General features: G+C 67.4%; 39 protein-coding genes, 1 tRNA gene and 2 pseudogenes. 18 read left to right on the top strand and 24 right to left on the bottom strand.

Annotated features, from left to right (window positions below; genetic code table 11):
* Positions 1-64: 64 nt before the first annotated feature.
* The 10 genes and pseudogenes from ACFFNX_RS02990 to ACFFNX_RS02945 all read right to left on the bottom strand — a co-directional run.
* Positions 65-298: pseudogene (locus ACFFNX_RS02990) on the bottom strand (transposase); the annotation flags it as partial.
* A 185-nt stretch (positions 299-483) separates the two neighbouring features.
* Complete coding sequence (locus ACFFNX_RS02985) at positions 484-717, bottom strand: transposase (RefSeq protein ID WP_378194645.1); 234 nt, start codon at positions 715-717, stop codon at positions 484-486.
* A 239-nt stretch (positions 718-956) separates the two neighbouring features.
* A complete protein-coding gene (locus ACFFNX_RS02980; protein WP_378194636.1) occupies positions 957-3,116 on the bottom strand; it encodes a hypothetical protein in 2,160 nt (719 codons plus the stop codon).
* Entirely contained in the window at positions 3,109-5,151 is a 2,043-nt protein-coding gene (locus ACFFNX_RS02975; protein WP_378194642.1) for a DEAD/DEAH box helicase family protein, read from the bottom strand. The genes ACFFNX_RS02980 and ACFFNX_RS02975 overlap by 8 nt, the downstream gene beginning before the upstream one ends.
* A gap of 5 nt (positions 5,152-5,156) precedes the next feature.
* Positions 5,157-5,531 (bottom strand): hypothetical protein, encoded by a 375-nt coding sequence (locus tag ACFFNX_RS02970; RefSeq protein WP_378194632.1) that lies wholly within the window; start codon positions 5,529-5,531, stop codon positions 5,157-5,159.
* 1,013 nt (positions 5,532-6,544) lie between these two features.
* The gene (locus tag ACFFNX_RS02965) at positions 6,545-6,793 is read right to left on the bottom strand and encodes a hypothetical protein (protein ID WP_378194629.1); all 249 of its coding nucleotides are present in this window, start codon (positions 6,791-6,793) and stop codon (positions 6,545-6,547) included.
* A 286-nt stretch (positions 6,794-7,079) separates the two neighbouring features.
* On the bottom strand, positions 7,080-8,246 hold the full coding sequence (locus ACFFNX_RS02960; protein ID WP_378194626.1) for a hypothetical protein: 1,167 nt from the start codon (positions 8,244-8,246) through the stop codon (positions 7,080-7,082).
* Positions 8,243-13,447, bottom strand: a complete 5,205-nt coding sequence (locus ACFFNX_RS02955; protein ID WP_378194623.1) for an NACHT domain-containing protein — start codon at positions 13,445-13,447, stop codon at positions 8,243-8,245. Before ACFFNX_RS02955 ends, ACFFNX_RS02960 begins: the two co-directional genes overlap by 4 nt.
* A gap of 307 nt (positions 13,448-13,754) precedes the next feature.
* Entirely contained in the window at positions 13,755-15,551 is a 1,797-nt protein-coding gene (locus ACFFNX_RS02950; RefSeq protein ID WP_378194620.1) for an alpha/beta hydrolase family protein, read from the bottom strand.
* Positions 15,552-15,596: 45 nt separating this feature from the next.
* Positions 15,597-16,229: a helix-turn-helix transcriptional regulator gene (locus ACFFNX_RS02945; RefSeq protein WP_378194617.1), complete on the bottom strand. Its 633-nt coding sequence runs from the start codon at positions 16,227-16,229 to the stop codon at positions 15,597-15,599.
* 60 nt (positions 16,230-16,289) lie between these two features.
* Between ACFFNX_RS02945 and ACFFNX_RS02940 the strand changes: the two genes are divergently transcribed.
* From ACFFNX_RS02940 to ACFFNX_RS02915, 6 genes are all read left to right on the top strand, one after another.
* Positions 16,290-16,655, top strand: a complete 366-nt coding sequence (locus tag ACFFNX_RS02940; protein ID WP_378194614.1) for a hypothetical protein — start codon at positions 16,290-16,292, stop codon at positions 16,653-16,655.
* Positions 16,656-17,569: 914 nt separating this feature from the next.
* Complete coding sequence (locus tag ACFFNX_RS02935) at positions 17,570-19,141, top strand: AfsR/SARP family transcriptional regulator (RefSeq protein WP_378194611.1); 1,572 nt, start codon at positions 17,570-17,572, stop codon at positions 19,139-19,141.
* Positions 19,142-19,568: 427 nt separating this feature from the next.
* On the top strand, positions 19,569-20,063 hold the full coding sequence (locus ACFFNX_RS02930; protein ID WP_378194607.1) for a hypothetical protein: 495 nt from the start codon (positions 19,569-19,571) through the stop codon (positions 20,061-20,063).
* A 66-nt stretch (positions 20,064-20,129) separates the two neighbouring features.
* Positions 20,130-20,534, top strand: a complete 405-nt coding sequence (locus ACFFNX_RS02925) for a hypothetical protein (protein WP_378194604.1) — start codon at positions 20,130-20,132, stop codon at positions 20,532-20,534.
* A 26-nt stretch (positions 20,535-20,560) separates the two neighbouring features.
* Entirely contained in the window at positions 20,561-21,118 is a 558-nt protein-coding gene (locus ACFFNX_RS02920) for an antirestriction protein ArdA (protein ID WP_378194601.1), read from the top strand.
* Between the two features lie 12 nt (positions 21,119-21,130).
* A complete protein-coding gene (locus ACFFNX_RS02915; RefSeq protein WP_378194598.1) occupies positions 21,131-21,457 on the top strand; it encodes a hypothetical protein in 327 nt (108 codons plus the stop codon).
* A gap of 248 nt (positions 21,458-21,705) precedes the next feature.
* Here ACFFNX_RS02915 and ACFFNX_RS02910 read toward each other — a convergent pair whose 3' ends face one another.
* Genes ACFFNX_RS02910 through ACFFNX_RS02900 form a run of 3 tightly spaced genes read right to left on the bottom strand, consistent with a single transcriptional unit; the run spans position 21,706 to position 25,592 of the window.
* Positions 21,706-22,710: a C40 family peptidase gene (locus ACFFNX_RS02910; protein ID WP_378194595.1), complete on the bottom strand. Its 1,005-nt coding sequence runs from the start codon at positions 22,708-22,710 to the stop codon at positions 21,706-21,708.
* A 38-nt stretch (positions 22,711-22,748) separates the two neighbouring features.
* A complete protein-coding gene (locus ACFFNX_RS02905; protein WP_378194592.1) occupies positions 22,749-23,654 on the bottom strand; it encodes a replication-relaxation family protein in 906 nt (301 codons plus the stop codon).
* A 24-nt stretch (positions 23,655-23,678) separates the two neighbouring features.
* Positions 23,679-25,592, bottom strand: coding sequence for a type IV secretory system conjugative DNA transfer family protein (locus tag ACFFNX_RS02900; RefSeq protein ID WP_378194589.1), 1,914 nt, complete (start codon positions 25,590-25,592; stop codon positions 23,679-23,681).
* Positions 25,593-25,849: 257 nt separating this feature from the next.
* Between ACFFNX_RS02900 and ACFFNX_RS02895 the strand changes: the two genes are divergently transcribed.
* On the top strand, positions 25,850-25,993 hold the full coding sequence (locus tag ACFFNX_RS02895) for a hypothetical protein (RefSeq protein WP_378194586.1): 144 nt from the start codon (positions 25,850-25,852) through the stop codon (positions 25,991-25,993).
* Between the two features lie 73 nt (positions 25,994-26,066).
* On the opposite strand, the gene ACFFNX_RS02890 is transcribed toward ACFFNX_RS02895, so the two are convergent.
* From ACFFNX_RS02890 to ACFFNX_RS02870, 5 genes are all read right to left on the bottom strand, one after another.
* Positions 26,067-27,824 carry a VirB4 family type IV secretion system protein gene (locus ACFFNX_RS02890; protein WP_378194583.1) on the bottom strand — a complete coding sequence of 586 codons (1,758 nt, stop codon included), beginning with the start codon at positions 27,822-27,824 and terminating at the stop codon, positions 26,067-26,069.
* Positions 27,821-28,732 carry a PrgI family protein gene (locus ACFFNX_RS02885; protein WP_378194580.1) on the bottom strand — a complete coding sequence of 304 codons (912 nt, stop codon included), beginning with the start codon at positions 28,730-28,732 and terminating at the stop codon, positions 27,821-27,823. Before ACFFNX_RS02885 ends, ACFFNX_RS02890 begins: the two co-directional genes overlap by 4 nt.
* Positions 28,729-30,117, bottom strand: coding sequence for a hypothetical protein (locus tag ACFFNX_RS02880; RefSeq protein ID WP_378194577.1), 1,389 nt, complete (start codon positions 30,115-30,117; stop codon positions 28,729-28,731). The genes ACFFNX_RS02885 and ACFFNX_RS02880 overlap by 4 nt, the downstream gene beginning before the upstream one ends.
* Before the next feature lie 287 nt (positions 30,118-30,404).
* A complete protein-coding gene (locus ACFFNX_RS02875) occupies positions 30,405-30,749 on the bottom strand; it encodes a pilin (RefSeq protein ID WP_378194571.1) in 345 nt (114 codons plus the stop codon).
* Between the two features lie 216 nt (positions 30,750-30,965).
* On the bottom strand, positions 30,966-31,787 hold the full coding sequence (locus ACFFNX_RS02870; protein ID WP_378194568.1) for a hypothetical protein: 822 nt from the start codon (positions 31,785-31,787) through the stop codon (positions 30,966-30,968).
* Between the two features lie 252 nt (positions 31,788-32,039).
* Here ACFFNX_RS02870 and ACFFNX_RS02865 point away from each other — a divergent pair, with 252 nt between their 5' ends.
* Entirely contained in the window at positions 32,040-33,125 is a 1,086-nt protein-coding gene (locus tag ACFFNX_RS02865; RefSeq protein WP_378194565.1) for a DNA cytosine methyltransferase, read from the top strand.
* A gap of 271 nt (positions 33,126-33,396) precedes the next feature.
* Positions 33,397-33,612, top strand: a complete 216-nt coding sequence (locus ACFFNX_RS02860; RefSeq protein WP_378194562.1) for a hypothetical protein — start codon at positions 33,397-33,399, stop codon at positions 33,610-33,612.
* 146 nt (positions 33,613-33,758) lie between these two features.
* Here ACFFNX_RS02860 and ACFFNX_RS02855 read toward each other — a convergent pair whose 3' ends face one another.
* Positions 33,759-34,232: a hypothetical protein gene (locus tag ACFFNX_RS02855; RefSeq protein ID WP_378194560.1), complete on the bottom strand. Its 474-nt coding sequence runs from the start codon at positions 34,230-34,232 to the stop codon at positions 33,759-33,761.
* On the opposite strand from ACFFNX_RS02855, the pseudogene ACFFNX_RS02850 reads away from it, so the two are divergent.
* Positions 34,188-34,601, top strand: a pseudogene (locus tag ACFFNX_RS02850) (recombinase family protein); the annotation flags it as partial. The gene ACFFNX_RS02855 and the pseudogene ACFFNX_RS02850 overlap by 45 nt on opposite strands.
* Before the next feature lie 6 nt (positions 34,602-34,607).
* On the opposite strand, the gene ACFFNX_RS02845 reads toward ACFFNX_RS02850, so the two are convergent.
* The gene (locus tag ACFFNX_RS02845) at positions 34,608-35,153 is read right to left on the bottom strand and encodes a hypothetical protein (RefSeq protein ID WP_378194557.1); all 546 of its coding nucleotides are present in this window, start codon (positions 35,151-35,153) and stop codon (positions 34,608-34,610) included.
* Between the two features lie 336 nt (positions 35,154-35,489).
* Positions 35,490-35,561 (bottom strand) — tRNA-Arg (locus tag ACFFNX_RS02840).
* Between the two features lie 198 nt (positions 35,562-35,759).
* Here ACFFNX_RS02840 and ACFFNX_RS02835 point away from each other — a divergent pair.
* The 5 genes from ACFFNX_RS02835 to ACFFNX_RS02815 all read left to right on the top strand — a co-directional run bounded on the left by ACFFNX_RS02835 (position 35,760) and on the right by ACFFNX_RS02815 (position 41,018).
* The gene (locus ACFFNX_RS02835) at positions 35,760-36,140 is read left to right on the top strand and encodes a response regulator transcription factor (RefSeq protein ID WP_378194639.1); all 381 of its coding nucleotides are present in this window, start codon (positions 35,760-35,762) and stop codon (positions 36,138-36,140) included.
* A gap of 49 nt (positions 36,141-36,189) precedes the next feature.
* The gene (locus tag ACFFNX_RS02830) at positions 36,190-36,966 is read left to right on the top strand and encodes a DALR anticodon-binding domain-containing protein (RefSeq protein ID WP_378194554.1); all 777 of its coding nucleotides are present in this window, start codon (positions 36,190-36,192) and stop codon (positions 36,964-36,966) included.
* Positions 36,967-36,999: 33 nt separating this feature from the next.
* Positions 37,000-38,379, top strand: coding sequence for a diaminopimelate decarboxylase (gene lysA, locus ACFFNX_RS02825; RefSeq protein WP_378194551.1), 1,380 nt, complete (start codon positions 37,000-37,002; stop codon positions 38,377-38,379).
* An 88-nt stretch (positions 38,380-38,467) separates the two neighbouring features.
* The gene (locus tag ACFFNX_RS02820; RefSeq protein ID WP_378194548.1) at positions 38,468-39,769 is read left to right on the top strand and encodes a homoserine dehydrogenase; all 1,302 of its coding nucleotides are present in this window, start codon (positions 38,468-38,470) and stop codon (positions 39,767-39,769) included.
* Positions 39,770-39,812: 43 nt separating this feature from the next.
* A complete protein-coding gene (locus ACFFNX_RS02815) occupies positions 39,813-41,018 on the top strand; it encodes a hypothetical protein (protein WP_378194545.1) in 1,206 nt (401 codons plus the stop codon).
* Here ACFFNX_RS02815 and ACFFNX_RS02810 read toward each other — a convergent pair.
* From ACFFNX_RS02810 to ACFFNX_RS02800, 3 genes are read right to left on the bottom strand one after another with little or no spacing between them, the layout of a single operon-like run.
* Positions 40,939-41,463 (bottom strand): hypothetical protein, encoded by a 525-nt coding sequence (locus tag ACFFNX_RS02810; protein ID WP_378194542.1) that lies wholly within the window; start codon positions 41,461-41,463, stop codon positions 40,939-40,941. The genes ACFFNX_RS02815 and ACFFNX_RS02810 overlap by 80 nt on opposite strands.
* The gene (locus ACFFNX_RS02805) at positions 41,460-42,098 is read right to left on the bottom strand and encodes a hypothetical protein (RefSeq protein WP_378194539.1); all 639 of its coding nucleotides are present in this window, start codon (positions 42,096-42,098) and stop codon (positions 41,460-41,462) included. The genes ACFFNX_RS02810 and ACFFNX_RS02805 overlap by 4 nt, the downstream gene beginning before the upstream one ends.
* Positions 42,095-42,742: a hypothetical protein gene (locus ACFFNX_RS02800; protein WP_378194536.1), complete on the bottom strand. Its 648-nt coding sequence runs from the start codon at positions 42,740-42,742 to the stop codon at positions 42,095-42,097. Before ACFFNX_RS02800 ends, ACFFNX_RS02805 begins: the two co-directional genes overlap by 4 nt.
* Before the next feature lie 114 nt (positions 42,743-42,856).
* On the opposite strand from ACFFNX_RS02800, the gene thrC reads away from it, so the two are divergent.
* The 3 genes from thrC to ACFFNX_RS02785 form a co-directional block, all read left to right on the top strand.
* Positions 42,857-43,897 (top strand): threonine synthase, encoded by a 1,041-nt coding sequence (gene thrC, locus ACFFNX_RS02795; protein WP_378194533.1) that lies wholly within the window; start codon positions 42,857-42,859, stop codon positions 43,895-43,897.
* Positions 43,894-44,817 (top strand): homoserine kinase, encoded by a 924-nt coding sequence (gene thrB / locus ACFFNX_RS02790; protein ID WP_378194530.1) that lies wholly within the window; start codon positions 43,894-43,896, stop codon positions 44,815-44,817. Before thrC ends, thrB begins: the two co-directional genes overlap by 4 nt.
* A 363-nt stretch (positions 44,818-45,180) precedes the next feature.
* On the top strand, positions 45,181-45,602 hold a 422-nt coding region (locus tag ACFFNX_RS02785), incomplete at its 3' end, for a Rho termination factor N-terminal domain-containing protein (RefSeq protein ID WP_378194527.1).

Raw genomic sequence — 45,602 nt, 5'->3', positions numbered from 1 at the left:
CACCCGCCCATCCAACGATCACCCAGACCACCGGATCTACCACTCCAGAAGACCGTGCTCAAAAAGCAACAGCCACGGTCCCCGCGCGGGTGTCCCAGTCTCGTTCCCGATACCCGTTACGGCTGTTGACACGGCCCTCGGAGCGTTCGCCGTAGCCAGCACCGCACATCGCATCGGCTTCGGCCGACATGAGCGCTTCGGCCATCGTCTTGACCATCGACCGCAGCAGATCCGGCTCACACGCACCGATCTGCTCGGCGAACCAGCTTGCAGGGTCCACACTGTTACCCACGGCCATCGCGTTGTTCCCCTTCGTTGATCATCCATCTCGAAGGATCACGCGATGGCCGTCTCAATTCACGACGCCACGCCTTCTGCCAGCGGAAACCCATACACCACGTCCGTGGACGCAACCCGTGCGGGCCCCGGCGGCATGCTGATGCGCCCGGACGATCGTGGAGTCCACGCTCACATCCCAGATGATCAACCCAGCCATATCTGCGCGGCCTGCAGGCCACCAACGATCCGCTCCCACACGCCGGAACGCTGCCATCCGCGGAACAACCCATACACCGCCTGCCAGGAGCCATAGCATTTCGGCACACCCCGCCACGGCGCGCCAACCCGCACCCGCCATCGGATCCCATCGACCAACTGCCGCTTCGTCCACCTCGACGACCGGCCTGGCCTCTTAGCCGCGGGTAGCAACGGCTCCAGCCGCGCTCACTGCGCATCACTCAGGTCGAACCGCCTCGTCACCGCTAGGGTGGCCACGAGGCCACCGGTTACAGGTTCTGCTTGGTCGCTGAACCACCTACCGGAGGCCTCACTGCTAAACGATCAGGAAGCGCCGCACCCCAGACAAACCCGACTTCAAAACACGGCCTACATCCGGTTCTGGTGAGCCGAGTCGTGAGCAGGACGGGAATGCCCCATGGTGCTGATTAACGTTGTCATCAATCGTGTGTCTTAGTGAGTATCTGTTCAATAGTGTGCTGATAAATAGGCCAACCCTTGTCAAGACCTCCCGCCCATTCCCATTCGAACCGGTTGGCGCCGAATTCGGCGGCCTCGGGGATTCTGCCCAGCGCTTCGGCGATTTGCAGGAAGTAGACGCTGGCGGCCGCCAGCCGAGATTGTTGGCGGAAACGGTTAGCGGCGGGGAAGTCGGTGATGCGGAGGAGCTCGTCATAGCGCTGACCGCCGAGCCGGGCGTATACGGCGTCGACGAAATCGTGCGCATCGATGGGGAGAAGGTCGACGCGGCGCGTAACAGCGGGCGCCTTCTCCCCGACCGCCGTGTATAGCGCGGTGAGGTCTCCGTTGAACCAGTGGTTCGCGGCAGGTGTCGCGAACCGGGCGAACTGCCGGAACGTAGGTGCCTTGCCTTTGGCCGCGAGGAAGCGGTGCAGTTCCCGGGCGGCGGTGGTGAGCTCGTGATTCCAGCGGTAATACAGGTACTCGGCTAGGTAGCGTCGGGTCCATCCGCGGCGGTGACGGGTGATGATGTCTCGAAGGATCTCAAATCCGGCGCGGCGCTGTCCGCCTCCGGTGACCCGGATGCCGATGTGTCCATCCGGCAACGGCAGTTCGTGGGTGTAGGACTCGAGGTCCTCGGGCGGCCCGAGGTAGCGCTCGGCCTGTGCGAGCTCGTCGAACAGGCTTGGGTGAATGGGGGTTTTCGCGTCGGCGAGGGCGGTGAGGTCGCGCTCATGGTAACTGCCTAGGCCGGTCAGCGGTGTTCGTGAGGAGGGGCCTTCGCAGACATACCATGCGGTGAGGGCGACACCGTGCCAGAAGGTGAGCGCGGGACCGAGCGTTTCGGCCATGAGTTTGTGCGGGTATGGCTCGCTGACGATCGTCTCTGGCCAGCGCGGCAGGGTGATGCCGTCCCAGAGTTCGTTCACCTCGCTGACGAGTTCTGGGGTAAGAAGCTTTCGGTACAGCCGTGGGACCGGCCCCGGCCCGTATCCGATGCTGTAAAGACCATCCTCGACTAGCCCCCACAGCGAGGGCATCCCGGTGGCTTGCCGAGCATGGATGGTGTCGAACTGATTCCACCATCTCGTCAACACCTCGACGCGTCGCTCTACGGGTGAAACGGGGCCGCCTTGGCCGGTGAAGGCGGCCAGCATCGCTTGCACGTCCTCGACCTCCAGCCCGTGCTCTGCGGCGGCAGTAGCCGCTTTGGCCGATCCACCGACATAGAGCTTTGGTTTAGGCAGAGCGGTGACGATCTCTTCGTTGGCGTTGGGGGGAAGCTGGAGGTAGTCCAGGAAAGCCAGCCAGTCCCCGCCGAAGTAGGCGGCCAATGTCGGTTGCAGGGATCGTGTTAGCACTTGCCGGGCGAGCGGAGTCCCGGATCGGGACTTTTTAACGGTTTTGGCGGCCAGTGTTCTTATTCGATCAGCGCGAAACCGCGCGGCGATTTGTCGTGGGTCGTGATTCGTGAGGCGATCCAGGAGTGCTACTCGCGCCTGAATCTGGCCGTTGCGGTCAAGACTGGTCCATCCGCCACGGTAGGCGAACAGCGAGATGGCAGGGTCGATCTGGATTCCCAGGCGCCGATAGGCGTCCAAGATCGCATTCCAGGTCTGCTGCTGCGTTTCGGCTGACTGCACAGAGCCAGCTGCACGTTCGGTGATCGGCGCCATCAGCGTGTCGAACAGTGCGATGAACAGCGCCCACGTCGCCAGTGCATCCGGCGTCGAAGCCAGGTGCAGGCGGGCAACATCGTGGCCCGCGGCGGTGATCGCGTGCATCGGATGGTGCTGTAGGTAGGCGGGCATATTCATGGTGACGGGCTTCAGTGATGCCTGTTCGGGCAGAAACCAGGCACCGCGGGCTTGCTGAGCAGACAGTGAGAAGCTCTTGTCGATGAACGCGCGTTGGGGTTCGGCGACCATCGCGAAGGTGAGCAGATCGCGGTTCTTCTGCCCGCGCGGCCCGGGCGTAATGCTGATGATCTTGTTTCCGGATAGTGCCGCTGCGATCAGGGCGCCAGCTAGATCGTCGACGTCGCTGAAGAGGCCGCTGTAGCCGGCTTCGTCTTCGATGTGGAGAAGCTGCTCGGGGGCCGCGGCTGTGATCGCGGTGGCGAAGCTGAGGTCAGCCATGGGTGGCCCGGATGACGGCGACAAAGTCCTCGAACGGTCGTGGGTTCGGTGTGGAGGCTACATAGACGGCGTAACGCTGGGCGAAAGCATGCATCTCTCGTTCCTCACGGCGCGCCTCCACTCGATTGATGTCGTGGAGGAATTGCTGATGGATATCGCCCTGCTCGGTGAGAACGACCGTGTTGGGTCGGCCGACCGCGGCTCCAGAACCAGTGCGGGCGACCGAGGCGTCGGGGGTGGGAGCATCGCCGAAGTCATCGGCATCCGTGGGGTGTGGATCCATGTCGTTTTCGACGCGCAGTGTCTCGAGGTGTTGGTCTAGGCCGAGTTCGCCGTGGTGGACGACGTGGAGTTGTTGCTTCTCACCGCGTGAAGCCAGTGCCGGGTGATGAATGACCCGGATTCCCCGGCCGAGGAATTGGTAGAACTCGCCGAAGCTGCCATAGGGCCGAACCGGCACGACCACACTGATCGGGGGCAGGTCATAGCCTTGTCCGAGCATTCTCAACTGCACGATGGCCTGGAGGTTGCCGGACTCGGCTTCGAATCGCGCCCGCGTGGCGGCGATCGCCGAGTCGCTCATCGAGTGGTGCAAGGTCGCGCAGGCGATACCGTGAGCGTTGGCGATCCGGGAAATCTGTTCGGCATGACGTTGCCCGATCGCCGCGAACAGCGCCCTGGGACGGACCGGCGATAGCGCGGTGGCCTGATGGTCCAGGCTTCGTCGAACGATCTGCATGACCCGGTGAATCGGCTCTTCAGAGGTTGCGGTGACACGCGCGAGTTTGCGTTCGTCCTGCATGACCTCCAGCAGCGCGTCTTTGCCGACGATCTGCTCACGCGTGCCGTCGGGCCAGACCAGTTCATATTCGGTCTGTTCGACTCGCGGACTGAAGCGGCGGATGCGCACGTGCTTGGCATGACCATCGGCGATTGAATCGATCAGGCGGTAACGGTAGACCACGTCGGCTTCGATGCGCTTGCCGTCGGCGCGGCTGAAGCACGCGGACATAAGCAAGCGTCTGGCCAGCGAGAAATGCGCGAAGAGCCGCTGGTACGAGTCGGCCGCAGCAATATGAGCCTCGTCAACCACGATGAGATCGATGTCGTCCGGCCCGAGTTTGCCGAGCAGACCACCCTCGATTCCCGTACCAAGCGAGTGGAAGTTCGTGACGATCACGTCAGCGGCGAGGAGTGTGTCTCGGCTCACCGCCCGGATTGGCTCATCGTCGCTATCGAGTACGACAGTTCTTGGCGGTCGGCAGCCAGGAATCAGCGGGCCTTCCGGTAGCGTGTAGAGGGTGTTGCCCGCCGAGTCAGGGTCCAGCGCGGTCGCAAACGTGCCTCTGATGACACGTCCTGGAGTGACGATCAAGACCCGCCGCCGGGTGAATGCCAGGGCTGCGGCCACGCCCAGAGCCGTCTTTCCCGCACCGACCGACAGTACGCATGCCGCGTTGAGCCCGCCCCGGCGGTAGTAATTCGCCAGGGCGATCATCGCCTCACGCTGACACTCCCGCAGCGGGCGCATGTCGAGGCGCTGGCGGACAAGATCGAAATAGTCCGCTGGCGCCGCGGACGGGCGCCGAGGTGCCGTAATCAGGCCCAGCGGGTTCGGCATCATGTCGTCTGGGACGGCAACGATCGGATCAGCGATGAGGTAGGACGCCAGAGCCGGGTCGCTTCGCAGGACCGTCTGCAGTTGCGCCACGCAGCGGGATGTGTCATCACGGATCGCTTCATAGGAGAATCGCAGAACGACGTAGCCGAGACCGGCGAGATCGTTTTGCCGTATCCGGTCATAGATGAACGAAGCTCTGCTGCTGTGGTAGGCGAACCCATCAAGTTCGACCGCGACACGCAGCCGCGAACCCGCAAGCAGGAAGTCCAGCCGATACCGGCGATCTCCAACCGTCACCGGGTGCTGCCCTGTCACGTGCGAGGCGATCCCTGCGCTGGCGGCAGCGGTGAGGACCCACCGGATGAACGAATCTTCAAGAAACGACTCACCGCGTATCACATCGACTAGCCGCACCCCGCTCAAGTTCGCTCCTCCTCAAGCGCGGCGACCTTGGCGTTCAGGTCCTCGCGCCGGTATCGCTCACCGAAGCGTTCTGCTCGCCGGCAAATCGCTAAGGCATCACGCAGGGCACCTTCGCGTTCAAGTAGGGTCAGCAGCCGATCCAGGGTCGTGATGTGCACAAACCCCTTTGTGAGGTCGCGCTCGTCGAGCGCCACGGCCTGTGGGGCGGCTTCGATTAACGTCAGATCTAGGTAGGCGAAGGTCTCAACGAACCGCAAGGCCTCAAGATCGTCGCGACGACGTGACCACAACTGCTCCACTGCCTGCTGTATCAGGAAGTGGTAGTCGGATGGTTCTCCTGGAACTTCGACGCCTTCCCAGACCCAGCGCACAAGGCCGTCCCGATCCTTGGATGTGACGTCCGCGAACGCCCTTTGGTGTGCCGGTGACGCTGACGTCGTTCCTTGCGGGGTCGGCCAGGAAAGGTAACCGTCCTTCGTGCGAGGCCGTACCCGAGCGTCGGGCAGCCGAGCTCGCTTGACTCCGGGGCTGCCCGCGAATCGGATGCCGGGGATATCGGCCATCCGTGGATACCACGGATCCACTAGCAACACTCCTGTATCGGCAATGCGACCTCTCCCGCCACCAAGTTGGCGGAGTACATTCTCGTTGCATTGAGCGGCGTACGCATCCTGCGTTATCAGAATGAAAGAAGGCGGGGAGCGGGCGCCCCGACCCAAAACGGTCACTGCAGACACGCACAGCCACGATCAGGAGCAGCCGCGGGATGTTCTCAGCCCCGGACGGCGGGCGTCAGGTCAGCGTAATCGCATAGGTGCTGCAGTTGCTCAGCCGCATGCCGCCGAGCCTTCCGTGACGGAGTATCGCGCAAAGTCGCGCTCCCGCCCGTCGATGACTGCACAGACGCCGCGGAACTGACCTTCCAGGGCTGGCAAGGCGAGAGCATAGCCTTGCTGGCCAAGCACCCGTGGGAAATCGCCGAGCAGTCTGGGACCAGCCTGATCTTCCCGGAGGTAGGCCTGAGCTGCGGCAAGCTCGCGACATCGCAGCAGTGCCCCACGAACAAGTTTGTCGACTGGAGGAACTCGTCCCAACAATCCGGGCGGCGAACCTGATCACCGACGTCATGTACTGAAGTGCGTGCTCGCACCGCGAGCGAGCCTGTACGTCGCTCCCGATGCCCATTACACGTGGAGGTACGCCAGCGTGCGGGTCTGCCAGGGGGTGTGATCAGCCGGCGGGGACGTTCTTAACAATGACGCGGGTGTGGTGTTTGTCCGCGATGAGGCTGTCTTCGGCATCGGGGGCGGTCTCGGCGCGCTCCAGCGCGACATCACGGGCCGCCACCGTCTCGTCTCGCTCACCGACGGACCGTACGGCGGGCCTACTCGGCTTCAGCCCGTTGGGCGAGCGTGGCGTCCCGCTCGATTACCGCCTGATCGCGGGTCCTCCCGACGGCTTGGGCCTGGCGCAGCCCGTCGTCTTTCAGCACACCGACGGCCTGAACCGCGACGGGCAGTTGTTCGAGTAGCTGCCCGAGTGGCTCTCCGAAGCGGCGGGTGGTCTCGTCGACGAGCTGAGTCGTCCTTGACCTGCATGTGTTCCAGCAACCGGACTCAGGTGCCGTCTTCATCCCAGCGTTTGTACCGCTCATAACAGGTCTGTCAGAGCCCGCACCGCTCGGGAATGTCCCGCCACGGCGAGCAGGCCCGTAACCGCCATAAGATCCGTTGATCACCTGCCGGTGATTCCGCCACCACCGACCCGCCCATCACCATCAGGCAGCAACGGCTCGACCTGAGCCCAGGCTGCCTCGTTCTACTCACCACGACACCACAAACGATCACCAAACCCAACCACGCCAGACGATGCCCGCTGTTTGTCAGACAGGACGGGACCGTCGAGACGCTGGCGGATTTTCAATCCTCGCCTTTCGGTGCGCTGAGTGATGGCGCATGCTCGAAATGGTGGACGGTCATACCGAGGGTAAGTCGGTCCTTGCCAGCGGTGTTTACGAGGGTGCCGTAAAGGTCAGGGCGGAGGAGGAGGTCGGCTCCGTGGATGGCTGGTTCGAGTGGACTGTAGTTGCCGTCGTGGATGAGGAAGCCGCGCCATTGCCGACCGACGATTGCTGCGCCGTTGTCGTCGACGAGGACGTGACGTAGTGCTGGCGCTTCGGGGCGAAGCCCGAGGAGAGCAATGACTTCGATCCGGGGGATGAGCGTGAAGGGTTCGAGTCCAACTCCGCGCTCACGCGCTGGGGAGCCCGGTTGGCCCTCGTAGTCGATGAGTGAGGCGAGGGGCCCTCGGGCGGAGCTGATAGCGATGCGGGCATTTTCGGCGTCGAGACGTGGTGCGATGTGTTCGTAGCGGACGGCCCACGGATCCGGGGCGGCGGAGGAGAGCGGCATGCTATTCACAGGTGGCGGTCCGTCGCACGCCTCGAGTCCGGTTGCGATGAGTATTTGCCGGGCTGGGACGTCGGGGTAGCGGGTGGCGAGTGTCGCTTGCCGCTCGAGCATGCCGAGCTGGACCCATCCTTGGTAGGGCTCCTCGCTGACGCGTGCCGGCTCGCCGTCTGCACCGGTGAGTTGCCGTACATTCGCGAGGGCGACTCCGCCAGCGGGGGGCCACTCAGCGTCGTCTTCGACCCACGGGACGGGTGTCAACGACCAGTCGAGCACACTGGCTCGGGTTGGGGGCCGCGGAACCCTTGATGCTTCGCTGCGCAGCGCCCATCGCATATTCGGTGCCAAGCGTTGTGCGAGGATGTGTTCGAAGCGTCGGGGGTCTGATAGGACTCCTTCGAGCGCTCTTGCGGTCCGGATGCCGGCAGCACAGGCCTGCAGCTCGTTCTCGACGACTTCTTCGTCCGCAAGGTAAGCGTTCGGGATTCGTTGAGCCGACGGTGACCGCAGATAGTTGACCTGTTCCTGGGAGCGTTTCCCGATGTCGTCGACCTGCCCGACAAGCCGGTCGACGATTGCTTCACGCAGTCCCGGGGGCTCGTTCGCTTTCTCGATGCGGTCATCGAGAAACAGGGTCACGAGGCCGTTAGCCCGCTCTTCGGGTGTCGCCGATGTCATTCGCGCTTCTTCATCAGAGCGTGGAATGCGGCACGCACCTTCGGGGCCGGTTCGGTCGCCGGCGGGTGCGGAGCCGGACGCTCATGTGCATCCAGGATCTGGTCCGCGAGCACACGGACCGACAACCAATCCGTCCCTGCCAGTCGCGTCAACTCTGCCGCCATTTCATCAGTCATCTCACCAATCGGCAGGCAGGCGCGTATGACGTCCAACAGCCATGTGGTCCGGCCTGCATCCAGCCTTGTCCTCAGTACGTGAACGAGTGCCGCCTGCCCAATTCTCGGGCGGCACATCACCAGCAGTGTGGTGGCGACGAGCGTCTGCCGCAGGTCCGCGCGCAGCGGCTGAGCGATCGTCGCCAACGCAAGTGTCGCCAACGCAATATCCAGTGCGTCCTGCGAGTCGGGGGTCTCGGTCGGCCGGTACGTGTGGCCGCCCCGTTCCGCGATCCCTGGTAGCCGGTGTTGGATGATCGGGAACGCAGCCTCCCAGCACTGAACCGCCGTACCACCCGGCGCGCAGGTCGGCGTCGAAGCGAACGCTGCGACCACGGCCTGCGTCACTCCGTACGTGTGCTGCGCATCAGAATCGACCGTCTCGGCGATCGCCGCCGCCAGCGTCGTCTCCGCGGTAACCGAGTCCAGCGCGTGTGCGGTGGTCCACAGGTGTACGCGTTCTCGTCCGGCGAATGTGCGCCAGCCTCCTCCGCCACGGATCCGGATGTAGGCGAGCGTCAGGCAGTAGCTCGCGACCGTCTTCAACGAGTCGTGGGTGCTCTCGCAGCGGGCGGCGAGGCCCTCGCCAAGATCAGCGAACAGCTTATTGTCGGAATACCGGGCCACCTCAAGGGCGACGTCGTCAACTAGCCTGATACCCGTCTCTGCCCCATAGGTTAGGGTCGCTTCGATAATGCGCCACCCGATGGCGTTCGTGACCGCGTCAAGGTCCCATGTCGGGGCCGCGTCGTCCCGATACCGCTGGATCTCGAACTCGCGTGCCGCGAGTATCGCACCGGTCCGGCCTTCGGGGACGACGGGGCGCTGGTCGTTTATGAGCCGCTTCTGTATCTCCAGCGGGTCGGGCTTCGGGGTGGAGGCCCATGCGCTGTTCCGCTCCTGCTCCGGGCGCGGCGTCCGGGCCGGGAAAGCCGCGCCACCCAGCCGGACGACTGCATCGATAAGTTCCGGTGTCACCAGGGACTTGGGTTGGTCGCTGGAGTACAGCATCGGCTGATCGTCGTAGGTTGCCGCGACGTTGTTCGCAACGATGGCGAGCATCATGTTTGTCTGCGGGCTCTTGTCGAGCTCATCCTCAAGCCGGGTGAGGAGTTGGAGATCGGTGGTCGGACGACGCCAGTCCGTCCCGACGGTGAGGCGTAGGGCCGCCAGGACGATGGGGTCCGCTGTCATGACCTGGGTTTCGAGCAGGCGAGTGTGTGCGGTGTACGCGCGCCTGTCTTCGAACCCGACCTCGGTGAGGAGAGTGTCTGCGCCGCCGATGCCAGCAGCGGTCGGATCAATGGTTGCGGCCTTCTCCCACCACCGGTCTACGTAGTGTGAGGTGTCTCGGCCGTCGGTGTGTTGCCGTACCAAGTAGACGAGATCGACGAGCCTGTCCAGGCATGTGCGTGCGGTGTCGATGTCGACGTCCGCGATGTCGTAGATGCTCTCGATGATTTCGGAGAGGGTGGGGTCTTTGTGGCCGCCGTAGCTTGCGAGGAGCAGGCAGGCGCGGCGCCAACATTCGTCGGCTTCATCTTTCGCGCTGGCGGCGACGCAGATGCGGGCCGTTGCGAGTTCGAAGTTGGCGGTGACGCTGTATTGGGTGTTGGTGTCGCGGCGTCGGCTCCGGATGACCCTCATCAGAGCGTGGATGGCGTCGACTCCGATGTGGTCGGAGACGCGAGACAGGATTTCGAGGAGCTCGTTGGTTACAAGGGGCCCGTTCTCAGGCAGTCCGAAGTTGGTCGTGGTGGTGGTGTCGTCGCTGATGGTGACGAGGCGGGCGAGGACCGCGTCGAGGTCGCTGGGTTGGACGACTACGAGTGAGTTCTCGATGACCTTGTGGATGAGTGAGTGAATGAAATATAGGTCGCACGCTCGCGGGTCTCCGGTGAACGGATGTGCTTCTGCTGCGAGGTCTGCGAGCGCGACCAGGACGGCCGTGGAGGCAGCTTCGGGCGTGGTGACGCCGGAGGCGACGTCGTCTGCGCTGCCGATGGTCGCCGCAGCGTACCGCAGCCAGGCGCGATAGAAGCCTACGCCGGCGAGCTGGCCGGCGTACTTAAGCGAGATGGTCCGGTCGAGAGCGTGGGCGAGTGTGAGGAGCGAAAGCCACCGTTGGACGTCGGCAGGACGACCGCCGAGCACGGCGTCGGTGGCGGCCTGTACGTCCGCTTCGAGGTCGGTGGTTCCCAGCCCTGCGAGGACATCAGCGGCCGGGATGCTGTGGTTCAGGTACCCGACGATGTCGAGTGTCGGCGCAAGCGTCCACGCCTGCCGGGCGAGGTCAGCTGGGTCGGGTAGGCCGGGTGTCCCGGCTGCGGCGAGGTCGGCGAGTTTCAGGTAGATTCGGGCGGCCTTGTCGGGATCAGTCATCGCGGCGGCGACATCGGGCATGGCCCCTGCCGGGAGACCGGTGGTGAAGACTTCGACGAGGTCTTCGAGGGACGCTTTGTGGTTGAGTTCGAGGTTCTCGGCAACCTGTTCGGCCAGGTTCGGCGGGATGTCACCACGCTGGTTGCGGAGGCGGAGCGCACCCAGCTGGATGGCGAGGTGGAGGGTGCCGTCGTCGTCGGAGCTGTAGGTGGAGCGTTCGCGTTTCGATTCGGACTCTCGGGCGTCGATGTACGCCTTCCACGGGGCCGCAGCCCCGGCTCGGTCCACGGACTCACAGAGGCGGAGCCCCCACCGTGATGGGAACGTGGGCCGTCCCTCATATATAAGTCGCTCGGCTACGACGTCGGCGCCGACGACGTCCACCACGACGTCCGCGTACTCGACAATCGAGTCGGTCAGCGACTCAGTCTCGTAGGTGTCGATCGACTTGCGGGTCTCGACGCAGGTGATCAGCGTTGGCCAATCGAGCCGTGCTTCGCTTTCGCGGGCGACGATCCCGACGACCCGCTGAAGCGCCTCCGGTGGTTGGAACGCGCGGATGGCTTCGGCGACGAACCCCGGCTGGATAAGCTCCTTCAGCTTGTCGTACTGGTCCAGGTGCGCGAGGAGTTCGGGAAGGTGTCGGAACGCCCGCGCGTCGGTGAAGAACCCGCGAGCCGCGAGCCATGCGGCCGCGCTTTCACGGATGGACGCGACCCACTCGTCGTCCTGGTCGCGCAGGATGTGCCGGCTAAAGCTTTCGTGATGGATGCGCAGGCCACCGAGGCCGGGTTGCGAGTTCAGCACGGGTGCGAGCGTCTTGAGAGCGGGTCCCAGAATCGGCTTCAGCATCTGGGGAAGCAATTCGCCGAGCTCGTTGGCGGACAGCGCGAAGTCGCACACCGCGAGGGTGCCGATGGCGAACAACTGGTCCGGGGTCATCGCGCCGAGCAAGTACTCGTAGTACGCGTCGACGTCGGTGGCCGTGTCGGGGACAAGCGTCAGCCGGTGAATGATGTCGTTGACTGTGCCCGGGGCTTCGTCGTCGTCGAGCGGCGAGGTGCGGGTCGCGTACCGGCAGAGGTAGGTGGCGTATAGCGCGTTGCCGCCGGAGCGGTCGTGGATTAGGTCGACGATCACATGTTCGTCATCGTCATCGTCATCGAGCGGCTCGTTCCCTCCGGGTTGCGTGAGTAGCTCATGCGTGGTCGCGAGGGTGCGGATCTCCTCCCACGACATGCGGGGCATCTGGACGGGACCGGAGGTCGCGGGTGCTGCGTTGGCGAGGTGGGCACCGGGTTGGCTGGCGATGAGCATGCATACGCCAGGCGGGAGGTCGATGGCGGCAAGCTGTTCGACCAGTAGGCGGGAGGGGTCCATCTGCTGGCTGGTACGCCGGCCTAGGACTCGGTCGACGTGGTCGAGACCGTCGACGATGAGAAGTACGCTCCGCTCGGGGTGCGTGTCGCGGCATGCCTGGACCGCGGCTGTGAGCGCTTCCGGGGTAGCGGCGAACCTGGGCCGGAGGTTTGTGGTGGCATCGGGTACGACTTGTTCGAGCTGCCGCAGAAGGCTTCCGATGACAACGTCGGTGAGGACGCGTTCCTCTCGGTTGATGTCGGTGGCACCGAGCCAGCAGTGGTGCCGGGCAACAATCCAGTCTTCGTCGCGGTAGGCGTCTGCGAGTTGTTCGCACAGCCAGGACTTGCCAACGCCGGGCTCGCCGGTGACAACGACGCGGCCACCGGCGGAGACGACGGTGTCGACATGCATGCGCACTTCGGCGGCAGCGCTGGCCCGGGGCACGACGACGGTCGTTTCGATAGGGTGTCCTTCGGCGACGGCACCGAAGTCAGTAGTGAGCCCGACTTGGGGTAGAACGCGTTCCTGTGCGACGTTCCCGTCGCGTGCTCGGGCGCCGGTGGCTGCGTGCGTCAAGGCGAGCGCCGCGTATTTGGGTGGGATGTTGGTGTTGGGGGTGCGGCCAGCGCCGAGCTCTTCGACAACGCGACGCAGGAGCGCGCGCTCAGCGGGACCGGGCGCGGAGAAGTCGAGCGTCGAGGCCGGGGCGCTGGTGTCGATCGTGAGGTACTCGCATGCCGTGCGGATCTGCACTTCAGTGAGTCCGGTAAGACGCGTCTTCCAGGGTTCCCTTTCCTGGAGGGCCGTCGGGTCGAACTTGAACCTGCGGGTGGCGACGCCCGGTAGCGGGTCGCCGGGGTCGTATGCCGCGTTGATGGCTTTTAGCACGGCGGCGAGGTCCTCATCCGGGTCGCCGTCGCGGACGATGACCCGGTACGTAGTGCCAGGGTGCTGCTCCAGGTCGCACAGAAGATCGCCGTACAGCAAGTCGAGCCGGAGACTCCGTCTGTTTCCGGAGAAGCTGTCCTTCGAGAGCTTGCGGTCGAGACTCGTGTGCTTGATCTGAATGCGGACCCGCCGACCGGTTTTGTAGCTGATAGTCAGGTCATCGAACCGGTCACCGGGAAACCCCTTGGTGTCGACCGTAATTTTTCCGGCGGTGCCTAGCATCAGGTCGACGAGGGCAATGCCGGTGATGAGGTCTTGGTATGCGTAGCCGTAGTGTGTCGCCCTCAGGTCCATGCGTGTCCTCGAACTGGTCCCAGTCCGGCAAGTTGGGTACCGAAAGGGGGTCCCCGTCGTGCTCGGCTGGCTCGATGATGGCACGCGGGACCGACAGAGTTGTGTCCCACCGAGCAGGTCAGGCGGTAAGGATTTAAGACGGCATCAGCATCCGCTCATGCCGCAGACCGGCACTGTGCTCTGCGAGTCCGAGATGTGGATGACCAGCCGAAGTGCGAAGCCACCTTCGGTTTGGCGTGGGTGTCCCAGCAGAGTGCCGGTGATCAGCTCGTCTCAGCCACTCTTGGCGCTGGGCTCATGTCGCGCTTCAGGTCTCTGGTGTGAGGCGGTTGATGAGGAAGTCACCGACCTGCTTGTAGGCCGCGATCTCGTTGTTGCGGTTGGTGAAGCCGTGGCCTTCGTCCTGGTAGACGATGTAGTGGACATCGACGTTGCGGCCGCGGAGCTTGTCGACGAGTTGGTCGGCCTCGTCTTGGGGGACGCGGGGATCGCGGGCGCCCTGGATGGCCAGCAGGGGAGCGGTGAGCCGGTCGACGTACGTGATGGGTGAGTGCTCGGTCAGGAACTGCGCATCGGCTACAGGGTCGCCGAGGACGATATTGACGAAGGCTCGCCAGGTGGGTGGGCAGGCGGCGGCGAGGGTGACCAGGTTGGATGGGCCGTACAGCGATATTCCGGCGGTCCAAAGGTCGGGTAGCCGGGTCAGGCAGGAAAGCGTGCCGAATCCGCCGTACGACGCGCCGGCCACGGCGAGGCGGCCGGAGTCGATCCAGTTCAGCGACGAGATGTAGGCCGTGGCGTCCTCGAAGTCGCGAAGGTCGATGCCGCCCCAGTCTCGATAGATCAGGGTGCGGAAGGTGACTCCGTACCCGGTCGAGCCGGCGGCGTTGGGTGCGTAGATCGCGATTCCGTGATTCAGCAGGTACTGGTAGAGGCCCGATCGTTCGTAGGTGAAGCGCTCTTGGGCCTCGGGGCCGCCGTGGATCCATATGACGACGGGGAAGGGGCCCTCCCCGTGCGGGCGGTACAGCAGTCCGTGTACGTCTCGGCCGTCTCGTGCGGTGAAGGTGACCGTCTGCGGTTCGATGGGCTCGATGGTGGCCAGCGCGGGTGGGCGGCTGTCGGTGAGGTAGGTGAGGTCGCCGCCGGCCAGGTCGAGGACGGCGATCTCGGCCGGGCGTGTCGCAGTTTCGAGGTGAAGGGCGGTGATCTTTCCGTCGCTGGAGAGGTCAATCGCGTTGATGACGCCGGGCGGGAGCGGCGGCTGGGTCGACGCGTTGTCTCCTCGTCGGACGTTGAGCACCGATCGGCCGTTCTCGTTGACGATCCACAGCAGCGTTTCGCCGGCCTCCCGTACGGTCTCGATGTCCCAGTCGGCGGTGACGGCGGGTCGCAGGCTCTGGTCATCCAGCGAGTAGCGAGCGCCGACGATGAACTCGCCCCAGACGGTGGTGAGCAGGTAGAAGGCGCGCGAGTCTGGGGTCCAGCCGACGGGGTCGAAGTGGGCGCTCCCGTCCGTCACCTTCACCGGCTCGGCGTCCGGTTTTGCGAGGTCGATGAGGTAACAGTCAGAGTCGATGTTGGAGTTGAAGCCCTCCACCACCAGCCAGCGGCCGTCCGGGGAGATGCGGCCGGCTTGGTAGGAGGCTTTTCCGACGGGGATGTGGCGGTGTTCCCGGCCGTCGTGGAGGTCGCGGATGATGAGGTCTTGGACGGTCTCGTCGCGGTCGTTTGCGGCGTAGATCAGGTAGCGGCCGTTCGGGTCGTACGGGTCGGCGGCGAGTCGGTACTGGCGGTTGTCGGCTGCGGAGAGTTTCTCGGGTGTGCCGCCGGCGGCCGGGATTCGGTAGATCTGGTACTGCTCGTCGCCGTCGCGGTCGGCCATGAAGACGAGGGACCGGCCGTCGGGCGCCCATGCGATCTGGCGTACGGCCTGGTCGGGGAACTCCACGAGACACCGTGGTTCCCCTCCGTGTACGGGGGCGATCCACAGCCCGTAGTGGCTGGAGACGTTGCTGGAGTAGGCGACCTTGGTGGCGTCAGGCGAGAGAGCGACGCCTGGCTGGAATCGGGCTTTGGGGACGAAGGCTGTCAGGTCGAGCATCACTGTCCCGGGGGATTGGCGCGCCGGCCCGGCCGGTGCGCGGGGTCATTGGATCCAGCCGCGGCGCATGGCCGCCACGACGATGGCGATGCGTGTGTCGACGGCGAGACGTTTCTTCAGGTTGGCGAGCCGCCGTTGCACCGTCGGCAGGCTCACCTTCAGCCGGTTCGCGATGGCCTCATCGGTCAGTCCCTGGGCGAGCAGCGGAAGGATGCGCTCTTCGACCGGGGGCAGTCCCGTGTTCGACTCCGGCCGTGTGTCCACGGGCATCGCGCGCTCCCACAGCAGCTCGAAGTACTCGCGGAGCGCACCCGCGACGACCGCCGAGCGAATGACCATCGCGCCTTCCATTCCGGTAGGCGTGAGCGGGAGCATGGCCACCGACTCGTCGGCGAGCTTCAACTTCATGCTGATCCGGGGGAGAAGGCGTGCCTCCTCGCCGTGTCGTATCGCCTCCTCGACGGTGCGCCTTCCGATGGTGTTGTCCAGCAGGGAGGCCTCATAGATCGCCCGGCATCGCAGGCTTCGCTCGAACGCCGGTGGTGGGCTGTAACCGGTCGCGTCGTCCAGCGGTGTCTCAAGCCGAGGGTTCTCTAGGCTCATCCAGTCGTCTTGTGCGATGTTGACCAGCGCGTGCGACAGGCGGGTGATCTCCGCGCGGTCCGTGACGATCTCCACCAGCCTGTGGCGGAACTCGCCAGACTGCGGTCGCGTGCGATCGATGCGCGAGAAGCGACCGTGGCCTTCCATGAGCAGCTCGCAGTCGGCGAGCAGTCGCTGTTGCCTTTTTCGCAGAACCCCCTGAAGCGCCATCTCGGGCGGCGCCGGTACGAAGTGAGGCGGATTCGGGCTCGCCGAGCCGACGTGAGCCATCCCGCAATCGAGCAGTTCCTGGAGCATCTCGGGACCGCCGACGAACTGCTCGGCCTCCGACGCGGGGCACCCATCGGCGGTGACAAGCTTCTCGAACACGGCCAGAACATCGTCTCTGACCAGGCCTTCGAAGAGCCGCTGGACCCCGCCTGGCTCCCAGGAGCTCATTCGCCGACTCCTTCGATCCTTGCGAATTGGACCAAGGTGTCGAAGTGCGTCGATTTGCCATGACAGGCCGAGTGCCGAGTGCTGATGCGATCACCTCACTAACAACTTTTAGTCATCGTACATGCGCGCATCGTAGTCATCTGTGACCTGTGTGCGACGGCATGAACGGATGGCCTTGAGCCGTGGGCCTTGAGAAGCGATGACCGTCGGCGTGCTGCGTACCGCTCGGTGAGTCGACGGAAGGCGGTTCTGGCCGCGACGGTGATGAGAACCCATCACTGCGGCGTGCTCCCTCTTCTCTGCAGGTCAGACACCCAGTTGCCTTGACTGGCGAAAGCCCGGCACATGGCCGCGTACATCGGGGGGTAAGGCGCATGGCCACCAGAGATCGTGAGGTGAAGGTCGCGAGGCGGCTTCCGTCATTGGCTGTCCTCGTCTGCTCGGCGTTGTTGGCGGGGGCGCCACAGCCGCAGCAACGTGTCGAGGAGATCGCGCACACGACGTCAGTCAGCCGACCGTCCGGCGTCGGCTGCGTGCCTGACGGGATCCCTCCGGAGGGTCAGGCGTACGCGCAGATGGTCTGCCGGGAGATCAGCCCATGGCTTCCCCATTACGCCGGATCAAATGAAGCGCACATCGTGCGGTCCGGTGGTCCCCGCGCGACACTGCGTCAGCGCGTACGACATGCCCCAAAATCCACTTTCAGAGCGCACCGAGAGGCGACGGCCGGCAGGAGGCATCCCGGCGCGACCGGAGTGCGTACGCCTCGTACGAGGCCGCTGACTCCGCAGCATGTCTCGACCCACGCCCCGATCTCCCCGTCCAGAAGCGTAGATCCGCGACCTTCTCACCGCCCTCGCCCGGAGCCGTCACCGGACCCCAGTATTGCCAGGCAAGTATCACCGCCGCGCTTCGACGCTTCCCGGCCTGCGGTCGTGTCATCGTCGTTGTCCCTGAGGCGCCGTACGGAAAAGCCGATGCGGCTTCCGCTGGCAGTCGCGGTTCTGTTGATGCTCGCGATCTCGATGCTCGTGCTCAGCGCCGGTCGCTTTTCGGCTCTCGCGCGGCACGTGGGCCGGCTTTCACGACTGAGGCCCATCCGCCGTGCACCGGACGTAGAAGAGGTCGTTGCCGATGCCACAGATGAGATAGTCCGACGCCCCGAGGTGCGACCGGACCCCGGCGAACCCATCCAGGGCTGGTCCTGTGCGGGGTCGATCGCTGTGAATGTGGCGTCTGCTGGAGGCGTGATCGGGGTGTGCGGCACCGGTGTCGTACGTGCAGCGCTGAGGGCCCTGACCGCGTCGAGCCGTCACACCGTCATCATCACCGCCGACTGCGCGCGAGAGCTGTACGGGGAGGGCGCCCCTCCCGAGCACGCGACGCAGGCGGCCACGCTCGACGAGGCGATCGGTCTCGTGCACGCCGCGTCGCTCGAACGGATCAGAAACGAAGAAGACGGCGGACCGGAGAACGACGGACGCCAGATCTGGCTATGCGCGAAAGCCGACGCCCAGCAAGTCCGGCTTCGCTCCTTGTTCCGAAGCGCCGACCGATACGGAGTCCACGGCGTATTGCTCGGATATTGGCCCTACGGCTTGTCTCTCACTGTTGACGACGACGGAAGGATCCTCTCCGCTCCGCCGAATGCTGAGGAGCTGACCGGCTCATACCTTGCGACGATCCCACCGGAAGTGACCGAGGCGTCATTCCCTCGCGCGTTGCCTGAGACGGTCGGGGCGAACACCGATACGCCGCCCAGCGGTGCAGAGGCGACGCGGACCGCGACGGAGGCGACGACAGGGTTGCGTCTGCTGATCCTCGGCCCGGAAGCCATCCAGGCTGATGGCGACGAACTGCCGGGCCTCATGGAACGCCGATTCTCATGGGAAGTCGCAACGTACCTCGCCTGTCACCCGGACGGCGCCACAGCAGAGGCCATCATCGAGGATCTGTGGCCGAGTGAACCCCTGATGAGCGCCCGTAAGCGGTTCACCGACGCTGTCTATCACCTACGATGCGCACTAAGAGCCGCGAGCGATAAGCCTCAGGAGAAGTTCGTGCTTCTCCGCATGAACCGCTACAGGCTCGATGAGAACGTGTTGAGCGTCGATCTGTGGGACTTCAACGCTGCTGTGATCGCCGGCCGGTCCGCATCGGATAACGCCGAACGTCTGGCTCACTATCGGCGAGCGGTCGAGCTCTACCGCGGTGAGTTCGTTCACGTAGGTGACGGTCTATGGGCCGAGACGTTCCGGCATGATGTCCGCCGTAAGGCCCTTGCTGCGTTCGAAGGGGCCGCCTCGCTGCAGGAGCAGCAGAATCCGGCGATGGCGATCACGATGCTGGAAGGCGCTCGCGAGATAATGCCGTGGAGCGAAGAGGCCGATCGCCGCATCATGCGGATCTACCAGCGACTCCATCGCATGGATGACGTTAGAATCACCTACGAGGCGCTCACTGAGCGACTTGCTCGCCTTGGCGAAAAGCCAAGCGCTGAGACCAGCGAGCTATTGCGTGCGATGGCAGCCGGTGACTCGATGAACTGACGGTCGAGCATCCTCGTGGCGTCATCGGCCGCCCTATCGGACGACCCACCGGCTCGATCACCTGCTTAGAGTCGGTGACGTCGACCTGTGCATTCGCCCTAGTCATAGACGCCCCGAGCCTGCCGGATGGCCGTCGCGACACACGGGGTGATGAAGAGTCCTTGCCAGATGTTCCGGCCGATGCCGCCGACGGCTGCTGTCTTTCGACACCCTAATACCCAACTAATTCACTTCTCCTCAAATTCGATTCAACATGCTGTCAACCTATTTCGTTCTCTCGTTGCCGCTCACGTGTGTCTGTCTGCATGAAATGCAATGGCTCTGACCTGGGAAAACGCTGGAATCTTTGCTGTCCGGGGGGCTCCCAAGCGTGAGCTTATGTGGTCGAATAGAAGTAGCGAAAGGGAAGTGATCGCGGGGGTGGGGAATGTCGAACGAGGTTACTCGGGAACTGCTCGTCATCGTCGATGCGCCTGACCTGTTGCCAGAAGCCCACACACAAAGCTGCGACCGGATGGCTGAGTTCGTGCCATGCGTGTCCGCGAAGCGTGGTGCCCAGTGCTCCGGATTCGTGTCCGATCTCGATGAGGTGCGAGAGCGCTTCCCCTCCGTCGTATGGTGCGAATGCATGGACGATGTCCTTTCCCGTGGCGTCGAGAGCGACACGTCCTTCACGGACGGCTTGGAGCACATCCAGACGATCCAAAGTGCTGGCCAGTCGGTGGATGTGTACTACCAGTGGGAGTACGAGGGTTACGTCTTCGCTATAGACGGTCGCGTCGGTGCGCGTCTGTCGTTCGATGCGATCAGAGACGAAGAGGCGCGACCTTCAATCTTTGCCGAACGTGCTGCATGCGCGGTCAATGCAATCCGCTGGGCGGAGCAGGACTGGAAAAACCGTAAAGCTCACCCAGCGTCCTGATCGGATCTGGCGGGCCAGAATCCTAAACATCATCTCTTGGGGGAGAGATAAATGTCATCAACTCACGTGCTCGACCTGTCCGTCGATACTTCGGCGCGACTGGCTCTGCTATGGCGTATAGACGCCGATCACATTCTTGGTATCGGAAGTGACGGTCGTACCAGTGATGGTCGCATTCGCTATGCGTATCACCTGTCCCGCAACGGAAGCACGATCTTCGAAGGCCGTGACTTCTGCTCGGGGAGCACAGCAAAGCCCACCGTCGAAGCGCTCTCCCACGCCGCAGGATGCCTTCTCGGCTTCCTGACCGTGCGGCCCGGAGACGTCGAAGACGACTACTTCGCCGAATACACGCCCCAGCAACTCTCGTGGCGCGACGAATTCGCCGAGGAGCTGTCGATCTACGCCCAAGACCGCTCCTGCGGCTATTGCGGAGGCGATCACGATTCACCGACCCGTCTCGACTGCTGAACGCACTCGCCGGGAGGAGGTATCCCATGACCCGCAGCGTGTCACCGCAACTCACGACCACGACGCCACAGATCTACGTCGCCTTCCTGTCCGCCTACGTCGCCGGACGTCTGCACGGTGAGTGGATCGACGCGAGCCAGGACGCCGAGGAGATCCGTGCGGAGATCGCGAAGATGCTCGCGCGATCGCCGGAGCCGGACGCCGAGGAATGGGCGATCCACGACACCAGCGGCTTCGACGGTGTGCCGATGGGCGAACACGAGTCGCTAGAGCGAGTTGCCGCGCTCGCAGAGCTCCTCCTCGACTACCCAGGGACCGTCGTAGCGGCCTTCCTGGACGGGTGGGGAGAGCGTGGCGCCGATGAGCTGATCTCGGCCTTCAAGGACGCCCACGGCGGGTGCTGGACGAGCGTGGAGGAGTTCGCCGACGAAGTGCTCGTCTCCGACGACGTGAAGGAAGCGCTCGGAGAAGAGCTCTACGGCTACTTCGACCTCGCACGCTACGCGCACGACAGCGAGGCCGACGGTGGCTTCTCCACCGTCGACACTCCCAGCGGCGTGCACGTGATCTGGAAGAACTACTGAGGAGGACGCGCGATGAACAGCAACGATCATCTTGACGGCGTCTTCGGGTACGTGCGTGCCGACAAGCTCCGCCGGTGGGACGTGCTGTTCGCTCCGGTTCGCCAGGTCGTCGACGACCCGTCGACAGCGGACCCCAAGACCGTCGAAGTCGAGACGGCGATAGGCCCACAGAAATACGGCTCCGACACCCTCCTGTGGACCTATCGGCCCACCAGCACGAGAACGGGCTGCGGCGAGTGCGGTGCCGAGCCCGGTTTGCCGTGCAACCCCATGACCTGCTGCGCTCTTGAGATGCTCGCTGACCTTTCCGAGACAGTACGAGAGCACCACGCGCGCTAAACCGGGGGCTCTATGCCGTGTGGGCCGGACGGGTTGACCGTCCGGCCCACGGTCATTCACAGGTCAGCAGCCCGTCCACCACATCGGCGTGGGGCGGCCCGTGAGCCTGTGCCACGCCGTCGAGACGGCCACCATGTGCGGGGTCGGTGCGGACATGTGCTCAGTCGTGGTCGGGATGGTGGGAACCGCAGCGGCACCGGCTGCGGTCGCGGTCGTGACGCGACGAATCCAGCTGATTCCCTGTCCTGTCATGCGTTGCACACCTCTCTCCTCGGCGGCGGTGTGGGCCCGCCCTGGGCGGCGGGCCCCTCGTCCGGCCGGAGCGCCGGCCTGACGAGGTGGCGGGCATAGGGCCGGGTGAAGCCGACGACTCCGCCGGGATAGTTGCGGTAGGACTGCACGCGTACGTTCGTGCCGGTGTGGGGGGCCACGAGCATGAGGCCGCGCGGGACGTCGTAGATGATCCCGACGTGCCCCGGCCCGGAGTGACCAGGGCGGTAGTCGAAGAAGACCAAATCGCCAGGTGCTTCCTGGCCTGTCGGCACGCGCGGGCCGAACCAGTACTGGGCGTCCGACAGTCGGGGGATGGCGATGCCGGCGGAGCGGTACGCCATCATCGTGAGACCCGAGCAGTCGTAGCCGGTGGGGCCGGTGCCGCCGTAGATGTACGGCTTGCCCACCTGCGCTCTGGCGTAGGCGATGACTCTGGCCGCGATCACCGTCGGAGCGGACACCGGACCGGCGAGATCACATCCCTCGTCGCCGGTGGTCTCGGCGATCTTGCCTGCGGCGTACCCGCGCGCTTGGGCGATGACGTCGTCCACGTATGACCTGGAGTGGTTGTAGGCGAAGATCGCCTCACGTAGACGTACGGGCGCGCCGTTGGCTCTGAGGTAGCGCGCTGCGGCCGGAATGGCATCGGCGGGATTCGTGATGTCCCTGCGTCCGTCTGTGTCGCCGTCGACGCCGTACGCGGCCCACGTGGCGGGCATGAACTGCATCGGGCCGCGGGCGCCTGCGCTGGAGGTGCTCTGGTCACGTCCGTGGTGCGATTCGATGTGGCCGATGGCGGCGAGGATCGTCCACGGGACGCCGTACGCGTTCCCGGCGGCCTGGTACAGCCGGAGGTATGCCGCCGGGATGTCTTGTGCGCCGCCACCCGCGCCAGGTTGGGCACTGGCCGGACAGCCGCCGTCCACCCTGTTCCCGGCAGAGGTCAGCGCGCCGGTCGCGCCGCCGATCAAGGTCGCCATCAATACGGTTCCTGCGCCTGTCGCGGCGCCGATGACGGTCAGCGCCGGCATGGGACACCCGCCAGTTCTGTCGGGCGTGTCGTCCATGCGCTCGGCTCGAGACCCGACGATGCGGACTCGGCGCGAGCCCGCTGCTGCTCGACTGGTAGCGCGAGATCCACCAGCGAGCGCCGGTCGTCGCGGCGCAGGTCGGCCCAGACGGGACCGGCTGGATGACGACGCGTCTCGTCGTGGGAGGCGGTCAGCACGGGCACGGCTGCGGCGGAGCAGGAGCGGCGGAAGTTGGCCTCCCTGCGCGCAGAGGTGAAGTAGAAAAACAGCGGAGTGCTGATCCCCGTCGCCCGGATGAGACGTCCATAACCCTCGGTTTTGGCGACGACGCGGGACAGCGTCTCGGTGCCGTTGTCGTACTCCAAGAAGAAGTCGAGTCGGCGGTCGGCGGTGCTCCACCGGCCGTACCCGTCGGGCTGGACGAACTTCTTCCACGTGGCCGCGCACCGTGCCTCGGGCCACCACTCGGCGAGCCGACCCTGCCTGGTCGGAACCGCCAGGCGAGCGAAGAAGCCGTTGACGCCGAGCAGGTGTCCGAGCTTGGCGGACAGCATCACCGCGCCGGTCCGATCGCGTCGCCAGCCCAGCTCTTTGAGGGTGAGGCCGCGCTCAGCGGCGACCACCTCGGCGCCGGCGGTGTTCAACAGCCAGTGGCAGGGTGCGGACCCGCCGCCCGGCCGCAGCGGGCGGACCTTGGTCAGTACGTCGAGCCGGTGCAGGACGAGCAGCCGGTGATCGGCGGTATCCCGGTTACCGGCGAACGCGAGGTCGGCGACATGCTCGGTGGTGAACACCTTGTGTTCGAGGAGCATCCGCAGCAACCAGCGATCGCGAGCGGTCAACCGGGTCGACAGCAGGCTGAGCAGGTCGTGTTGCCGGGGCTTGGTAGTCACGATCGATCCCCTCGTGTGGACGTCCTAGCGCGGATCTCCTGGAAGCGGCCCCGGCATCGGGTCGGTCGCGTGCTTGCGCCCGTAGCGTTTTCGTGAGGCCTTCCGGACGGCCTTCTCCCGGCCGGGTACGGGCGGCGGTAGCGGCAGGGTCCGAAGGGTGAAGGCGTTCGTCAGCGTGCCGTGGTCGATCAGCCGCGCGGAGGCCTGGAAGGCTCCGAGATTGGCGAGGTCGTGGGCGCCCAGCTGCGGTGCCATGTGGCGTTCGAGGTGGCGGGCGTCGCTCGGAGACACCGTGAAGATCACCTTGTTGCGAGCGTTGGCGGCGATCGCGTCCCGCAGCTCCTGCGGCAGCTGGGTGAGGTTCTGATGGGCGAGGATCAGAGCGGCCCGGTAGGAACGCGCCTCGGCGAGCATGTCGTCGAGGCCGTGCGGAAGCGTGAGGAAGTTCTGGCACTCATCCACGTAGACCGCGCAGTCGGGCCGGTCGGCCTCGGGGCGCCGCGCGCGGGCCTGGACGGCCTGCCAGGTCTTGGCCAGGATGAGTGATCCCAGGAGCCGGGAGGTGTCGTCCCCGAGCATCCCTTTGGGAAGGCGCGCGATGAGCAGGCCGCCGGTGTCGAGAAGCCGGCCGATGTCGACGGTGCTCCGGCCCGCGGCGAGGACGTCGCGGGCGAATCCGCGCAGCAGGACCGCGCGGAGCTTGTTCATCACCGGCCCGGTCACCTGAGCGCGCTGGGCGTCGGACAGTCTCTCGTACCAGTTCCAGAAGTCGGCCACGAAGGGGTTCCTGACCTGGGTCACGGCGCGCGCCCGGTACGTGTCGTCGTCGAGCAGCCGGGGGACGTCCGCCAGCGTTGCGTCGGGACTGGCCGTGGCGGTCAGGAGGGCCGAGCGAAGGATGTCATCGGTGCGAGGTCCCCAGGAATCGGCGTAGATGCGTCGGAAGATCCCGACTACGACGTCCGCCGTCAGTTCCGGGTTGGCGCCGTCGAGGATGTTCACGCATGGGGGCGGTGCGCCGTCGTCGGGATCGATCAGCGCCACGTTGCCGACCATGTCTTCGGGGAGGCGCGAGAGAAGGAGCGTCGAGTCGCCCTTGGGTTCGATGGAGACGAAGCCGCGTCCTGACCGCGCGTCGTCGAGTTGCATGGACAGCAGGCCGGTCGTCTTTCCTGTGCCGGTCTCGCCGATCACGTGGAGGTGGTGGCGGGCGTCGGCGACGCGTACGCCGACGGTCCTGCGCGGGCCCGCCTCGGCTTTGCCCAGCATCCTGACGCCTGGGCCGGCGGACGGTACGGCCGGTGGCGGCGGGGTCGGTCTGGCGCCGGCACGGTCCAGTCCGGGCACCGTCTCATCGATCGGGACGTGGCAGAGTGCGGCCAGCTCCGGCACGGACAGCAGGTCTCCATGTCCCATCCGCCGTGTCCGCAGTGCCTCGCAGGCGTGGAGCCGCTGGCGGCGTAGGTAGTTGAACCCGGTGTAGGCGGCGTACGAGGAGGCGATGGCGTGTGCCCGGCCGTGTGACCACGCCTGGCCGCGGGGGCTGGTGTCGCCGGTGGCGACCACGTACCGTACGACGGTCTCCAGCCGGGGACGCGATGCCTTGGCCAGGATGGCGCGCACCTCGGCAGTCGTCTCGGCAGGTCGCGCTCGTGGGCCGTCGACCGTGCCCACGGGCAGCAGCTTGAAGAGGCCGGCCTTGACGCTTGTGACGGCACCGGGCGAGCGGAGCGCGGTCGCGTACCGCCCCGCTCGGCGGAGCCTGCGGCCGGTGACCGGCCGGGCGAGCACCTGGACGATCACGGTCTCCGAGGCGGTGAGCGATCCGGCGGCGGCCAGCAGTCCGCGGAGCGGGTCGATGTCGAAGTCCGAGCGCAGGGGATAGTGGTCGGGGCGGGCGAGCAGGAGCCGACCGGCCGCAGCGTGGGCGAGTGACATGGTCGGCTGATCCGCCGCATGGGCGGTACGGGTCGCCGCGCCTGGCCACGATCCTTCGATCGCCCGCTCGACCAGCCCAGGTGGGACAACTCCAGGGACCCACAGCCGGATACGCAACTCCGGCCTCGGTGAACACGTACTCCCAGGCGACGTGCGGCACCCCGGTGATCGGGCGCAGCCAGTGAGGCCGGAGCAGACCGAGCAGGTGTGTCCACAGAGCCTCGGCTCCCGCGACGTCCACCGATGGCGGTGGCAGGATGTCGATCACGCGGGCGTACGGGATCAACCGGGCCTGCTGCCATCGAACCAGCGCCGTACGCGCCAGCACGCCGGCGACCGCCATCATGAGCGCGGTGCCGGAAAGCACCGCGGCGTTCGTCGAGATCAGGCTTGAGAGGTAGTCCCACGCCTGTCGCATGCTTGCCAACGGGTCGTCGAGGAACCGCCCAACGGGAGATAGCCGGGGGCCCGGATTCATACCGACGCTCCGTCGGCTTCGAGGTCGGCGAGCTCGGCGGGATCGGTCGTGCAGATGGTGTGCTCGACGGGAGACGCCAGCGTGCGCAGGGCTACGCGCTGAGAGCCGCAGCTCAGGAGTGCCTCGCCCCGGTCGGCGGCGAGCAGGAACGCCCGCTCGCCCTCCGACAGGCGGAACGCCTGACAGATCTGGTCGATCGCTTGCGGCGCTTGGCGGAGCAGGATCTGGGTGGAGCTGTTGCTGACCACCGCTCGCCCGAGGTCGGATGCGAGGACGTCGGCGGCGTCCTGGGTGACGACGGTGAGGCCGGCCCAGTGTTTTCGCGCGGACTTGGCGAGCCGGTACAGGAACTTGGCGCCTTCCCCGTCGCGCAGAAGCAGCCAGGCCTCGTCGACGATGACGAACCGGCGTTTGCGGACGCGCGAGTCGCTGACGGTCCGCCAGATCGCGTCCAAGGTCAGGAGCGTCGCGACGGTCTTCAGTTCCTCGGGCACGTCGCGCAGAGAGAACACGACGAGGTGGCCGTCGGGTCGGGTGGTGGTGGGCCCGTCGAAGAGGTCTCGGAAGCTTCCGGCGACGTACGGGGCCAGGCGCGCGGCGAGTTCCCGTGCCTTGGGGTCCTCGCTCGCCTCCAGCGTGGCCGCCAGGTCGCGCAGCAGCGGCGCGGGCCGACCCCAGGTGCGTGGGTCCTCGGTGATGCCGACGGCGTTGTATGTGGCGAAGACCGCGCGGTCCAGAGCCGCCCGTGACGCGGGGTCCAGCGAGTCGCCGAGAAGTACGGCGGTCAGGGTGTGCAGGAACAGCGCTCTGCGGGTGAGCGCGTCCATGGTCTTCTCGGAGCCCGACGGCAGGTCGAACGGGTTGAGGCGTACGCCAGGCGCGCCGAGAATGATGCAGGTTCCGCCCACGGCGTTGGCGAGGCGCGTGTACTCGCCTTCGGGGTCGATGACGGCGATCTCGATGCCGGCGTACATCGAGCGGAGTGCTTCCAGCTTTGTGAAGTAGGACTTGCCGGCGCCGGAGCGGGCGATGATCACGGCGTTGTGGTTGTCCAGCGCCCACCGGTCCCAGGTCACCAGGGATGGGGAGGAGGCGTTCGCCCCGTACAGCACCGAGGTGCCGGACAGGGGAGAGGTGAGATCCGGTGAGGTGAAGGGGAAGGCGGCGGCGAGCGCGTGCGTGTCCATCGTCCGCCGGGTGCCCAGGGCGTCGAGCCCGAGGGGCAGTGTGGACGTCCAGCCCTGCAACGTGCGGAAGGTCGCCGGGCGAGCGTCCAGCAGCAGCGATGCCGCCAGCGTACGAACCCGTCTTACCTCCCTCGCCAGCTCGTCTTCGGCGGTCGCGTGGACGGTGATGTAGAGGGCGACGTGGAAGAGCTTGGCGTGCCCGCGCGCGAGACCTGATGCCAGCGCGTGGGCGTCGTCGGCGGCGGCGTCGGCTTCGAAGTCGACCAGCCGTCCCCGCTCGGCGTCCGACCGCGCCGACGATTCGAGACGGGCGAGTTGTTTGCGGAGGCGGTCGGCGGCGACCTGGTTCGGGATCGGCTCGATGTGCAGTGCGACGTCCGTACGGCCGGGGTCGGACAGCAGGGGTTCGAGCCAGCCGGGGCCGACCTCGGCCGGGTAGCCGGTGATCGCGAAGGTGGCGCATACGCCGTCACCGAGGACCAGACTGCGGGCGCCGATATCGACGCCGTCCGGCCCAAGCGGCAGGCCGGGCGTGGCGGCGCGGCGGCGTGTGAACAGACGTCTCATCGGCCCGTGATCACCTCGTCGATGTCGGTGACGGAACACGGCGTCGGGTTGTTCGGGTCGCAGGCGGTGGCGAGTACGGATGCGACCGCGGGCCCGTCGAGTACGCGAGCGTCGATGCCGATCGCGGTCAGGCCTGTGGCGATGTTCTCGGCCTGCCGCAGTGCCGGTCCGCTGTCGGCTTCGCTGGTGGTCTCTGAATCGCGGGCGATGAGGAGGACCTGGTGCCACAACAGCTCTGACCGGGCGGCGAGGTCGGCGAGGAACTCCGCGTGTTCCCGTGCGGCGGCTTCGAGCTGCGGATCGGGGAGCGTGGGTGCGCCGTCGAAGACGCGTTCGGCCAGGGGCACCAGGTTCATGCGCTCGGCGCGCACGAGGATCTGGACTGGCGAGGACAGTCCGTGCAGGCACCGGGCGAACCCGGCGACCATGGCTTCTTGCTCGCCGAAGGTGGCCAGCGCGAAGCTGACCGTCCCGCAGGCGATCATCGTCGCGCCACCGTGGTCGCCCAGCTCGATGAGCCCGTCCGCGCGGAGGCCGGTGACCGGCAGCGCAAGCGGCGCGGGAGGGGTCGGCGCGACGGTGGCGAGGTAGTCCGGAGTCGCCGGTACCTCCCCGGGGATACGTCGTCGGGGCGCCAGATGCTGCTTCACGGCCGCGACGGCGAGGCGATCCAGGCTCAGGCCATCGCGGCGTACGAGCGCGAACGCCACGGCGGCCGAGGCGACCGGCACGCAGCACGCGATGAACACGAGCGGGGGGACGAAATGACGGGTGGCCATGAAGGCTGCCCACAGCACCGCTGCGGTGCCGCTGAGGATGGCGACCTGCCGGGCGGTCAGGCCGGCCAGCACACGGTCCTCGCGATCGATGTCGGCGGGGATACGCGTCGCGTACGGTTCGCGGGTCATCGCTGATCACCTCGTGGCGTCCTGGGACTCTGCGGCGGCGCTCCGCCTTCGCGAGGCGTGGATCTGCGGGGCGGCGGCGCACTCTCGGGCCGCGGACGGGGTCGGCGTCCGGGGTCGAGGTCGGTGAACAGCGGTGGCTGCACCGGTCGAGGCGGAAGGCGGAAGGGCAGGCGGAGCTGTTCGGGGCGCGTCGGCACCGATTCGCCTTGCCGCCAGCGCGGCGGGGCGTCGGCCTTGGGCCGTAGCGGCAACTGGGGCTGGATGCCGCGGTCCGGTATCGGCTTCAGCGGCGGCAGGTTCGGCAGTTCCAGCTGCCGGCCATGCGCAGCCGGCCACCGCAGCGGCAGCTCGGGCTGCACCGACGTTCCGGGACGCGTCGGCGGGTTGGGACCGAGCGGGGGCATCGGCCGAGTGGGACGGGGGCTGGCTGGAGGCATCGGCGGACGTGGCGGTGGGACTGCGCCCTTGCCGCCGCGTGTGCCGGTCAGGGCGCCGGTGACGCGCCGCAGGACAAGGACGGAGAACAGGAAACGAGCCGCGCTGCTGATCGGGTTGCGGCCGAACGCGCCGCGCCACACGGCCTTGGAAACCCAGGACGGCACCCGCGCGAGGATGTAGAGCAGGCAGACGACGAGCAGCAGGTCGACGATGCCCTTCTGGCTGGGGATCCCGACGAGGGGCACCTTGTCGCCGTCCTTGGCCGACAGAACATCGACGGCGCCGGCGAAGACCAGCGATTGAACGACCTGGATCGCGAGCATCCCGGTGATCGCTCGCCACCACAGACGAGCTATGCCGTCGGTCTGCGGCAGCGCGTGGAAGATCAGTGCCAGGGGCGCGGCGATGACCAGCAGCATGGTGACGGTGACCCGCATGATGTAGCCGCCCGCCACCATGAGCGCCAAGACGACCGCGACCAGTGTGATCAGGCCGGACAGCATGCCGAGTGTGGCGATGTTGCCGACGAGGAAGCCCTTGATCACCTCGGCGGCGCCGTGCGGATCGGCATGGGCGGAGCCGTAGTCGATGAACGCGCGCGCCAGAGCGTTGGCGACCTTGATCGCCTGCTCGACGATGAGCTTGCTGCAGTTGGCGGCGAGGAACGCCAGCAGCAGGCGCATGACGATGTCCTTGCTGGCCGTGCCCGGCGCGATGGCCTGGCCGGCCATCAGGAGAATGCCGCCGATGACGACCAGCACGCCGAAGCTCGTGTCGGCGATGGTCTCGCTGACCGACCACAGCGACTGGACGTGCTTCATCGATGGACTGTCCAGATCCGGTGTGGTCAGCAACGTCTTGCCGAAAAAGTCCATGACCGGCGGAATCGCCGACGTCGTGAGGCCGGTGAACCACGAGTCGATCGCCCTGCCGACCTCGCAGCTCACCTCCCACGGAGGGCAACCCACCGGAGGCGGCGATGGCGTGACGACCGGCGTTGGGAGCACACCCCGTCCCACACAATGCGGTATGGGCTCGCCCGGGAAGATCTGCACGCTGGGGCAAGGGCTCGGGCTCGCAGGTGCCGGCGCTTGCGGGTGTGGAGCCGGGGTTGGCGAGGCGGCCGGATCTGGTGCTGGCGGCGCCGCGTGGGCCAGGCCGGTACTCGTGAATAGCGCAGCGGCGGCGATGAGCAGTAGAGAGACCCAGCGGGCGGTATGCCGTCGTGGCATGGTCACGCTCCGACGATTCGTTTGAGGATCTCCACGAGCACCGGAGCCAGCGCCGCGACGCCGTAACCGATCGCGGCGTACTTCAGCGCCTCCTTGGCCTTGCTGACCTCACCCGGGTCGCCTGCCGCGAGCAGCAGCCGCAGACCCCCGACAGTGAGGAACAACGTGGCCAGCGCCACCAGCAGACCGATCAGCCACATCCGCAGGTTGTTGATCACCGTCTTCAAGTCGGCAGGCGCGGCAACGCCTTTTTCTGACGCATATACGGCCGTTGCGGCAACTGCGACGGTCGTGCCTATCGCGGCGGTTATGACCGCAGTACGTGCTAGCCCGTTGAGCCACGCCATCCGAATGCCTCCCCTCCGCAGGCATCTCGCCCGTCGCTATCGCTGGCACCGAATGAAAGAGGCGTCCAGGAGGCGGGAATCGAGCCGATCCCCTTTCTGGTCGGCATGCGTGTTCCGGTGAAGCGGCCGGTGGCCTTCTTCCCGCCCCCTGGATGGCGCCAGTTCCGATGCGCCCTCACTACGAACTGCGAATGAGAAGTCGCCGATCTTCGAAGATCACGACGAACTTTTATCTTCCTTGATCCAGGCGGCCAGTCGCGCCTCAGCCGACTTACGGCGGCACCAGGCAGTGGTGACAGGCAGGCCGAGACGCTGGGCCACGGCACTCAGGGACGTCCCCTCGAGCCGGGAGGCGCCGATTAGTTCGGCTTCCTCGCGCGTGATGACGCCGGCGTTGACCGCGGAGGCGAGCACGAAGTCCGGATGGCCGTCCCACACTGAGGTCAGCGAAGGCTCGGGCAGGGTGTCGAGATCTCGAGTGCGGGCCGCGTAGGCCATGGCGCCGTACCGCATCCGGCGGACCTGGTTGTAGGCCGTCGCTCGCAACTTCGCACAGACCATGGGGCCATCGATGTCGGCTTCGGCGAGGGCCTCGTAGAACGCCGTCACCAGCTCGGAGTCCAGGTCCTCCGGATCGCCGCTGTAGTCGCGGACAAGCCGGGCCGCCGCCGTCCGGAGACCTGGCAGGGCGAGACCGACCGCGACCGTGGGCCAGGGTTCACCGCTGGCGCGGACGAGCCGGACGAGCTCGCGCCACACGACGTCACGGGCCACCGGCTGCAGCAGCGGCAGCAACTCCACCAGCTCCCGGACGCTCATACGGCGGGTCGGCAGCCCATGACCGAGGGTCCGGCCGTTGAGGGCCGGCGCGTCGGCCCGGGAGCAGACTTCGCAGAACGCCTGCGCGGCCCGATCCAACGGTGTGGGACGGTTCCCGTTAACGAATATGGCGTCACTGTTGACAGACACGATGAGCTCCTTCCAGCTCCGGTGAATTCCGGAGCGGGCCCATCTACACATCCGCCATTCGCGGCGCAATCGCGCAGCATCCGTTTGTGCTACGTCCAGCCCAGACGAGTCGCAGACGAAGATCAGGCGAATCAGCGAAATGTGGTCGCCATCGAAATACGAGAAGGCCGGATCGCAGTTCGTTGATGAAGCGGTCGGTGGCCAGGGCCGAGAAGCCTCATGGCCGCACGATCAACCGAAACGAACACGCACGACAGCAGACGCGACAGGGTCCCGCCGGTCACAAAGGCCGGTAGGCGCGCGCGTCCGAGAATCGGATCAATGTGCACCGGCTACGGCGGCCTGGACCTCGCCGCTCGCGCCGTCTACGGCGGGGACATGGGCTGGTGCGCCGAGAACGACGCCCACGCGACAGTCCTGCTGCACCGCCGGTTTCCCGGCGTGCCGAACGTCGGTGACCTGACCGCCGTCGACTGGACCCAGGTCCCGGCCGTGGACATCGTCACCGCCGGCTTCCCATGCCAGGACATCAGCTACGCCGGCCACGGCGCCGGCATCCAGAAGGGAACCCGTAGTGGACTGTGGCTCACCATCGCCGACGCCCTTCGCGTACTACGACCCGGACTCGTCCTGCTGGAGAACGTGGCCGCCTTGCGCACCCGCGGCCTCGCCACGGTACTTGGGGACCTGGCCGCACTCGGGTACGACACGGCATGGACGTGCCTACGCGCCGCCGACGTCGGAGCCCCCCACCGCCGCGACCGCATCTTCATCGCTGCTGCCCACCCCACAAGCCCGCGAATCACGCGGACGGACCTGCCCCCAGCAGCGCCGGAAGGGACGTCACCAGGTGAACCTGTGCGATGTGGCCTGTGCCGACCTGCTGCCCACCCCAAGTGCCTGCAACGCCAACGACGGCGAACGGGTCAGCTCCTGGCTGGGGCGCAGAGCTCGGCAACAACCCAGCCGTTCGATGCCACTCAGTGTGGCCGTACGGCTCCTCCCGACCCCACGTGCCAGCGACGGGACCAAAGGCAGCCCGAACCAGCACGGCTCCAAGGGCGACCTCACGTTGCCCTCCGCGGCGCTTCGAGTCCTGAGCCGGCCGCCGAGGTCGACTGGGGAACCTATGAACCGGCCATCCGCGAGTGGGAAACGATCCTCGGACGATCGGCGCCCCCACCCACCGAACGCGGAACCCGGGGACAGCCCCGCCTGAGCGCCCGCTTCGTCGAGTGGATGATGGGCCTGCCCGCCGGCTGGGTCATCGATCTGCCCCTCACCCGCACCGCCCAGATGCGCCTGCTCGGCAACGGCGTCGTACCGCGGCAGGCCATTGTCGCCTTCCGGAGCCTCGATGCCCAGTTGTACGGCGACACGCCAGGCCCCTGGGGCGCGCCATCGTGATCACACGAACCCGAAACGACTCCGGCGCGGCAGCCGCACGACGATCGTGCGGCAATCCTGCGAAGATCATTCCGGCACGAGCCACCCCCCGTACGGAAGACTTGCGTGAGAGGCATTGCCTCGCCGCGTCGTCGGCGACGTGCCCGCTGTTCGTTTGTCCACAGGATGTGGATAAGCGTGGCGCTAGAGGCGTCATATGACTCCAAGGACGCAAAAGGGCTGCTCAGGGGCTCCTGAATCCGGTTCATCGGCGTACGGTGACGGGCGCGGAATGGATGCGGCGGCGCATGAGGCTGGCGTCACCGAGCCGGGCGCGCCCTCTGTCAGCGGGAGCGACGGCAGTGACGAAGCGCTCAAGGTTCGTGCGGAGTTCGTCGCGGTGAGCGGAAGCGAGGGCGAGGCGTTAGAAGCCGGTCAACTCGCGGTGATCCGGGAGATTCTTCTATGGCAACATCGGCGTACCGATCCACCAGCAGCGGTGGAGTAGCCCGACCGGCGGGGACCGGTGACGTGGTCTTGCCCTGGCGGCGAGGCGATGACGGACCGGATCCGCTCGAAGGGGCGGCCCAGGCGGGGCTACCGGTGCCGGTCGCCTGGCTGGGCCGCACTTCCACGGAAGACCAGCAAGACCCGTCACTCTCCCTCCCCCGACAGTTGCGCAAGTCGCGGCAGGCGCTTCCGGACGGATACGTCATCGTGGCCCACTTCTACGACGTGGAGTCGGGCCGCAAGGAGTTGGACGATCGCGGGCACAGCCGAGCCCATGAGCAGTTCGACATCGCGATCCCACGTGACGGCGGCATCCAGGACCTGCTGGCGGAGGCGGGCCGGCCCGACCGGCGCTTCGTGGCCGTCATCTGCGAATCGATCGACCGTGTCGCTCGCCGCACCTACTTCGGCACGAAGATCGAGTACGAGCTCGAGCAGAACGGCGTGCTGCTCCTGGCGGCCAACGAGCCCATCGTTCCTGCCACCGGAGGCGGTCAGCGGTCCCGGAAGCGAGCCGGGCCGATCCTCACCCGGAGGATCAACCAGGCCATCGCCGAGTGGTACGTCGTCCAGATGCTCGAGCTGTCCTGGGACGGATTCTGCGAGCACACCGAGCAAGGGTGGAACATCGGCCGTCCTCCGTACGGCTATCTGGCCGAAAAACGCCCCCACCCCGTGCCCGCCAGACGGGCGGAAGGCAAGACCAAGACCCGCCTGATCCCCGACCCGGCCAAAGGCCCGACGGTGAGCCTGATCTTCCAGCTACGGGCTCTGCAACGGCTCGGTTATGACGAGATCGCCGATCGGCTGAACACCGACCTCATGCGGCACCTGCCTCCCGAACCGGTCGACCCGCGGCGTGCGGTCGGCCGATGGACGGGTTCCGCCGTCCGCGGCATTCTGGCGAATCCGAAGTACACCGGCCACATGGTGTGGAACCGGCGAGCGAGCAAGAAGGGCGGACGTTGTAATCCGCCCAGCGAGTGGGTCTGGTCACCGCACCCCACCCACGAGCCCTTGGTCACCAAGGAGCTGTTCGAAGCCGCCTCGCCGGTGGCCAAATACCGGCAGGGCTCCCGCACGGGCGGCGGAATCAACCGCCATCCGCAGGCGAAGCGCTCTTACCGGCTGCGCTCCTACGTCACCTGTGACCTCTGCGAGCGGCGCATGTTCGGTAAGACGCGGCGCGCCATCGCCTATCTCGCGTGCGAGCCGCAACGGCAACATCACAAGGGACGCACCGACTGGTACAGCGAACACCCCAAGAGCCTGTGGGTACGCGAAGAGATCCTCTTGGACGCGGTTCGGAACTTCTTCGCCGAGCGGATCTTCGGCCCGGACCGTCAACGGCACCTTCGCGCCCAGCTTCAGCGTTCCGCCAAGGACCAAAGCGACGACCGCGCGGCTGACCGACGTAAGCAGCTCACCCAGGAACTCGCTGGGCTCCAACTCCGCCAGGACAACCTCATCGACCAACTGGAGAACTTCGAAGCCACCAGCGATGACGACGCCGACCGGGAGTACCGGCAAACCATCCAACGACGCTTCGCCGAGCTCACCACCACCCGGCGCACAAAGCAGGCCGAACTCGACCAGATCAACGCGGACACCCCGCCAGCCTGCGACGACGCCGACCTACTCGATCAGATCCCTCGGCTGCACGCCGATCTGACCGAACTTCCCGAAGGCCTCGAACGTAAGCTCTACGACGCCTTCCACCTGAAGGTCCGCTACAACCGGACCCGGCACGAAGCCACGATCCAGGTGGCGATCCGGGAAGACACGATCATGATGCTCACCAAAGCCACACAGAGCAGCCAGGGCGCAGGGGAAGATGGATCAGCGAAACGCGATCTCTTGTTCCCATCTTCTGGGCGCCCCCTGCAGGATTCGAACCTGCGCACCCGGCTCCGGAGGCCGGTGCTCTATCCCCTGAGCTAAGGGGGCTCAGGACGCCTAGAGATTATCAGTATCCCGGCACCGCTCGCGCCGGTCCCGGGTGGGAGTCGTTCGGCCGGGCTGGTCGTCGACCACGTGGGGGTTTCGGTCGGTCGTCCCCCCGATAACGATGATGCCGCACGTTGCCGTTCTCCGCGTGTCCCGGGCCGTGGAACCGCTAGCTTTGCGGCCGTGACCCTTGGACGCGTGCTGGTCGTCGATGACGACGAGGTGATCCGGCAGCTCATCGCCGTGAACCTTCAACTGGAGGGGTTCGAGGTGGCGACGGCTGTCGACGGTCAGGACTGCTTGGATAAGGTGCGCGAGGTCGATCCCGATGTGATCACGCTCGACATCATGATGCCCCGGCTCGACGGCTGGGTCACCGCGGTGAAGCTTCGGGAGGATCCCGACACGCAGGGCATCAGGGTTGTGATGATCACGGCGCGGGCGCAGGAGCATGACATTCGCCGGGGGAGCGAGATCGGGGTGGACGCCTACGTCACCAAGCCGTTCGACCCCTCCGAGCTGATCCGTACGGTCCGTGAGCTGGCCGGCGCGGGCCCCAGCCCGGACGACGCCGGATGATCTTTGCGGCCCTCTCCTGTCCACATGCTGGTCAGATAGTCTCGTACGCGTGACCCCGGGTAGCCTCGCGCACGTGAACCCGGGTGAGTTGAGCAATGCCGTCATCGCCGCCGTACGTGACGCGGTCGCCGATGGCGACATCAGCGTGCCCATTCCGGAGAAGGCGCCGGTCGAGGCGACCGCCACGGGGGACTACGCCACGCCGCTTCCGCTGCGGCTCGCCAGGGTCGCGGGGCGGTCCGCGCCCGAGGTGGCGGCGATCCTCGCCAAGCATGTCGCCAAGCGGCCCGGGGTTCGTACCGCCAGGACGACCGGGCCCGGCTTTCTCACCATCACCATGGACACGCCGCTCACCGCCCGGATCGATGAGTCCTACGGCCTGATGGCCGTCCCGCAGGCCGAACGCTGGCCCACGCGGCCGCTGACCTTCGACAACCCCGGCTTTCGCGTCCGGTTCGCGTACGCGCGCGCCAGCGGGGTCCGGCGGCATGCCGTCGATCTGGGGCTGCGGGAGGATCTGGGGCTGCGGGAGACGGACGGTCCGCTGGACGACCCCCGCGAACGGCTGCTGATCGGGCTCCTCGCGGACTTTCCCGGCCGGGCGGAGCAGGCGGCGCGGCAGGATGATCCGCGCCCCTTCACCCGGCACCTCGAACGGATCGCCGACGCATACCACGACGTCCATGAGCAGTGCCCCGCGTTGCCCAGGGGTGACGAGCCCATCAACGCACGGCACACCGCGCGGCTGGGTCTGGCCCGCGCGGTGCGGATCGTGTTGGGAAACGGCCTGCGGATGCTCGGGGAGATGCCGGACGACCGCCTGTGAACGCAGACCGCCTGTGAGCGTTACGGAGAGATCATGAGTCGAGTGCACCCGGCCGGTCCCCGGCATGCCGACGTGCTGCCGGAGGACCACCCGCTGCCCCCGCCGCGCGACCTCAACGCGCTCGCGGCCGGTGTCTGGCCGCGCAACGCCCGGCGAGACGACGGCGCCCTGACGATCGGCGGGGTGGACGTTCGCGACCTCGCGGGGGAGTACGGCACGCCGCTGTACGTCTACGACGAAGAGGACTTCCGGTCCCGGTGCCGCGAGTTCGCCGGCGCCTTCAGCGACGGTGACGTCTACTACGCGGGCAAGGCCTTCCTGAGTACGGAGATCGCCCGGTGGGTGGCCGAAGAGGGCCTGGGCCTGGACGTCTGTACGGGAGGTGAGCTGGCGATCGCGCGGCACGCCGGGTTCCCGGTCGAGCGCATCGCCTTCCACGGCAACAACAAGTCCACCGCCGAGCTCACGCGCGCCCTCGAGGCAGGGGTGGGCCACATCGTGCTCGACTCCTTCGAGGAGATCGCGCGGCTGGGCTACCTCGCCGAGGAGAGGCACGTACGACCCAAGGTGATGATCCGCGTCACCACGGGGGTCGAGGCGCACACGCACGAGTTCATCGCGACGGCGCACGACGACCAGAAGTTCGGGTTCGCGCGGGAGACCGCGCTGGAGGCGGCCCGCCGCGTGCAGGAGATCGACTCGCTGGAGCTGGTCGGCCTGCACTCCCACATCGGCTCGCAGATCTTCGACACCGACGGCTTCGAGCTGGCCGCCCACCGCGTCGTGGACCTGCTGGTCGCGATCCGCGACGAGCACGGCGTCGAGCTGCCCGAGCTGGACCTCGGCGGCGGTTACGGCATCGCCTACCTGGAGGGCGACGACCCGCTCGACCCCAAGCACATCGCCGACAACCTGCGCGGCATCATCACCCGCAACTGCCGGGAGCGGGGCCTGACGGTGCCGCGGCTGACCGTGGAGCCGGGCCGTACGATCGCCGGGCCCGGCGGCATCACGCTGTACGAGGTCGGCACGGTCAAGCCGCTCGACGGGCTCCGCACGTACGTTTCGGTCGACGGCGGCATGAGCGACAACATCCGCACGGCGCTGTACGGCGCGGAGTACACCAGCGTGCTCGCCTCGCGGCGCTCCGACGCGGCCCCGATGCTCAGCCGCATGGTCGGCAAGCACTGCGAGAGCGGCGACATGGTCGTGCGCGACCTGTGGCTGCCGGAGGACCTCGCCCCCGGCGACCTCGTCGCGGTGGCGGCCACCGGCGCGTACTGCCGCTCGCTCGCCAACAACTACAACCACGTGCCGAAGCCGGCGGTCGCGGCCGTGCGCGACGGGCGGTCCCGGCTCATCCTCCGCCGCGAGACCGAGGAGGACCTGCTGCGCCTGGAGGTCTCGCCATGAGCGAACGCGGTGAGCGGATCGACCGGCGCGCAAGCGAACATCGTGGGCGAATCGGCGGCGTGGTCACCTCTCCGGCGAAGGAGGGCGCATGACCGGCTTGAGGATCGCGCTGCTGGGGTGCGGCACCGTCGGCACCGAGGTCGTGCGCCTGCTGCGTGAGCAGGCCGACGACCTCGCCGCCCGGGTCGGCGTCCCGCTGGAGCTGGCCGGCATCGCCGTGCGGCGGCTCGACAAGCGCCGCGAGGGCGCCCCGGCCGAGCTGCTCACCACCGACGCCGAGGGCCTGGTGACCAGCGACGACGTGGACATCGTGGTGGAGGTGATCGGCGGGATCGAGCCCGCGCGCGGGCTCCTCCTCGCCGCCATGAAGGCCGGAAAGTCGGTCGTCACGGCGAACAAGGCGCTGCTGGCCGAGGACGGTGCGACGCTGTTCGGCGCGGCGCGGGAGTACGGCACCGACATCTACTACGAGGCGTCCGTCGCCGGGGCGATCCCGCTGCTGCGTCCGCTGCGCGAGTCGCTGGTCGGCGATCACGTCCACCGGGTCATGGGCATCGTCAACGGGACGACTAATTACATCCTCGACCAGATGGACACCTCCGGAGCCGGGTTCGCCGAGGCCCTGAACGAGGCGCAGGCGCTCGGCTATGCGGAGGCGGACCCGACCGCCGACGTCGAGGGCTTCGACGCGGCGGCCAAGGCCGCGATCCTGGCCCAGCTCGCCTTCCACACGCGTGTCACCGCCGCCGATGTGCACCGCGAGGGCATCGCCGACGTGACCTCCGCGGACATCGCCAGCGCCAAGGCGATGAACTGCGTGGTCAAGCTCCTGGCGATCTGCGAGCGCGTGCCGTCGGCGGAGCACCGCTCCGGGCGCGGCGTCTCGGTCCGCGTGCACCCGGTGATGATCCCGCGCTCGCATCCGCTGGCGAGCGTCCGCGAGGCGTACAACGCCGTGTTCGTGGAGGCTGAGTCGGCCGGCTCGCTGATGTTCTACGGTGCGGGCGCCGGTGGTGCGCCGACCGCGAGCGCCGTGCTCGGCGACCTCGTCGCGGTCGCCCGCAACCGCGTGTACGGCACCCGCGGGCCGGCGGAGTCGACCTACGCCGAGCTGCCCGTGCTCCCGATGGCCGACACGGTGACCCGCTATCACGTGGCGCTGGACGTGGCCGACCGCTCCGGCGTGCTCGCCCGGGTCGCCGACGAGTTCGCCGAGAACGACGTGTCGATCCAGGCCGTACGCCAGGAGGGGTACGGCGAGGAGGCGCAGCTCGTCATCGTCACCCATCGGGCGCCCGACGGCGCGCTGTCGGCCACCATCGAGCGCCTGCGCGACCTGGAGATCGTCCGCGCGGTCGCCAGTGTGATGCGCGTCGAGGGTGACGACTGATCCGGGATAGGCGAGGCGACGAGCCCGAGCGGGTGAACACGCGATGGCCGAGAGCACGGCGGCACGGGACGGGGCGGTGCCGGTCCTGGCGCTGCCGATCGCGGCGCTGCGCCTCGCCGCGGGCTCCTTCGTGCCGCTGGCCATCTGGTTCGGCGCCGGCGCGATCCCGCGTTACCTGCTGATTCGGGCGATCTCCGAGCTCGGTCACGGCGACGGCACCGGGCTCCGGCGGGCGCTCGTCCTGCTGCTGCTCAGCGTCGTCGTGCTGACCTCACTGGTCGTCACGATCGGGATGATGTTCACGCTGGGCCGCCGCCTGGCGGTGATCAAGGACCCCGACGAGCGGTACGTCGCGGCGATCGGCCGCACGCTGTTCCCGTTCGTGCTGATCTACCTCGGCTGGAACCTCTACACCGACGACCTGCGCGAGGTGCTGCGGGCGGACGCGCAGCGGCTCGCCGACGCCGGCGACTATCTGCGCGTCGGCGACATCCTCGACGTGTCGATCCCGGTGGCGCTCGCGGTGGCCGCCGTCGCGTGGGGCCTGCGTGTCCTGGCCGAACGCCGGTACGAGAGCGAGCAGGGCCGCGTCCTCGGCGTGCTCGTCGCGTTCTTCGAGGTCAACTTCACGCTCTACACGCTGTATTCGATCGTCCAGCTCGCGCGGGTGGTGCAGCACTGGATCACCGGCCGCGTCTTCTGGCACGCCCTCACGGGACACGTGGGCCTGCCGGACGGCGGTCCGGTCGAGGACGCCCTCATCCTGCCGCTGGTCTGGCTCGCCATCGCGGCCGTCGTGTACGGCCTTGAGCGGCGCGACCGCGAGGCGATCGAGGGAACACCGCTGGAGGGTCTCGCCGACCGGCTCACCGGGCGCCCGCGACGGCTCGCGGAGATGGCCGGCCGTGGCGTGCGGGAGAAATACGTGCCGGTGGCCCACGCGGTGCGGCTGGTGTTCCGCGCGGGCGCACCGGTGTTCGCGTGGTTCTGCCTCTGCTATGTGGCGATCGGCGCGCTCATGGACCGCGTGCAGCGCGGCGTGCTCGCGCTCGTCGGCACCGATCACACCGTGCGGTTCTGGAACCTCGTGCTCACGCCGGTGGAGTACGGCCACCGGCTGGTCTACGAGGTGCTCAGGCTGGCCCTGCTGGCCGCCATGTTCGACCTGGTCATGCGGAGGGCCGGCGCAGGAACACCAGCTCCGGACCGCCCAGAGCCGGAGACAGATCCTGATGCCGGTGCCGCATGACGAGCTCGAACGAGCCGACCGCCCGGCTCGGCACCAGCCCCATGACGTACGCCGGGTCGTGGCCGCCGCGGTAGATCGTCGTGTGCCACTCGTACGCGGTCCAGCGGTGTCCCGCGCGGTCGCGCAGCGCGAAGTCGATGTCGATGTCGCGGGGCTTGTCGGTGAGCGGTTCGGCCTTGAGCGTGGCGAGGACGAGGGTCTCGCCGGGCCGGGCCGGAGCGTCGATGCCGTCCGGGGGCAGGTCGCCGGGCTTCAGCACGGCCCGGCCATAGGAGATCAGCGTCCAGCGGATCCGCTGGAAGACGGCGGGCCGCCCGGGCGCCACCGTACGGGTGTGGCCGCCGGGGACGTCCTGGCGATAGTGCCTCCACTCCGCACGGAACGGCAGGAGGATCGCGACGGACGTCACCGCCAGCAGGGCCAGGATCCGCGCCGCGTGCTTCACGACGCCTCCGGCAACCCGTACCCGGTGGCCGCCGTACGGGTCAGCCGGGTGGCGTCGGCGGCGGAGATGTCCAGGTCGACGCGGGCCTCGGCGCTGAAGCGCACCGGGTCGTCGCGGTAGTGGCCGAACGCCGCGTCCTCGGTGTCGCGGTCGGACAGCACGAACCGCGCACCCGCCAGCGCGCCCGGTGGCACGTCGAACACATAGCAGCCCCGCCGTGGCATGCCCGGCTGGAACCGTACGTACCCCAGCGTGGTCACCCGCGGTGCGATGAGCCCGCTGCCGCCCAGCTTGTCGGTCAGGGCGTAGTGGCCGTATCGCGTGTCGAGCCGGGCCGCCGCGACGTACTCGGGCGAACGCCGGACCGCGACGGTGGCGATCACGACGACGAAGACGCCGTTCGCCGGGATGACCTGCGGCCTGGCGCCGTACGGGCCCTCCGGTACCCGGATGGTGCGGGCCGTGACGACCTGCTCCACCTGGACGGTGAAGCGCGGCTCGGTGACCATCCGGCCGATCTTCCCGTTCCGTACGAACGGCCCGTACGCCCGGTCGTAGCTCCAGTGTCCCGCCTGCAACGCCACCGCCGCGCCGGCCAGCGCGACGGCGAGCAGGATCGACCACAGGCGTCTCATCGCCGCACCGGCAGCGTGACGTCGGCGACCAGCACCGGGATGATCTGCGCGACGCGGCCCGATCGGTGCGTGACGGGGTCGCGTTCGAGCCTCGTCGTGTAGCGGCGCGCCTGGTAGGACCAGTACCCGCGCGGGTCGACGATGCCCGCGTCGGTGTGCCGGTAGCCGGCCAGCGCCACCGTGATGTGGTCCGGCACGACCGTCGCGGCGGCCAGTTCGTACTGGACGGCGACGTACGTCGGCAGCCGTGGCTGGAGCGAGCGGAACAGCGTGTTCCCGGCGATGGCCTGGGCGTCGGTGAGTCGCGGGCGGGGGCCGTCGCGCGTGTCCCAGCGCAGGAACACGCCGTGGGCGAAGACGTCGTCGTCCGTCCCGGACATCGTGCCGACCGTCTCACGCGTGGGGTTGGTGACCCAGGCATTGATCACCAGTAATCTGCGGGCGGCGGTGAACCTCGTCTTCGGGAACGTCGTGACGTGGGCGCCGACGAGCCGGGTGCGGAACAGCCGCTGGTCGACCTCCTGCCCGGGGCGTACGGTCGCGGGCGTGCCGGCCGCGCGCAGGCCGCCGGTCAGCCAGAGTGCACACGCCCCCGCGACGACGACCAGCGTGGCGGAGGCGACGATACGTGCTCGGGGGCGCACGAGGCACAATGATAGATACTCCCCCGATTCCAGCATCTGGAACGACGTGAGACATGCGGCCCGTCGCCTCTAGACTCGGCGTACGGTCATCGCAGGTCAGCAGGAGGGAACACCGTGACCAAGGCATGGCGGGGGATCATCGAGGAGTACCGTGACCGGCTTCCGGTGACGGCCGACACGCCCGTCATCACCCTGCTCGAGGGCGGCACGCCGCTGCTGCCCGCACCACGGTTGTCCCAGCTCACCGGCTGTGACGTCTACCTCAAGGTCGAGGGCGCCAACCCGACCGGCTCCTTCAAGGACCGGGGCATGACGGTGGCGATCAGCCGGGCGGCCCAGGACGGCGCCAAGGCGATCATCTGTGCCTCGACGGGCAACACCTCCGCCTCGGCCGCCGCGTACGCGGTGCGGGCCGGCATGGTGTGCGCGGTGCTGGTGCCCCAGGGCAAGATCGCGATGGGCAAGCTGGCCCAGGCGCTGGTGCACGGAGCCCGGCTCCTGCAGATCGACGGAAACTTCGACGACTGCCTGGAGCTCGCGCGCAAGCTGTCCGCCGACTACCCGGTCGCCCTGGTCAACTCGGTGAACCGCTATCGGCTCGAAGGGCAGAAGAGCGCCGCGTTCGAGATCGTCGACACGCTCGGCGCCGCCCCCGACGTGCACTGCCTGCCCGTCGGCAACGCCGGGAACATCTCCGCATACTGGATGGGATACCAGGAGTGCGACACGCGTCCGCGCATGTTCGGCTTCCAGGCCGCGGGCGCCGCGCCGATCGTGCGCGGCGAGCCCGTGCTGAAGCCGCAGACCATCGCGACCGCGATCCGCATCGGCCACCCCGCCTCGTGGGACCTCGCCGTACGCGCGCGCGATGAGTCCGGCGGCGCGATCGAGGCCGTGACCGACCGGCAGATCCTCGCCGCCTACCGCCTGCTCGCCCGCGAGGAGGGCGTCTTCGTCGAGCCCGCGTCCGCGGCCAGTGTCGCGGGCCTGCTGCAGGCCCGCGAAGAGGAGCTCGTATCCACGGGCCGGCGGGTCGTCTGCACGGTGACGGGCAACGGCCTGAAGGACCCCGACTGGGCGATCTCGGGTGCGCCCGCGCCGATGACCGTGCCGGTCGACGCCCACGCCGCGGCCTCGGCGCTGGAACTCACGTGAGCGAGCGGACCGACGAGCACGGCAGGCAGGTCGTACGGGTCCGGGTGCCGGCCACCAGCGCCAACCTCGGTCCCGGTTTCGACACCCTCGGCCTGGCCCTCGGCCTGTACGACGACGTCGAGGTGGAGGTGGCCGGATCCGGCCTGTCGATCGAGGTCAGCGGCGAGGGGGAGGAGACCGCCGGGCGCGGCGCGGACCATCTGATCGCGCGCACGTTCCGCGCGGCGTACGAACGGCTCGGCGGCGAACTCCCCGGGCTGCGGATCCGTTGCGTCAACCGCATCCCGCACGCGCGCGGGCTCGGCTCGTCGTCGGCGGCCACGATCGCCGGCATCGTCGCCGCGCGGGCCCTGCACCCCGCCGGAGAGAAGTTCACCGACGATGACGTCCTGGCGCTCGCGACGGACGTCGAAGGGCACCCCGACAACGTCGCGCCCTGCCTCGCCGGCGGCCTCACCATCGCCTGGCAGACCCCCGGGGGAGCCCGGCTGACCAGGATGGACGTGTCATCGCGCGTACGGCCGGTGGCGCTCGTACCCGACGTGCGCCTCACCACCGAACGCGCACGCGGCCTGCTGCCCGGCACCGTGCCGCACGCCGACGCCGCGGCGAACGCCGGCCGCGCGGCGCTGCTGGTCGCGGCGCTGACCGCGACGCCCGGACTCCTCCTCGACGCGACCGAGGACCGGCTGCACCAGTCCTACCGCGCACCCGCCATGCCCGCGTCGCTCGACCTGGTCGAGCGGCTGCGCGCCAAGGGCGTGGCGGCGGTGGTGTCCGGGGCCGGGCCGACGGTCCTCGCGCTCACCTTTCGCGCCGGCGAAGTTGATTCAATCAGCGCGGAAGTGGGTACTTCGTGGCACATACACCCGCTGGATGTGGCCCCCCATGGCGCATGCGTCCAGCCGATTCATCAGTGACACGCGACATCGACCTCTGGGGAATAGCAGTGTGCCCAGGTGATGTTAGGCTAAGTGCCGCACCAGATGCCCCGCTCGGGGGCGTGGGCTCGTCGGCCACTCCGGCTTATGCCGACCGCGTAACGCGGATGTGGTTCCCCGGCACCGAAACCGCTCGTCGTTCATTGTTCCGGCAAAGCTTCGGACGTAACGGGATCGGGGATCAGATCCGGCGACCTGCCTCCACCATCTGGCTGTGGCCAGAACTCTTCGCCGATCAACCGAAGATCAGCAGAGCTCGAATGATCCGGCGCCCCCGCCGGTTCGCACTACCGGGTTGCCTGGCCGACGGCGGCCACACCCGCTCCCTGGGAAGGACCCTTAGTGAGCGAATCCACCGAACTCCTCACGGACGCAGCGACCACAGCGCCTGATACCACCCCTGCCGAGCAGACGGCTCCCGCTCCGCGGCGTCGCCGCAGCGGCACGGGCCTGTCGGCCATGGTGCTCCCCGAGTTGAAGGCGCTCGCCTCCAGCCTCGGCATCAGCGGCACGGGCGGCATGCGTAAGAGCCAGCTCATCGCTGCCATCCAGGAGAAGCAGGCGCAGAACGCCGGCGGCGGTGACCAGGCGACGGCGCCGAAGGCGGCGCCCAAGAACGAGGGCGAGGCCGGCGAGACCGCCGGCCAGGCCAAGGCGGCTCCCGCCGAGGCCGAGCACGGCGAGTCCCAGCAGCCCCGGCGTGAGCGGGCATCCCGGCGCGACGACGCCGGCTCGCAGCAGGGCCAGCAGCAGGAGACCAAGAC

It is taken from the genome of Actinoallomurus acaciae (assembly GCF_042429965.1).
Classification (GTDB): Bacteria; Actinomycetota; Actinomycetes; order Streptosporangiales; family Streptosporangiaceae; genus Actinoallomurus; species Actinoallomurus acaciae.
The sequence above is the reverse complement of the archived record's forward strand: the minus strand, read 5'-3'. Positions and strand labels throughout refer to the sequence as shown.

Coding starts and splice junctions, on each gene's coding strand:
- ACFFNX_RS02960 (WP_378194626.1), bottom strand. CDS start 8,246: ATGACATCGGCGACACCCGAAGAGCGGGCTAACGGCCTCGTGACCCTG.
- ACFFNX_RS02920 (WP_378194601.1), top strand. CDS start 20,561: ATGACCCGCAGCGTGTCACCGCAACTCACGACCACGACGCCACAGATC.
- ACFFNX_RS02965 (WP_378194629.1), bottom strand. CDS start 6,793: ATGAAGACGGCACCTGAGTCCGGTTGCTGGAACACATGCAGGTCAAGG.
- ACFFNX_RS02820 (WP_378194548.1), top strand. CDS start 38,468: ATGACCGGCTTGAGGATCGCGCTGCTGGGGTGCGGCACCGTCGGCACC.
- ACFFNX_RS02805 (WP_378194539.1), bottom strand. CDS start 42,098: ATGAGACGCCTGTGGTCGATCCTGCTCGCCGTCGCGCTGGCCGGCGCG.
- ACFFNX_RS02915 (WP_378194598.1), top strand. CDS start 21,131: ATGAACAGCAACGATCATCTTGACGGCGTCTTCGGGTACGTGCGTGCC.
- lysA (WP_378194551.1), top strand. CDS start 37,000: ATGAGTCGAGTGCACCCGGCCGGTCCCCGGCATGCCGACGTGCTGCCG.
- ACFFNX_RS02895 (WP_378194586.1), top strand. CDS start 25,850: ATGTCGATCACGCGGGCGTACGGGATCAACCGGGCCTGCTGCCATCGA.
- ACFFNX_RS02885 (WP_378194580.1), bottom strand. CDS start 28,732: ATGACCCGCGAACCGTACGCGACGCGTATCCCCGCCGACATCGATCGC.
- ACFFNX_RS02955 (WP_378194623.1), bottom strand. CDS start 13,447: ATGGACCTGAGGGCGACACACTACGGCTACGCATACCAAGACCTCATC.
- ACFFNX_RS02890 (WP_378194583.1), bottom strand. CDS start 27,824: ATGAGACGTCTGTTCACACGCCGCCGCGCCGCCACGCCCGGCCTGCCG.
- ACFFNX_RS02950 (WP_378194620.1), bottom strand. CDS start 15,551: ATGCTCGACCTGACAGCCTTCGTCCCCAAAGCCCGATTCCAGCCAGGC.
- ACFFNX_RS02930 (WP_378194607.1), top strand. CDS start 19,569: ATGTCGAACGAGGTTACTCGGGAACTGCTCGTCATCGTCGATGCGCCT.
- ACFFNX_RS02935 (WP_378194611.1), top strand. CDS start 17,570: ATGCGGCTTCCGCTGGCAGTCGCGGTTCTGTTGATGCTCGCGATCTCG.
- ACFFNX_RS02900 (WP_378194589.1), bottom strand. CDS start 25,592: ATGTCACTCGCCCACGCTGCGGCCGGTCGGCTCCTGCTCGCCCGCCCC.
- ACFFNX_RS02980 (WP_378194636.1), bottom strand. CDS start 3,116: ATGGCTGACCTCAGCTTCGCCACCGCGATCACAGCCGCGGCCCCCGAG.
- ACFFNX_RS02865 (WP_378194565.1), top strand. CDS start 32,040: ATGTGCACCGGCTACGGCGGCCTGGACCTCGCCGCTCGCGCCGTCTAC.
- ACFFNX_RS02860 (WP_378194562.1), top strand. CDS start 33,397: ATGGATGCGGCGGCGCATGAGGCTGGCGTCACCGAGCCGGGCGCGCCC.
- ACFFNX_RS02815 (WP_378194545.1), top strand. CDS start 39,813: ATGGCCGAGAGCACGGCGGCACGGGACGGGGCGGTGCCGGTCCTGGCG.
- ACFFNX_RS02875 (WP_378194571.1), bottom strand. CDS start 30,749: ATGGCGTGGCTCAACGGGCTAGCACGTACTGCGGTCATAACCGCCGCG.
- ACFFNX_RS02910 (WP_378194595.1), bottom strand. CDS start 22,710: ATGGCGACCTTGATCGGCGGCGCGACCGGCGCGCTGACCTCTGCCGGG.